The 57,671-nt window shown below is 69.9% G+C and carries 41 protein-coding genes (2 of these 41 cut by a window edge); 24 read left to right on the top strand and 17 right to left on the bottom strand.

All coding sequences use genetic code 11. The features are described from left to right. A protein-coding gene (fdhD, locus tag BM140_RS12025; RefSeq protein WP_244535399.1) for a formate dehydrogenase accessory sulfurtransferase FdhD crosses the window boundary here: on the top strand, positions 1-174 show its final stretch. 666 nt of this gene lie to the left of the window's left edge; the window shows 174 of its 840 coding nt (coding positions 667-840); its start codon lies beyond the left edge, outside the window; it ends in the stop codon at positions 172-174. 17 nt (positions 175-191) lie between these two features. On the opposite strand, the gene BM140_RS12020 is transcribed toward fdhD, so the two are convergent. Beyond that, on the bottom strand, positions 192-1,196 hold the full coding sequence (locus BM140_RS12020) for a hypothetical protein (protein ID WP_131803806.1): 1,005 nt from the start codon (positions 1,194-1,196) through the stop codon (positions 192-194). 600 nt (positions 1,197-1,796) lie between these two features. Here BM140_RS12020 and gltB point away from each other — a divergent pair. The 3 genes from gltB to BM140_RS12010 all read left to right on the top strand — a co-directional run bounded on the left by gltB (position 1,797) and on the right by BM140_RS12010 (position 8,530). Then, positions 1,797-6,509 carry a glutamate synthase large subunit gene (gene gltB / locus BM140_RS12015; protein WP_091946093.1) on the top strand — a complete coding sequence of 1,571 codons (4,713 nt, stop codon included), beginning with the start codon at positions 1,797-1,799 and terminating at the stop codon, positions 6,507-6,509. Between the two features lie 2 nt (positions 6,510-6,511). Then, complete coding sequence (locus BM140_RS25390; protein WP_131803805.1) at positions 6,512-6,964, top strand: hypothetical protein; 453 nt, start codon at positions 6,512-6,514, stop codon at positions 6,962-6,964. 132 nt (positions 6,965-7,096) lie between these two features. Beyond that, positions 7,097-8,530, top strand: coding sequence for a glutamate synthase subunit beta (locus tag BM140_RS12010; protein ID WP_091946090.1), 1,434 nt, complete (start codon positions 7,097-7,099; stop codon positions 8,528-8,530). A 158-nt stretch (positions 8,531-8,688) separates the two neighbouring features. Here BM140_RS12010 and BM140_RS12005 read toward each other — a convergent pair whose 3' ends face one another. The 3 genes from BM140_RS12005 to galE all read right to left on the bottom strand — a co-directional run bounded on the left by BM140_RS12005 (position 8,689) and on the right by galE (position 12,429). After that, the gene (locus BM140_RS12005) at positions 8,689-10,149 is read right to left on the bottom strand and encodes an SGNH/GDSL hydrolase family protein (RefSeq protein WP_091946087.1); all 1,461 of its coding nucleotides are present in this window, start codon (positions 10,147-10,149) and stop codon (positions 8,689-8,691) included. Between the two features lie 109 nt (positions 10,150-10,258). After that, positions 10,259-11,440 carry a lytic murein transglycosylase gene (locus BM140_RS12000; protein ID WP_091946084.1) on the bottom strand — a complete coding sequence of 394 codons (1,182 nt, stop codon included), beginning with the start codon at positions 11,438-11,440 and terminating at the stop codon, positions 10,259-10,261. Next, positions 11,437-12,429, bottom strand: coding sequence for a UDP-glucose 4-epimerase GalE (galE, locus tag BM140_RS11995; protein ID WP_091946081.1), 993 nt, complete (start codon positions 12,427-12,429; stop codon positions 11,437-11,439). The genes BM140_RS12000 and galE overlap by 4 nt, the downstream gene beginning before the upstream one ends. 174 nt (positions 12,430-12,603) lie before the next feature. Here galE and galU point away from each other — a divergent pair, with 174 nt between their 5' ends. Beyond that, positions 12,604-13,464: a UTP--glucose-1-phosphate uridylyltransferase GalU gene (galU, locus tag BM140_RS11990; RefSeq protein ID WP_091946078.1), complete on the top strand. Its 861-nt coding sequence runs from the start codon at positions 12,604-12,606 to the stop codon at positions 13,462-13,464. 452 nt (positions 13,465-13,916) lie between these two features. Here the strand turns inward: galU and BM140_RS11985 are convergent, their stop codons facing one another. Then, on the bottom strand, positions 13,917-14,813 hold the full coding sequence (locus tag BM140_RS11985; RefSeq protein WP_091946076.1) for an N-formylglutamate amidohydrolase: 897 nt from the start codon (positions 14,811-14,813) through the stop codon (positions 13,917-13,919). Positions 14,814-15,017: 204 nt separating this feature from the next. Between BM140_RS11985 and cpdR the strand changes: the two genes are divergently transcribed. The 4 genes from cpdR (at position 15,018) to BM140_RS11965 (ending at position 17,280) form a co-directional block, all read left to right on the top strand. Continuing rightward, positions 15,018-15,377: a cell cycle two-component system response regulator CpdR gene (gene cpdR / locus BM140_RS11980; protein WP_056242220.1), complete on the top strand. Its 360-nt coding sequence runs from the start codon at positions 15,018-15,020 to the stop codon at positions 15,375-15,377. 251 nt (positions 15,378-15,628) lie between these two features. Continuing rightward, on the top strand, positions 15,629-15,886 hold the full coding sequence (gene grxC, locus BM140_RS11975) for a glutaredoxin 3 (protein WP_091946073.1): 258 nt from the start codon (positions 15,629-15,631) through the stop codon (positions 15,884-15,886). Continuing rightward, a complete protein-coding gene (locus tag BM140_RS11970) occupies positions 15,883-16,719 on the top strand; it encodes a carbon-nitrogen hydrolase family protein (RefSeq protein ID WP_091946071.1) in 837 nt (278 codons plus the stop codon). The genes grxC and BM140_RS11970 overlap by 4 nt, the downstream gene beginning before the upstream one ends. Positions 16,720-16,779: 60 nt before the next feature. Next, entirely contained in the window at positions 16,780-17,280 is a 501-nt protein-coding gene (locus tag BM140_RS11965) for a DUF1178 family protein (protein ID WP_091946067.1), read from the top strand. A 43-nt stretch (positions 17,281-17,323) separates the two neighbouring features. Here BM140_RS11965 and BM140_RS11960 read toward each other — a convergent pair whose 3' ends face one another. Genes BM140_RS11960 through fabZ form a run of 5 tightly spaced genes read right to left on the bottom strand, consistent with a single transcriptional unit; the run spans position 17,324 to position 21,119 of the window. Continuing rightward, complete coding sequence (locus BM140_RS11960) at positions 17,324-17,800, bottom strand: YaiI/YqxD family protein (protein ID WP_091946064.1); 477 nt, start codon at positions 17,798-17,800, stop codon at positions 17,324-17,326. Positions 17,801-17,811: 11 nt separating this feature from the next. Further along, positions 17,812-18,975 (bottom strand): lipid-A-disaccharide synthase, encoded by a 1,164-nt coding sequence (lpxB, locus tag BM140_RS11955; RefSeq protein ID WP_091946061.1) that lies wholly within the window; start codon positions 18,973-18,975, stop codon positions 17,812-17,814. Continuing rightward, positions 18,972-19,817: an LpxI family protein gene (locus tag BM140_RS11950; protein WP_091946058.1), complete on the bottom strand. Its 846-nt coding sequence runs from the start codon at positions 19,815-19,817 to the stop codon at positions 18,972-18,974. The genes lpxB and BM140_RS11950 overlap by 4 nt, the downstream gene beginning before the upstream one ends. Positions 19,818-19,821: 4 nt before the next feature. Next, entirely contained in the window at positions 19,822-20,640 is an 819-nt protein-coding gene (gene lpxA / locus BM140_RS11945; RefSeq protein ID WP_425287058.1) for an acyl-ACP--UDP-N-acetylglucosamine O-acyltransferase, read from the bottom strand. Between the two features lie 5 nt (positions 20,641-20,645). Then, positions 20,646-21,119, bottom strand: a complete 474-nt coding sequence (gene fabZ, locus BM140_RS11940) for a 3-hydroxyacyl-ACP dehydratase FabZ (protein WP_091946052.1) — start codon at positions 21,117-21,119, stop codon at positions 20,646-20,648. Positions 21,120-21,529: 410 nt separating this feature from the next. Here fabZ and BM140_RS11935 point away from each other — a divergent pair, with 410 nt between their 5' ends. Further along, the gene (locus BM140_RS11935) at positions 21,530-22,801 is read left to right on the top strand and encodes a hypothetical protein (protein WP_091946049.1); all 1,272 of its coding nucleotides are present in this window, start codon (positions 21,530-21,532) and stop codon (positions 22,799-22,801) included. A 149-nt stretch (positions 22,802-22,950) separates the two neighbouring features. Here BM140_RS11935 and speG read toward each other — a convergent pair whose 3' ends face one another. The 3 genes from speG to zigA form a co-directional block, all read right to left on the bottom strand. Further along, positions 22,951-23,499: a spermidine N1-acetyltransferase gene (gene speG / locus BM140_RS11930; protein ID WP_091946046.1), complete on the bottom strand. Its 549-nt coding sequence runs from the start codon at positions 23,497-23,499 to the stop codon at positions 22,951-22,953. Between the two features lie 81 nt (positions 23,500-23,580). Next, a complete protein-coding gene (locus BM140_RS11925) occupies positions 23,581-23,874 on the bottom strand; it encodes a hypothetical protein (protein ID WP_091946168.1) in 294 nt (97 codons plus the stop codon). Then, the gene (zigA, locus tag BM140_RS11920; RefSeq protein WP_091946044.1) at positions 23,874-25,091 is read right to left on the bottom strand and encodes a zinc metallochaperone GTPase ZigA; all 1,218 of its coding nucleotides are present in this window, start codon (positions 25,089-25,091) and stop codon (positions 23,874-23,876) included. The genes BM140_RS11925 and zigA overlap by 1 nt, the downstream gene beginning before the upstream one ends. A gap of 213 nt (positions 25,092-25,304) precedes the next feature. Here zigA and BM140_RS11915 point away from each other — a divergent pair, with 213 nt between their 5' ends. From BM140_RS11915 to BM140_RS11880, 8 genes are all read left to right on the top strand, one after another. Beyond that, positions 25,305-25,931, top strand: a complete 627-nt coding sequence (locus BM140_RS11915; protein ID WP_091946041.1) for a TetR/AcrR family transcriptional regulator — start codon at positions 25,305-25,307, stop codon at positions 25,929-25,931. A gap of 261 nt (positions 25,932-26,192) precedes the next feature. After that, a complete protein-coding gene (locus BM140_RS11910; protein WP_091946038.1) occupies positions 26,193-26,675 on the top strand; it encodes a DUF2852 domain-containing protein in 483 nt (160 codons plus the stop codon). Positions 26,676-26,955: 280 nt separating this feature from the next. Then, the gene (treZ, locus tag BM140_RS11905; RefSeq protein ID WP_091946035.1) at positions 26,956-28,761 is read left to right on the top strand and encodes a malto-oligosyltrehalose trehalohydrolase; all 1,806 of its coding nucleotides are present in this window, start codon (positions 26,956-26,958) and stop codon (positions 28,759-28,761) included. An 11-nt stretch (positions 28,762-28,772) separates the two neighbouring features. Further along, a complete protein-coding gene (locus BM140_RS11900; protein WP_425287057.1) occupies positions 28,773-33,677 on the top strand; it encodes a malto-oligosyltrehalose synthase in 4,905 nt (1,634 codons plus the stop codon). Positions 33,678-33,738: 61 nt separating this feature from the next. After that, on the top strand, positions 33,739-37,116 hold the full coding sequence (locus tag BM140_RS11895; RefSeq protein ID WP_091946028.1) for a maltotransferase domain-containing protein: 3,378 nt from the start codon (positions 33,739-33,741) through the stop codon (positions 37,114-37,116). 134 nt (positions 37,117-37,250) lie between these two features. Next, a complete protein-coding gene (treS, locus tag BM140_RS11890; RefSeq protein ID WP_091946025.1) occupies positions 37,251-40,517 on the top strand; it encodes a maltose alpha-D-glucosyltransferase in 3,267 nt (1,088 codons plus the stop codon). Positions 40,518-40,653: 136 nt separating this feature from the next. Then, on the top strand, positions 40,654-43,008 hold the full coding sequence (gene glgB, locus BM140_RS11885; RefSeq protein WP_091946022.1) for a 1,4-alpha-glucan branching protein GlgB: 2,355 nt from the start codon (positions 40,654-40,656) through the stop codon (positions 43,006-43,008). A 168-nt stretch (positions 43,009-43,176) separates the two neighbouring features. Continuing rightward, positions 43,177-45,339 (top strand): molybdopterin-containing oxidoreductase family protein, encoded by a 2,163-nt coding sequence (locus tag BM140_RS11880; RefSeq protein ID WP_091946020.1) that lies wholly within the window; start codon positions 43,177-43,179, stop codon positions 45,337-45,339. Positions 45,340-45,462: 123 nt separating this feature from the next. Here BM140_RS11880 and BM140_RS11875 read toward each other — a convergent pair whose 3' ends face one another. Further along, positions 45,463-47,784 (bottom strand): Tex family protein, encoded by a 2,322-nt coding sequence (locus tag BM140_RS11875; protein ID WP_091946017.1) that lies wholly within the window; start codon positions 47,782-47,784, stop codon positions 45,463-45,465. A 74-nt stretch (positions 47,785-47,858) separates the two neighbouring features. Further along, positions 47,859-48,596 carry a hypothetical protein gene (locus BM140_RS11870; protein ID WP_091946013.1) on the bottom strand — a complete coding sequence of 246 codons (738 nt, stop codon included), beginning with the start codon at positions 48,594-48,596 and terminating at the stop codon, positions 47,859-47,861. Between the two features lie 201 nt (positions 48,597-48,797). On the opposite strand from BM140_RS11870, the gene BM140_RS11865 reads away from it, so the two are divergent. The 6 genes from BM140_RS11865 (at position 48,798) to BM140_RS11840 (ending at position 56,145) form a co-directional block, all read left to right on the top strand. Then, complete coding sequence (locus BM140_RS11865) at positions 48,798-49,049, top strand: hypothetical protein (RefSeq protein WP_131803803.1); 252 nt, start codon at positions 48,798-48,800, stop codon at positions 49,047-49,049. Further along, positions 49,046-49,654, top strand: coding sequence for a TetR/AcrR family transcriptional regulator (locus tag BM140_RS11860; protein WP_091946007.1), 609 nt, complete (start codon positions 49,046-49,048; stop codon positions 49,652-49,654). The genes BM140_RS11865 and BM140_RS11860 overlap by 4 nt, the downstream gene beginning before the upstream one ends. After that, a complete protein-coding gene (locus BM140_RS11855) occupies positions 49,651-50,874 on the top strand; it encodes an efflux RND transporter periplasmic adaptor subunit (RefSeq protein ID WP_091946004.1) in 1,224 nt (407 codons plus the stop codon). Before BM140_RS11860 ends, BM140_RS11855 begins: the two co-directional genes overlap by 4 nt. Positions 50,875-50,915: 41 nt before the next feature. Then, on the top strand, positions 50,916-54,017 hold the full coding sequence (locus tag BM140_RS11850) for an efflux RND transporter permease subunit (RefSeq protein ID WP_091946001.1): 3,102 nt from the start codon (positions 50,916-50,918) through the stop codon (positions 54,015-54,017). Between the two features lie 76 nt (positions 54,018-54,093). Next, positions 54,094-55,806: an adenylate/guanylate cyclase domain-containing protein gene (locus BM140_RS11845; protein ID WP_165616442.1), complete on the top strand. Its 1,713-nt coding sequence runs from the start codon at positions 54,094-54,096 to the stop codon at positions 55,804-55,806. A 96-nt stretch (positions 55,807-55,902) separates the two neighbouring features. Continuing rightward, complete coding sequence (locus BM140_RS11840; RefSeq protein ID WP_091945998.1) at positions 55,903-56,145, top strand: hypothetical protein; 243 nt, start codon at positions 55,903-55,905, stop codon at positions 56,143-56,145. 70 nt (positions 56,146-56,215) lie between these two features. On the opposite strand, the gene rsmD is transcribed toward BM140_RS11840, so the two are convergent. Then, the gene (gene rsmD / locus BM140_RS11835) at positions 56,216-56,779 is read right to left on the bottom strand and encodes a 16S rRNA (guanine(966)-N(2))-methyltransferase RsmD (RefSeq protein ID WP_091945995.1); all 564 of its coding nucleotides are present in this window, start codon (positions 56,777-56,779) and stop codon (positions 56,216-56,218) included. A 28-nt stretch (positions 56,780-56,807) separates the two neighbouring features. Next, positions 56,808-57,671 carry the 3' end of a pseudouridine synthase gene (locus BM140_RS11830; RefSeq protein WP_091945992.1) on the bottom strand. 1,080 nt of this gene lie beyond the right edge of the window, so the window shows 864 of its 1,944 coding nt (coding positions 1,081-1,944); its start codon lies off the right edge, out of view; it ends in the stop codon at positions 56,808-56,810.

Here is a 57,671-nt window from a genome sequence, read left to right as displayed (position 1 = left end):
GAGAAAGCCGCCGTGCTCGGCGCCTCGGTGCTGGTGGCGATCTCGGCGCCGACCTCGCTCGCCATCGAGCGGGCGCGCTGCCACGGCCTGACCCTGTGCGCCATCGCCCGCTCCGACACCCTCACGGTCTTTTCCGGCCGCGAGCGCCTCGTGCTGGCGGGCGAAGAGGGCTGAGCCCTCCCGGCCGCGCTTCAGTTCGCCCCGGCCTCGTTGCTGCCGCCGGGGACGATCGTCGCGCCGCCGATCACCCGGACGGGTTTGCGGTCGGCGGGTGGATCCTGCCACGAACGGTCCTTCGGCGCGGGCGCCAGCGCCGGGCTGGATTCGGCGGTCTTGACCGGAGGGGTGGGCTCGGCCGGCTCCGCGCTTTTGGCGGGAGCGGTGTCCACAGGCGTCCGATCCGCCTTGGCCGTCGGCGTCTCCCGGGGCGCGGCGGCCTCGGCCGGTCGCAGGCTCGGCGCCGGGGCGGCCGGGGCGGTGCGGGCGACCGGAGGCCTGGCCGCCGGAGCGACCTTCGCCGTCTTGCGCGCGGCGTCCGGACGGGCGGCGTCGGGGTTGAGGCCGTAGGGGTTGGCCTCGGGGGCGATCTGCGGAGCGATGCCCGCATCCGCGGCATTCGCTTGTTGGCGCGGCAGCGAGGGCCGCGACGGGGCGCGCTCGGTCCGGACGCGTCCCTCGCCGAGGGCGGGACCGCGATAGGTGGGGGCGGGCGCCGCGGAGGGGATGTCGGCGGGCGGCACCAACGCCTCGGCCTCGCGGATGCGGCGGGAGCGGCCGTCCTCCTCGGTCCAGCCGTAGCCCGGCGCGACCGGGCGCGGGCGGATCGCGGTGGGATAGTAGGCCTCGCCGACGACCTCGCGGCCGATCACGGCACCGTCGCGGGCATCGACCACGAGCCGCAGCCGCGCGCCGCGCGGGCCGGTGGCGTCGACCACATAGGCGCGCCCGTCGAAGCGGGGGCGGCCGACCTCGGTGAAGCCGCGATCCTGAAGGCTGTAGGCCACCGCCCGCGGGGAGAGCGCCGGCTCGGCCCGGTAGACCGCCCGCGGCGCGCCGTAGACCTCCTCCGGGCCGTAGCCCCAGGAGTAACCTTGGGCGGCCGCGCCTTGCAGGCCCGCGCCGAGAAGGAGGGCGGCGACGCCGACACGGCGCAGCATCGTCACGGCACGACCGGAGACGGGACGGCTCGGAGCCATGCGGACCTCGCGAGATCGAAGCTGAACAAACGGATATCCGGGAGCCCGCTGTTGGCCGCGGGTCTCCCGGCGTCACGGGCGGTCGCGCTTCCCCGCATTCCCTCCGTGCCGGCGCGCAAGGTTGAAGCCTTCGAATGGGGCGAGATTGCGAAGCGGCGAATCCGGCGCTCGGTGATGCCGGCTCGTCAGCCCGCGCCCGAGGGTCGCGTCGGGCGAATTGGGGGCATGCTCCGGCGCGCGGTTGAAAGGCGCGCGGCTGCGGCTCCGCGCCCCTTGCTGGAAGGCCTAAAATCTGGCAACGTCCCCTATAGGACAGCAACACTGTCCCATTTGTCGCGCTGGCCGCCGGGCGAGCTTTGGGGATTCCTCACGTGATCGACGTGACGTCCGAACGAGCTGACAAACCGGCGACCGTCAAGGCGATCCGGGCGAGCGACGGCTGAGCGAAGCCGGACGCTGCAGCCCGCGGGTCTCGCGGGCGATTCCGGCAGGAAGACCCCGACAGGATCCGATCGGCTAAAGAAGTGCGCGGCCCGGGCACCGTTGGTGTTCGGGCACGAAACATGCTCGCATGCGGGCAGGGTCGGAGATTGGCGGACGATGAGCGGAATTTCGTCTGAACTGTCGGTCGCGGGGCACGAGGCTCCGGCTCCGTCGCGGGCCGGTCCCGCGCCGCTGATCGTGCGCGATCCCGCCCTGCCGACGGCGCAGGGTGCCTACGATCCGGCCCAGGAGCGCGATGCCTGCGGCGTCGGCTTCGTCGCCGACATGCACGACCGGCGCAGCCACGCCATCGTCCAGCAGGGTCTCAAGATCCTGGAGAACATCGACCATCGCGGGGCGGTCGGCGCCGACCCGACCATGGGCGACGGCTGCGGCATCCTCACCCAGATCCCCCACGGCTTCTTCGCCGAGGAATGCTCGCGCCTCGGCTTCGAACTGCCGCCCGCGGGCGGCTACGCCATCGGCCAGTTCTTCATGCCGCAGGCGCAGGACGCCCGCGCGATCATCGAGGAGATCGTCGAGAAGACGCTGGCCGACGAGGGCCTGCCGCTGCTCGGCTGGCGTGACGTTCCGGTCGACTCGACCGATCTCGGCAAGGCCGTGAAGGAGACCGAGCCGCATCACCGCCAGCTCTTCATCGGCTGCCCGGCCAGCCTCACCGATCAGGACGCCTTCGAGCGGCGCGTCTACATCGCCCGCAAGGTGATCTCGGGGAAGGTCTACGGCCACGACGACAAGCGGCTGATGGAGTTCTACCCCGTCTCGGTGTCGAGCCGGACCGTGGTCTACAAGGGCATGGTGCTCGTGCACCAGCTCGGCCACTACTATCTCGACCTGAAGGACCCGCGCTTCGTCTCGGCGCTGGCCCTCGTCCACCAGCGCTTCGCCACCAACACCTTCCCGACCTGGCGCCTGTCGCACCCCTACCGGATGGTCGCGCATAACGGCGAGATCAACACGCTGCGCGGCAACGTGAACTGGATGGCCGCGCGCCAGGCGAGCGTCGATTCGGAGCTGTTCGGCAACGACATCTCGAAGATCTGGCCGATCTCCTACGAGGGCCAGTCCGACACCGCCTGCTTCGACAACGCGCTCGAATTCCTCGTGGCCGGCGGCTACTCGCTGGCGCACGCGATGATGATGCTCATCCCCGAGGCCTGGGCGGGCAACCCGCTCATGAGCGAGGAGCGGCGCGCCTTCTACGAGTACCACGCCGCCCTGATGGAGCCGTGGGACGGCCCGGCCGCGGTCGCCTTCACCGACGGCCGCCAGATCGGCGCGACGCTCGACCGCAACGGCCTGCGTCCGGCCCGCTACATCGTCACCGACGACGGCCTCGTCGTGCTCGCCTCCGAGATGGGCGTGCTGCCGATCCCGGACGAGAAGATCGTCCAGTCCTGGCGCCTCCAGCCGGGCCGGATGCTGCTGATCGACCTCGAGAAGGGCCGCATCGTCTCCGACGAGGAGATCAAGGGCGAGCTGGCCGGCGCGCACCCCTACGCCGAGTGGGTGAAGAACACCCAGATCGTGCTGGAGGAGCTGCACCCGATCCAGCCGCGGGCCTCGCGCACCGACGTGTCCCTGCTCGATCGCCAGCAGGCCTTCGGCTACACCCAGGAAGACCTCAAGCTGCTCATGGCCCCGATGGCCGTGACCGGCCAGGAGGCGGTCGGCTCCATGGGCTCGGACACGCCGCTCTCGGCGCTCTCCGACAAGCCGAAGCTCCTCTACACCTACTTCAAGCAGAACTTCGCGCAGGTCACCAACCCGCCGATCGACCCGATCCGCGAGGAGGCCGTGATGAGCCTCGTCTCGTTCATCGGCCCGCGCCCGAACCTGCTCGACATGGAGGGCGCCTCCCGGCGCAAGCGCCTGGAGGTCCGTCAGCCCATCCTCACGAACGGCGACCTCGAGAAGATCCGCTCGATCTCGCATTTCGAGGACCGCTTCGACACCCGCACCCTCGACATCACCTACGCGGCCGAGTCCGGCGCGGCGGCGATGGAGGGCGCGCTCGATCGCCTGTGCGACCGGGCCGAGGTCGCCGTGCGGGGCGGCTACAACATCATCATCCTGTCGGACCGCATGGTCGGGCCGGACCGCATCCCGATCCCGGCCCTGCTGGCGACCGCGGCGGTCCACAACTACCTGATCCGCAAGGGTCTTCGCACCTCGGTCGGCCTCGTGGTCGAGTCGGGCGAGCCGCGCGAGGTGCATCACTTCGCCTGCCTCGCCGGCTACGGCGCGGAAGCCGTGAACCCCTACCTCGCCTTCGAGACGCTGATCGCGATGAAGGGCGAGTTCCCGCCGGACCTGACCGACGACGAGATCGTCTACCGCTACATCAAGTCGATCGATAAGGGCCTGCTCAAGGTCATGTCCAAGATGGGCATCTCGACCTACCAGTCTTATTGCGGCGCGCAAATCTTCGACGCGATCGGTCTTAACGCCGACTTCGTGGCGCGGGACTTCTTCGGCACCGCCACTACCATCGGCGGCATTGGCATGGCCGAGGTCGCCCGCGAGACGGCGGAGCGCCACCGCGACGCCTTCGGCGACGCCCCGATCTACCGCAACGCGCTCGATGTCGGCGGCGAGTACGCTTATCGCCTGCGCGGCGAGACCCACACCTGGACGCCCGACACCGTGGCGACGCTGCAGCACGCGGTGCGCCTCGGCGCGGCCGAGCGCTACCGCGAATACGCCCGGCTGGTGAACGAGCAGGAGAACCACCTCAAGACCTTGCGCGGCCTGTTCCGGATCAAGACCGCCGCCGATCTCGGCCGCGCGCCGGTCGACATTTCGGCGGTCGAGCCGGCGGTCGAGATCGTCAAGCGGTTCGCCACCGGCGCCATGTCCTACGGCTCGATCTCGAAGGAGGCGCATGAGACGCTGGCCATCGCCATGAACTCGTTCGGTGGTCGCTCGAACTCGGGCGAGGGCGGCGAGGAGCCGCGCCGGTTCATCACCGGTCCGGACGGGCGCTCGCGCCGCTCGGCGATCAAGCAGGTGGCCTCGGGCCGCTTCGGCGTGACGACCGAGTACCTCGTCAACGGCGACATGATCCAGATCAAGGTGGCTCAGGGAGCGAAGCCCGGCGAGGGCGGCCAGCTGCCCGGCCACAAGGTCGATGCCAAGATCGCCAAGGTCCGCTACGCCACGCCGGGCGTCGGCCTGATCTCGCCGCCGCCGCACCACGACATCTACTCGATCGAGGATCTGGCCCAGCTCATCTTCGACCTGAAGAACGTGAACCCGGCCGCCGACATCTCGGTCAAGCTCGTCTCCGAGGTCGGCGTCGGCACGGTCGCCGCGGGCGTTGCCAAGGCACGCGCCGACCACATCACGATCTCCGGCTTCGACGGCGGCACCGGTGCCGCCCCGCTGACCTCGATCAAGCATGCGGGTGGCCCGTGGGAAACGGGTCTGGCCGAGACGCAGCAGACGCTGGTGCTCAACGGCCTGCGCGGTCGCGTGGCGCTCCAGGCCGACGGCGGCATCCGTACCGGCAAGGACGTGATGATCGCGGTGCTGCTCGGCGCCGACCAGATCGGCTTCTCGACCGCGCCCCTGATCGCGGCCGGCTGCATCATGATGCGCAAGTGTCATCTCAACACCTGCCCCGTGGGTGTCGCCACCCAGGACCCGGTGCTGCGCAAGCGCTTCAAGGGAACGCCGGAGCACGTCGTCAACTACTTCTTCTTCGTGGCCGAAGAGCTGCGGGAGCTGATGGCGGCGATGGGCTTCACGAAGCTCGAAGACCTGATCGGCCGCTCCGATCTCCTCGACAAGCGCGAGGCGATCGAGCACTGGAAGGCGCGCGGCTTGGACTTCTCCAAGCTGTTCCACCGTCCCGAGGTCGGTCCTGAGGTGGCGATCCGCCATGTTGAGACGCAGAACCACCCGATCGACACGGTGCTGGACCGCCGCCTGATCGCGGGGGCCGAGACGGCGCTGGCGACGGGCGAGGCGGTGACGCTGACCGACGTGATCCGCAACTCGGACCGCGCGGCGGGCGCCATGCTCTCGGGCGCGGTCGCCAAGGCGCACGGCCATGACGGGCTGCCCGACGACACCATTGTGGTGAAGCTCTCCGGCACCGCCGGCCAGAGCTTCGGCGCGTGGCTCGCCGCGGGCGTGACCTTCGATCTGACCGGTCACGGCAACGACTATGTCGGCAAGGGCCTGTCGGGCGGCAAGCTGATCATCCGTCCGAGCGACGCGCTGAAGGCGCCCCCCGCCCGCACGATCATGGCCGGTAACACCGTGCTCTACGGCGCCATCGCGGGCGAGTGCTACATACGGGGCGCGGCCGGCGAGCGCTTCGCCGTGCGCAACTCCGGCGCCATCGCGGTGGTCGAGGGCATGGGCGACCATGGCTGCGAGTACATGACCGGCGGCGTCGTCGTCTCCATCGGCGTCACCGGCCGCAACTTCGCGGCGGGCATGTCCGGTGGGCTGGCCTACGTGCTCGACGAGGACGGCTCGTTCCGCGACCGCTGCAACCTGTCGATGGTCGATCTGGAGCCCGTCGAGGAGGAGGACGACATCATGCGTCGCTTCCACCAGGACGGCGACCTGGAGACCAAGGGCCGGGTCGACATCCTCGCCGATATGTCGGGCCACGACGAGGAGCGGCTCAGCCAACTCCTCACCAACCACCTCAAGTACACCGGCTCGCCGAAGGCCAAGCAGATCCTCGACGACTGGGCGGGCTTCCGCACCAAGTTCGTCAAGGTGATGCCGGTCGAGTACCGCCGGGCGCTGCGCGAGATGGAGATGGCGCGGATGCCGGCGGCGGCGGAGTAGAAATGGACCCCCGACTCCAGCGTGCTCGCACGCATCGAGCAACCCAAGTAGCCTTCCTATTTTTGAGTGGTCTGCTTCTTGATATGTCGAGCGCCGCTGCGTGTCGGGGTTACCGCTATTGGCCCCTCAATGAGCAAGACGACCGGCTAAAACCATCCGATGTCGTGGTGAGAGCCAAATATATTTCACACGTTGCGACAGACAGCAAATATCGGGCCATTATGGGAAGCAATATTGATTATAAATACAATATATTAATTATAGAAGTTATTGGGGGCGATAAGAATTCGAGCCTCAGCTCAAGCCAGGAGCTAGCCGTTGCTAATCAAGGAGAGGTTTGTGAATTTTTTCGTCCGTGGTCGTTTGAGGGCCAAATCAAAGACGACCATTTGGCGATAAAAACGCTTGTTTTGAGGAATGATGTCAATGGCTGGCGGATTGCCGGCGGTGAATAATTTTTACATATCATTATCATGCAAAAAAATATCAGCGGGATGAGTTTATGACCCGCAGCTTCAATGATGCCGGCAGTCGGTGAGCTAGGGCGAAGAGTCTCTCTGTGAGGGACTGAGAAGAGAGACGGGCAGATGGGCAAGGTCACGGGCTTTCTCGAATACGACCGGCAGGAGCAGAAGTATCAGCTCGCCGCCGACCGCGTGCGGCACTTCCGCGAGTTCACGCTGCCGCTCGACGAGCACGACCTGTCGAAGCAGGCGGCGCGCTGCATGGATTGCGGCATCCCGTTCTGCCACGGGCCGACCGGCTGCCCGGTCCACAACCAGATCCCGGACTGGAACGACCTCGTGTTCCAGTCGGACTGGCAGGAGGCCGCGCGCAACCTCCACTCCACCAACAACTTCCCGGAATTTACCGGCCGCATCTGCCCGGCTCCCTGCGAGGAAGCCTGCACGCTCAACCTCGAGAACCAGCCGGTCGCGATCAAGACGATCGAGCAGGCCATCGCCGACCGCGCCTGGAACATGGGCTGGGTCAAGCCCGAGCCGTCGGAGACCCGCACCGGCAAGCGCGTGGCGGTGATCGGATCCGGCCCCGCCGGCATGGCGGCGGCGCAGCAGCTCGCCCGCGTCGGCCATGACGTGCATGTCTACGAGCGCGAGCCGAAGGCCGGCGGCTTGCTGCGCTACGGCATTCCCGACTTCAAGATGGAGAAGCGCCACATCGACCGGCGCGTGAAGCAGATGGAAGCCGAGGGCGTCGTCTTCCATTACAAGGCGAATATCGGCGTCAACGTGCCCCTCGAAGAGCTGACGGCCAAGTTCGACGCCGTTCTGTTCTGCGGCGGCGCCGAGGACCCGCGCAACCCGCAGCTGCCGGGCCAGGAGCTCGACGGCGTCCACTACGCCATGCCCTATCTCGTGCAGTCGAACCGCCGGGTCGGCGCCGAGCCGATGCCGGGCAACGGCGAGCTGCCGATCCTCGCCGCCGGCAAGAATGTCGTGGTCATCGGCGGCGGCGACACGGCCTCCGACTGCGTCGGCACGGCCTTCCGCCAGGGCGCGCTTTCGGTGACGCAGCTCGACATCCGCCCGCGCCCGCCGGAGCGCGAGGACAAGCTGACGGTGTGGCCGTACTGGCCGACCAAGATGCGCACCTCGTCGAGCCAGGCGGAGGGCGCCGAGCGCGAGTTCCAGGCCGCGACCCTGCGGCTGGAAGGCAACCGCAAGGGCCAGCTCACCGGCGTGGTCTGCGCCCGCGTGGACGAGAAGCGCCAGCCCGTCGAAGGCTCGGAGTTCGTGCTGCCCGCCGACCTCGTCTTCATGGCGATCGGCTTCGCCGGCTCGATCCGGAAGGGTCTCGTCGAGGAATCGGGCGTCGCCCTGGACAAGCGCGGCAACGTCGTTGCCGACGACCAGAGCTATCTGACCTCGAAGGACAAGATCTACGTCGCGGGCGACATGCGCCGCGGCCAGTCGCTGGTGGTCTGGGCGATCCGCGAAGGCCGCCAAGCCGCCCGCTCCATCGACGAGGCGCTGATGGGCTCGACGGTGCTGCCGCGCTGAGAGCAGCGTTCTGGCAGAGGATCGGGGCCGTCGCTGCGAAGCGGCGGCCCTTTCTTTTTGCGCGGTCCGGGCGCGAGATGCGTAGGCGACTCAGCTTCCGCCCACTCCGTCGTCGCGCGGCTGAGCCCGAGGCGATCAACGTCTCCGCGTCGGTGACCTCACCCCGGCGGCCACCGGAAATCGTCCGCCCGGCCCGGCTGGGGCAGGGGGGCGGCGCCGCGCTGGAGGCTGCGCTCGCGGGTGCCGGTGGCGTCGCCCTCGGAGGGGCGGCCGGTCAAGAGTGTGCCACCGGGGGCGATCTCGGCCCGACCGAGGGGCATCACGGGGCCGGCGGCCGGCTTGACGGGGAGGGTCGGGATGCCGGGTGGCTCGGGCAGGCTCGGCAGCATCGCGGTGATCTTGCGGTCGATGGCGGCCGTGTCGTCGAGGCCAGGGGCGCCGGGGGCCGGTGCAGCGTCGGTGGGGTTGGTCGAGGCGACCGGGGCCGTGGGCTGCTCGGCGGGCTGGCCGCCGCGGGCGCCCATCAGGCGCTTCAGTTCCACATCGGCGAAGTGGGCGACCTTGCGGGCGCCCGCGCTGGTGAAGTGGATGCCGTCGGCCGTGCGCAGCCGCGCCTCCTGGCCCTCGACGTCGGGGCCGGTGGCGGTGAAGCGGTTGCGGCCGTCGACGAAGCCCTGCCAGATGTCGACATAGGTCTGGCCGGCCTTCTGCACCCGCTCGCGCACGAGGTCGTTGATGCTGCCGTAGTCGCGGGTGAGGCTGTCGCTGCGCACCGGCGGCAGGCCGACCCAGATCAGCGGCACCTTGGCATCGATGAAGGGCTTGATCGCCGCATCGACGCGGGCGGCGTAGAGTTCGCGCCAGCGGTCGGACAGGGCCTCTACGCTCTGGTCGCCGTCGCGGATGGCCTGACGGTCGTTCACGCCGATCATCATCAGGGCGTAGGACAATTTGGGATTGGCCTTGAGGAAGTCCTCGGCGCTCTTCGCCCAATCGACCACGTCCTTGCGCACGAGGCCGCTGTCGCCCTTGGAGCGATCGATCACCGCGACGTCGGCGCTGTCGGAAAAGGCCTCGTCGACGCCCTTGCCGAGATAGCTCGCCAGCGAGTCGCCGAACACCGCGACCTGTGTGGTCGCGGCCGCCTTGGGCACGGCGGGCTTGGGGCTCTGCGCCACGGCGGGCGGCGGGCTCGGGCGGCGGCGGGCGCGGGCGGCGGCGCGCTCCTCGTCGGGACGGCTCGCCGCCGCGGGCGGGCGCGGGCGCGAGGGGCGGGCATAGCCCGGCTGGGGCGCGGCGCCCCCCGGGGCGGATTGGGGCGGCGGCTGAGGGGCCGGCTGGCTGCGCGGCTGGTCTTCCCACGGCCAGTAGAACGAGCGCGATTCCTGCTGCGGCGGCGGCACGTAGCGGCGGGGCTGGGGACGGGCATAGCCGTCTTCGCGGTAGCCCCCGCGTGGCCGGCGCGGGGCGTAATACGGATCTTGCGGCGGCGCGTCGTAGGTGTCGCCCCACTGCGCCCGGGCGGGCGCGGGTCCGGAGAGGCCGGCGGCGAAGGCGAGAAGGCCGAGGATCGCGGCGGCGCAGGGCAGCGCGGAGCGATCATTCGGGCGGCGGTTCATCCTAAACCTCGGGTCGATGATGCGCGGGCCGGACGCCGTCCGCTCCCGTCGCAAGGGATCAGGATAGCGCGGGAAGGCGCCCGCGTCGAAGCCCCCCGATACTTCACGCTCAGCGCCCCCCCTCCAGCCGCTCCAACAGGGCCGGACGGGCATAGCCGTCGGCGGGCAGACCCTCGCGGATCTGGTAGCGACGCACGGCCTCGCGCAACTTCGGCCCGGCCCGACCGTCCTGATCGCCGTCATAGAAGCCCTTGCGGGCGAGCCCCGCCTGAAGCCGCTTGAGGCCCGGCCCGTCGAGGCGGGCGGCCCCGTTCGGCCAGGGGGCTGCGAGTGCGGGAGCGCCCGCCAGCCGGTCGGCGAGGTGGCCGACCGCCAGCGCGTAGGAATCGCTGGTGTTGTAGCCGCGGATCGCCTCGAAATTCTCGGTGATGAGGAAGACCGGGGCGCCGAGGCCTCCGGGCAGGAACAGGCTCGCCTCGCCGGTTCTGGGCAGCGGCTGGCCGTCGGTGCGGCGCAGGCCGCGGGCGGCGAAGTCGGCAATCGGGCCGCGGTAGCGCGTCAGGTCGAAATCCTTCGGCAGGGTGACCTCGTAGCCCCAGGAGAGCGCCGGATTCCAGCCGAGCGAGCGCAGGTAATGGGCGATGGAGGCGAGCGCGTCGGCCTCCGAGCGCCAGATGTCGCGCCGCCCGTCGCCGTCGAAATCCACCGCCTCACGCAGGTAGACCGAGGGCAGGAACTGCACCTGCCCCATGGCGCCGGCCCAGGAGCCGACCATCCGCGCCGGCTCGACGTCGCCGTTCTCGAGGATCTGGAGGGCGGCGAGCAGTTCGTCGCGAAACAGCCGGCCGCGATGCCCGGCATAGGCGAGGCTCGCCAGCGAGCGCACGACCGACAGGTTGCCCGCACTTGCGCCGAAATCCGACTCGACGCCCCAGAAGGCGAGCACGACGGCGCGCGGCACGCCGGTCTTCGCCTCGATCGCCGCGAGCGTCGCCGAGAGGCGTGCGGCTTGTGCCTTGCCCTTGGCGATCCGCGCGCTCGAGACCGCGCCGACGAGGTAGTCCCAGGTCGGGCGGCTGAACTCGCTCTGGCGGCGGGTGCGGGCGATCACCTCCGGATCGGGCGCCGTGATGCCGGCAAACGCCGCTTCGAAGGTCTTCTGGGAGACACCCCGCGCCTTGGCCTCCGGGCGCAGCAAGGCGACGAAGTCGGAAAAGTCGCCCTCCTGCGCTCGCGCCGGACCGGCGGCGACGAGGACGATGGCGAGGAGGGCGGCGAGGCGCCGCCTCATCGGCGGTTCCGCTTGGCCAGGGCGTCTTCCCAGGCCAAAGCCTGGGCCACGATGGCGTCGAGGTCGTCGTGCTTCGGGGTCCAGCCGAGTTCCGCGCGGATGCGGTCGGCGCCCGCCACGATCTGGGCCGGGTCGCCGGGGCGGCGCGGGGACAGCCGCACCTCGAAATCGCGGCCGGAGACGCGCTTGACCACCTCGATCACTTCCAGAACCGAGTAGCCGCGGCCGTAGCCGCAATTGAGGGTCAGGCTGTCGCCGCCGCCGCGCAGGTGGTTCAGCGCCACCATGTGGGCCTCGGCGAGGTCGGTGACCTGAATGTAGTCGCGCAGGCACGAGCCGTCGGGGGTCGGATAATCGGTGCCGTAGACGTCGAGATGCGTGCGCTGGCCCAGGGCCGCCTGCGTCGCGACCTTGATCAGATGCGTGGCGTTGGGCGTCGATTGGCCGGTGCGCCCGCGCGGGTCGGCGCCCGCGACGTTGAAGTAGCGCAGCACGACGTAAGAGAAGCCGTGGGCCTTGGCCGCGTCGGCCAGCATCCACTCGCTCATCAGCTTGGAACGGCCGTAGGGGTTGATCGGGTTGGTCGCGAGGGTCTCCGGCACCGGCACGGTCTCGGGCTCGCCGTAGACGGCCGCCGTCGAGGAGAAGATGAAGTGCTTCACCCCGGTGCGCGCCGCGGTCTCGATCAGCGCACGGGTCTTGACCGTGTTGGCGAGGTAGTAGCCGAGCGGGTCGGACACCGAATCCGGCACCACGATCTTGGCGGCGAAATGGGCAATGGCGTCGATCCGGTGGCGCAGGATCGTCTCGGTGACGAGCGCCTGATCCGACACGTCGCCGACGACGAGGCGCACCTCCGGCGGGAGCGCCCAATCGAAGCCGGTGGAGAGGTCGTCGAGCACGACCACCTCCTCGTGCCCGGCATCGACCAGCGCCAGCACCATGTGGCTGCCGATATAACCCGCGCCCCCGGTGACCAGAACGGCCATGGATTTTCCCCTCGCTCGATTGGGCCGAATGGTACCGGCCAAAGTTTCAGACGCGATTAATCGCGAAAAGCGCGCCAGGACGGGCCAAGCGGGGCTGTTGCTGGCGCGCGGCGTGCTATTTCATCCTGACCGCTCAAGGTTGCCCCGCTCCCTACCATCCACGGGTCCCGCCAGATGAAACCGATACGCAAGGCCGTCCTCCCCGTCGCCGGCCTCGGCACGCGCTTCCTGCCGGCCACCAAGGCGGTGCCCAAGGAGATGCTCACCGTGGTCGACCGCCCGGTCGTCCAGCACGTGGTGGACGAGGCCCGCGAGGCCGGCATCGAACATTTCATCTTCGTGACCGGCCGCGGCAAGGCCGTGATCGAGGATCATTTCGACATCGCGTTCGAACTCGACCACACCCTGCAGGAGCGCGGCAAGACCGCGGCCTACGAGGAACTCAAGAAGGACCTGCCCAAGGCGGGCCAGACCAGCTTCACCCGCCAGCAGGCCCCGCTCGGCCTCGGCCACGCGGTCTGGTGCGCCCGCGAGATCGTCGGCGACGAGCCGTTCGCGGTGCTGCTGCCGGACATGCTGAGCCGCGGCTGCATGGCCCAGATGCTCAAGGCCTACGAGCAGCACGGCGGCAACGTCATCGCCGTCGAGGAGGTCAAGCCCGAGGAGACCCATCAATACGGCATCGTCGCCGTCGGCGAGACCTTCGGCCAGACCTTCGAGATCACCGGCATGGTCGAGAAGCCCAAACAGGGCACCGCGCCGTCGAACTTCATCATCTCCGGCCGCTACATCCTCCAGCCCGAGATTTTCTCGATCCTGGAGCGCGGCGACAAGGGGGCCGGCGGCGAGATCCAGCTCACCGACGCGATGATCCGCCTCTCGGAGCAGCAGAAGTTCTACGGCATGCGCTTCGACGGGCGCACCTACGACACCGGCTCGAAGATCGGTTTCCTCACCGCCAACCTCGCCTACGGCCTGGAGCGGCCCGAGCTCGCCGAGGCCCTCAAAGCCGAGATCCGTGCCCTGCTCGGTTAGGCCGGGGCCCTGACGGTTCGAGGCGGATTTTCGAAAAACCTCGACAAGCGAGGAACTTGAAGGGCCATCCGGGATGCCGCCGCCCGGACGGGCCTTCGTTTGCAGCGGGTTCCATGCAACAGCGCGTCTGAGGCATGCGCACGGCGCAGATGGAAACGTTCCCACCGGCCTTGCATTTGGTGCACCGCGATGCGAATTGTGCATTGCGAGATCGCGATGGCGTCGCGGTCCCGCAGCCCTTCTTGGGCGTTTCCTCCCTAGACTTCGGGCCGCCCTCCATCGGGGCGGCCTTTTTTTGTTTCGGGATCCGGTTTGTTCTGCGGTCGTTCCCGGGCCGCGCAGCGGAAACCTGAATCCACCCGTGACGCGCGGCTTGGGAAACGTCACGGCCGGTCGTCGATTGCGGGTTCGGTTGTCAGCGCCCCGGCAGGGCGGCGGCGCAATCAAACGTTCTACTCGGCGGCGATCCCAAGCGGTGTCGTATCGACCGTTTCGGCCGCGACTTCGGCGATCACCTGGGCAAGATGCTGAGCCAACGGGCCGAAGCCCGCGGTGAGGGCGAGCGACTGCTCGTTCATGTAGAGCGCCCGGTTGATCTCGATCTGCAGCGCGTGCCGCCCGAGCCCCGGCTCGCCGTAATGCTCGGTGATGAAGCCGCCGGCATAGGGCTTGTTGCGCACCACCCGGTAGCCGAACGCCCGCAGGCGCATCTCGACGCCTTCGGTGAGGCCCGGGGCGCAGCTCGTCCCGAACCGGTCGCCCAGCACGAAATCGGCCTGCGCACTCTCCTCCCGCCCGAGGCTGGAGGACGGCATCGAGTGGCAATCGATCAGGATCGCCTTGCCGAAGGTCCGCGCCGTGCGCTGGATCAGGCCGCGTAGGGTCCGGTGATACGGCTTGTAGAGCGTCTCGATCCGCGTCACCGCCTCCTCGACGGGCAGCCGCTCGCGGTAGATCTCCTGCCCGTCGGCGACGATGCGTGGCACCGTGCCGAGCCCCCCGGCGACCCGCATGGAGCGGGTGTTGGCGTAGGAGGGCAGGCGCCCGGTGAACATGCGCGGGTCGAGTTCGTAGGGCTCGCGGTTCAGGTCGAGATAGGCGCGGGGAAAATGCGCCCGCATCAGGGGCGCGCCGAGACCGACCACGGACGCGAACAGCCGGTCGACATGGGCATCCTCCGAGCGGCGCAGGGTCAGCGCGTCGAGCCGGGAGGCGGCGAGGAAGGCCGGCGGATAATGCGCGCCCGAATGCGGCGCGTTGAACACGAAGGGAACGGCGTGCGTGGCGGGCTCGTCCACGACGAAGGGCGGGTCGAACGTCTCGTTTCCGTCGGCGGGGGAGAGGCTCATCGCGTGGCGGGCGCCGATCTGTGGCGGACGGGGGACATTTCGCCACTTTGCGGCGGCGGGGCCGGGCTGTCTACTGCATCGCGCCGGGCTGCCGACGGTCCGGCGAGCGGCCTGGCGTTAACCACGACCTTAACCCCGTGTTTACCATGCCGCCGCTTTATGGAATGAACACCCCAGGGCGTAGAGGCATCGGGACGTCGTGCGATGAAGATCCTGCTGGCGGAAGACGACAACGACATGCGGCGGTTCCTGGCCAAGGCGTTGCAGAACGCCGGCTACGACGTGCTGTCGTTCGACAACGGTCTCTCCGCTTACAACCGCCTGCGCGAGGAGCCGTTCGAGCTCCTGCTCACCGACATCGTCATGCCGGAGATGGACGGCATCGAGCTGGCGCGCCGCGCCACCGAGCTCGATCCCGACATCAAGGTGATGTTCATCACGGGCTTCGCCGCCGTGGCGCTGAATCCGGATTCGAAGGCGCCCAAGGACGCAAAGGTCCTTTCCAAGCCCTTCCACCTGCGCGAACTCGTCAACGAGGTCGAGAAGCTGCTCGCTGCGGCTTGAGGCGCGGCAGGCTGAACGTCCGCCGACGGAACCCGCCGGAAGACCCGTGCCGTATGGCCGGGCGCGAAGAGCGCCCCGCGCAGCGGGCCTCGGCGAAAGCGGAGGCCGTCCGGCGACGCGAGAAGCCTGAGGTCGCGGACGCCGGCGCTTGAGGGCAAGGCAAAAACAGCGGGAGCGACCGCTCTCGCTGTAGGAAGATCGGCCCCTCTCGCCTATATCGGCTGCTCCTCCCGTCGGGCGTACGAACGACCATGCAGCCGGTCACCCTCTACACCACGGCCTGGTGTCCCTATTGCTCGGCGGCCAAGAGCCTGCTGCGCGACAAGGGCGTGGCCTTCACCGAGATCGACGTCGAGAAGACGGCAGGCGCGCGGGCCGCGATGGTCCAGCGGGCCGGCGGGCGCACCAGCGTGCCGCAGATCTTCGTCGGCGACCGCCATGTCGGCGGCTGCGACGACCTCTACGCCCTCGACCGGGCGGGCGGGCTCGATCCGCTGCTGGCCGCATGAGCGACGCGTCGAAGTTCGTCGCCGCCTGCGTGCAGATGCGCGGCGGGCGCGATCCGGCCGCCAACCGCGCGGCTGCGATCGAGGCCGTTCGCGATGCGGCGCGCGCGGGCGCGGCCTACGTCCAGACGCCGGAGACCACCTCGCTGATCGAGCGCGACCGCGACGCCCTGTTCGCCCATGTCGGCCCGCAGGATTCCGACGCCACCTTGGCCGCCCTGCGCGAGGTTGCCCGGGAAACCGGCATCGTGCTTCAGATCGGCTCCCTGGCGATCCGCGAAGGCGAGAAGATCGCCAACCGGGCGTTCCTGATCGATGCCGAGGGCGCGATCCGCGCCTCCTACGACAAGCTCCACCTCTACGACGTCGATCTGCCCAACGGCGAGAGCTGGCGCGAATCGGCGACCTATTCCGGCGGCGCCTGCGCGGTCGTGGCCGAGACGCCGCTCGCGGCCTTCGGCCTCACCATCTGCTACGATCTGCGCTTCCCCGCCCTCTACCGGGCGCTGGCGGAGGCCGGCGCCACGGTGCTGACGGCGCCCGCCTGCTTCACCCGCCAGACCGGCGAGGCGCACTGGCACGTCCTGCAACGGGCGCGCGCCATCGAGACCGGCTCGTTCATGATCTCGGCGGCCCAGGGCGGGCGGCACGAGGACGGGCGCGAGACCTTCGGACACTCGCTCATCGTCGATCCCTGGGGCCGCATCCTGGCCGAGGCCGAGGGCGATGCGCCCGGCATCATCCTTGCCGAGATCGATCTCGCCCGCGTCGCGGACGCCCGCGCCCGCATCCCCACCCTGGCCCATGCACGCCCCTTCGACGTGCGCCGAGCCTGATCTTTTGTTATCTTTTCCGCCCGCGGTCCGGCTCTGTCCGCGCCCGAGGCCCTCACGAGAATGATCCGCTACACCCTCGTCTGCGATGCCGGCCACAGCTTCGAGAGCTGGTTCCCCTCTGGCTCGGCCTATGACGAGCAGACGGAACGCGGCCTCGTGACCTGCCCGGTCTGCGATTCGGCGAAGGTGAGCAAGGCGCCGATGGCCCCGGCGGTCGCCCGCACCGACCGCGACCGCCGCCCCGCCGCCGAGCCGTCCGCCTCGGCCGGCCTCCCTGCGGTCGCGAATCCGCCTCCCACCGCTCCCGTCGCCGGCCCGATGCCGATGATCGCCGAACCGGAGCGGCGCCTGCGCGCCCTGCTCAAGGCGGTGCGCGAGCACGTGGTCTCGACCGCCGAACATGTCGGCGACCGCTTCGCCGAGGAGGCGCGGGCGATCCATTACGGCGACGCGGAAGGCCGCCCGATCTACGGCGAGGCGACCCCGCACGAGGCGCGGGAACTGGCGGAGGAGGGCATCGAGGTCATGCCCCTGCCGCCGTCCCCCGACGACCGTCACTGAGTTTTTTTCCGAACGCCGCCAGCCCGGCGGCGCGACGAACCGTCTACCGAATCCCGCGCTCGCGCCGAAGCCGCACGATGGCCCGGTCGAGCGCGCCCAGGAACGCGGAGCGGTCGCTCTTCGAGAACGGCTTCGGGCCGCCGGTGATGGCGCCGGCCTCGCGCAACTCCTGCATCAGGTTGCGGGTGGCGAGCGCCATGCCCACGGACGCGTCGGTGAAGGCCTTTCCGGTGGGGCTCAAGGCGACCCCGCCGGCCTTCACGCAGCGGCTCGCCAGCGGCACGTCCGCGGTGATGACCACGGCGCCGGGGCTTGCCCGCTCCGCGATCCAATCGTCGGCGGCGTCGAACGTGTCGCCGACGATCACCCGCTCGATCCAGGGCTCCCGGGGCAGATTGAGGAAGCCGTTCGAGACCACGAACACATGGAGCCCGTAGCGCCCGGCGACGCGAAACACCTCGTCCTTGACCGGGCAGGCATCGGCATCGACGTAGACCCGGATCGGGTCGGGCGCGCTCATATCGGGGGCACTCATGAAGCCCGCCTCGCCGAGAGCACGATGCGGGCCGCCGCCCGGCTCGGCTCCTCGTCGTTTTCGAGCCGCATCATGCCGTCGATGCGGCCGAGCGCATCGAGCTGGGTGCGGCGAGCGGGGCCGCCGGCCATCAGCGGCGCCAGGGTGTCGGCGAGGCGCTCGGGCGTGCACTCGGCCTGCACGAATTCCGGCATGGCGTTCTCGGACAGGATCAGGTTCGGCAGGACGATGGTCGGCACCTGGATCAGGCGCCGCGCGATCACCTCTTCGACCCGCGAGACCTTGTAGGCCACCACCATCGGCACGCCCGACAGAGCCAGTTCGAGGGTGACGGTGCCGGACGCCGCGAGCGCCGCCCGCGCCCGGCGGAAGGTCGCGTGCTTGGCGGCCTCACCGTGAACGATGCGGGGATGCCGATCCCAAGCCACCGCGAGGCGCTCGATCAACGCCTTATGGCGGCTCACCGCCGGCAGCTCGATCTCGAACGGGCCGACGCGCCGGGTCAGTTCCGCGATCGCCCGGCCGAAGACCGGCATCAGCCGCTCGATCTCGGAGCGGCGCGAGCCCGGCAGCACCGCGAGCACCGGCGGCCGGCCCTCCCGGATCGCCTGCTCCTCGGGGGAGGGGCGCAGCTCGGAGAGCCGCTCGATCAGCGGATGACCGACGTAAGAGCAGGGCGGGCCGCCCAGCCGCCGATGCGCCTCCGGCTCGAAGGGCAGGAGGGCGAGCACGTGGTCGATGAAGGGCACCATGCCCTTGGCCCGCCACGGCCGCCACGCCCAGACGCTCGGCGAGACGTAATCGACGATCGGCAGATCGGGCAGGCGCTGGCGCACACGGGTCGCGACGGCGTGGGTGAAGCCGGGGCTGTCGATGATGACGAGCACGTCGGGGCGGCCTGCGACCACGTCGTCCACGGTCTCGCGGATGCGCCGCAGAAGGGTGCGGGCGCGGGCCAGCACCGGCAGGTAGCCCATCACCGCCACGTCATCGATGGGAAACAGCGAGGTGAAGCCCTCCGCCGCCATCGCCTCGCCGCCGACGCCGCCCAGCGTCAGCGGCGCGGGCGAGAGGGCGCGCAGCGCGCGGATCAGCTTGGCGCCGAGCTGGTCGCCGGAATCCTCGCCCGCCACCAGCCAGATCGTTCGGTGGGGGCTCACGGCGCGACCTCCAGGCCGACGAGGAAGAGGCCGGCGGCATCGGCCGCGGCGACGGTCCGATCGACATCGATCACCAGGGTGTAGCCGGCCCCGATGGCGATGCCGGCGCAGCCCGCGGCGGCCGCACGCTGCACCGTGCGCGGGCCGATGGCCGGCAGATCGATGCGCAGGTCCTGGCCGAGCTTGGGCAGCTTCACCAGCACCGTACCCTTCGGCGCGCTGCCGTAGCCGAACGGCTTGCGGCCGAGCGCCCGGGCACGCAGCAGCATCCGGTCGGTGCCCTCGGGGCCTTCGACGGCGATCACCCGCTCGGCGGCGACCACCGCCGCCTGCCCGACATCGAACGGGCTCAGCGCGCCGAGCATGGCGCGGCCGGTGGCGATGGAGAGCGCGGCGTCGCTGTCCGGTGCGTGCGTCCCGAACCGGCCGGGCCGCCCGAGCAGATCCGGGGCGACTTCGTGCACGCCGAGCACCCGGTGGCCGTTCTCTTCGAGCAGCGACAGCACGGCGCGCAGCAGGCGGTCGTCGCCGCCGGCCAGCCCCCGCAGGATGTCGCGGTTCTTCACCGCGTGGGCGGCGTTGAGCAGCGCCGCCGGGCTCGGGCGGGCGACGCCGCCCGCCGGCACCACGGCGTCCGGCGCCCAGTCCTTGAGGATGCGCAGGGTGCCGGGGATGTCGAGAAGATCGACGGTCGCGTCGGCGCGGGCCCGCATCGCCCGCTCGGTGAAGCCGCGCACGGCCAGCACCCGGAACGGCCGGCCCGCCCGCTCCAGGGAGGCGGCTACGAGTTCGGGCAGGCGGCCCGCCCCGGCCACCAACGCGAGCGGCCGGGAGGACGCCACGGGATCAAACCGCCGCGGCGACGGCGCGGGGGGTGCAGATCGAGCGCTTGCCGCCCTCGCGGATGAAGGAGAGGATCTCGTGGATCGCCGGATGGGTGTCGAATTCGGCAGCCACGTCCTCGACCCGCTCCATCAGCGTGCCCTCCTGCGCGAAGAGCAGGCGGTAGGCGCGGCGCAGGGCATGGATGTCCTCGCGGGAGAAGCCGCGGCGCTGCAGGCCGATGATGTTGAGCCCCGAGAGGTAGGCGCGGTTGCCCAGCACCATGCCGTAGGGGATGCAGTCGTTCTCCAGCCCGGAGAGGCCGCCGACGAAGGCGTGGTCGCCGACGCGGGCGAACTGGATCACCGCCGCACCGCCGCCGAGGATCGCGTAGTTGCCCACCGTGCAATGACCGGCGAGCATCACGTTGTTGGAGAAGATCACGTGGTCGCCCACGCGGCAATCGTGGCCGACATGGCTGTTGGCCAGGAAGGCGCAGTGGTTGCCGACCGTGGTCTCCAGGCCGCCGCCCGCGGTGCCGGGATTCATCGTCACGCCCTCGCGGATCAGGCAATCGGCGCCGACCGTGAGCGTCGAGGGCTCGCCGCGATACTTCAGGTCCTGCGGCGGATGGCCGATCGAGGCGAAGGGGTAGATCTTGGTCCGGGCCCCGACCGTGGTGCGGCCGGCGACCACGACGTGGCTGATCAGCTCGCAGCCATCGCCGAGGACGACTTCGGGGCCGACATGGCAGAACGGGCCGATCCGCACGCCCTCGCCGAGGCGGGCACCGTCCTCGATCACGCTGCTGGGGTGGATGCCCGGGTGAAGGCCTTCTTGCACGGCGCTCACTCCGTCACCAGCATGGCGCCGATCTCGGCTTCGGCGACGAGGGTGCCGTCGACACGGGCCTCGCCGCGGAACCACCACATCGTCTTGCGCTGCTTCATCTTGGTCATGTGCAGCCGCACCTGATCGCCGGGGACGACGGGCTTGCGGAACTTGCACTTGTCGATGGTCATGAAGAAGACCTGCTTGGTCTTCAGCTCACCCGCCTTGTCACCGATGAGATGACGGCAGCAGATCGCGCCCGCCGTCTGGGCCATGGCCTCGATCAGGAGCACGCCGGGGAAGACCGGCATGCCGGGGAAGTGCCCGGTGAATTGCGGCTCGTTGGCGGTGACGTTCTTGATACCGATGCAGCTCTCGTCGCGATCGATCTCGATGATCTTGTCGATCATCAGGAACGGGTAGCGGTGGGGCAGCAATTCCAGAACCTTCTGGATATCGGCCGATCCCAGCTCCCGCGGCTCTTCGCTCATCGGTCTCAACGCTCCCCGCTCGACGCACGCGACGCGGCCGTTGCCGCCCCGTTCCGGTGACCCTGTCCGGCTGAATGCGGCCTCTTCGGCAGAAAATCGGGCGGATGCAAGACGTTTGGGCCGATTGCGCAGGGGCGGACGGTCTCGGTGGCGCCGCCGCGGTTCGCTCCACCGCCGAGAGGACCGCTCCGGCCGCGCGCGCCGTCTTCTGCATTCGCGGGGAACGGTCCGTTCGACCCGGTAGTTATCGCAGCCCTCTGGAGCCAACCCCGCGCTTACGGCCAAGCTCTATTCAATGCGAAGCGGGGACGGTGATGCACAAAAATCGTCTCCAATCGTCAAGTTTTTTGGCGAACCGTTTCGACATTTGCCGCGTTTGAAGGCGTCTTTCGAATTTGGAGGTTACGCCGATGAGAACGGTTGCACTTGGTCTTGCGGCCTTGCTGATGAGCACCTCGGTTTACGCTCAAGGTGCGGCCGGTGCGGGCGCGGAGCGCGGCGGCATGAAGGCCGGCGCCGAGCAGGGCGCGTCCTCGGGCGGCATGCAGTCCCGCGGCGGCGAGGGCATGGGTGCCGAGCGCGGCGGCGCCGGCATGAAGGCCGACAAGGCCGAGCGGGGCGGCATGAAGGGCGATATGGCCGGCCGCGAAGCGGGTGGTCGCGGCGGCGACATGGACAAGGCCGAGGGCAAGGGCGGCAAAGCCGACCAGAAGGGCGACATGGCCCGTGGCGAGGCCCGCGGCGAGCGCGGCATGGACGGGCGCGCCGGCCGCGACCGCGACACCGCCGAGCGGGGCGACCGCGGTGAGCGCGGCGAGCGGATGCGCGGCGACCGCAGCGAGCGCTTCAGCGCCCGCGACAGCGACCGCACCCGCGTCAGCAGCCGCACCGACGTGCGCTCGACCACGGTGGACGGCGGCTACCGCCGCGAGGGCCGGTTCGTGTTCATCGGCGGTCAGCGCGTCGTCTACGGCTCGCCCGAGTATCGCCGCCTGATCGTGACCGAGCGCCACACCTCCGGCCCGCGCCGCTACGTGACGATCCGCGGTCAGCGGGTGATCTACGGCTCGCCCGAATACCGTCGTCTCGTCAGCGTCGGGGGCGAAAGCCGCCGCTACGTCACCATCCGCGGCCAGCGGGTGATCTACGGCTCGCCCCAGTACCGCCGTCTGGTCAGCGTCGGCGAGGAGCGCCGCTACGTGACGATCCGCGGCCAGCGCGTCCTCTACGGTTCGCCGGAATACCGTCGCCTCTCCACCACGGTCTCGACCACCGAACGCCGCGGCGGGGCGATCAATGCCGGCTTCAGCGAGAGCCGCTCCAGCCGCACCGATATGCGCAACGCCAGCCGCACCGAGACCCGCGATTCGCAGCGCAACGAGATGCGCGGCGAGCAGGCCCGCAACAAGGGCATGAACGACCGTGGCATGAACGACAAGGACATGCGCGCCGGCAAGGAGGGCAAGGGCATGGAGCGTGACGGCATGCGCAATGCCGGAATGCGCGGCGGCGAGGGCGGCGACAACGTCCGCAACGCCTCCGACAAGGGCGGCGCCGACCGCGGTTCGATGGGCGGCGCCATGCGCGGCGGCGAGGCCGGCGGCATGAAGGGCGGCGCTTCGGGCGGCATGGAATCCGGCCGCGGCGGCGCCGGTGGCCGCGAGGGGGCCGGCGGCCGGTAAGGCTCAGCCTCGAGCCGCGCCCTCGAAGAGGCACGGCTTCGAACATTCCGAGAGGAATCCGGCTCCCACCCGATGCGGGTGGGGCCGGTTTCGTTTTCGGGCCGATGGACCGGACCGTGCCCGTCTCACATGGTCAATCGTCCCAAAACTCAGGTCTTCAAGACCGGCTCGGCCACATCCCCTGCACCGCGCTCGGCGAGGTAGTGCGGCTGGAACAGGCACATCCGCACCGCGTCGCGGTAGCGGCCGTTCACGAAGAACTCGTCCCGGAGGATGCCCTCGGGGCGGAAGCCGCAGCTCTCGTAGATGCCGGCGGCGCGCTTGTTGTCCTTGTCCACGTGCAGGTAGAGCTTGTGGATGTTGAGCACCTTGAACGCGTAGTCGATGGCGATGCGGGTGGCGCGCTTGGCGTAGCCCTTCCCCTGATGGTCGGGGTGGATCGCGATCTGGAATTCGCAGCGGCGATGCAGGTGATTGATCTCGACGAGCTCGACCATCCCGGCGGGCTCGCTGCGCTCGGTGGCGATGATGAAGCGCCGTTCGGTCTGATTGTGGATGTTGCGCTCGTAGAGCTGCGCCAGTTCGGCGAAGGACTCGTAGGCCTCCTCGAACCAGTAGCGCATGATGCTGTCGTTGTTGTTCAGCTGATGCACGAAGAGGAGGTCCTCGCGCTCCAGCGGTCGCAGCTTGATGGTCATGGCAGTCTCGGGCCGTGAGGCGGATGGTGTTTCCCTGGCCTACTCCCACGGGCTCCACGACGGAATGATGAAAGCCGGCTTTCAAACGCCGCGCAAAGCGGCCTCTTCCACCGCCAACGCCGCCGCCTCGGCTTCCGTCACCGCATCGAGCCCGCAGGGGAGACGGAGCGCCCGGGTCGGCTCGCCCGCGCGCATCACCAGCACCACGGTCTCGGCCCCGGGGCAGGCGGGATCGTGGCAGACGATCTCGTTGACCGAGAGCGCGTCCTCCTCGGTCAGCCCGAGGGCCGGGGCGATGAGCGCCTTGGCCCGAGCGGCCGCTTGAGCGAGCGCCGCCGAGCGGGCGCGCCAGTCGCGTAAGGTGACGAAGCCCATCAGGCCGCCGCCCGGTGCCATTCCGGGAACGGATCGGCCAGATGGCGATAGGCCTCCGGTTCGAACCGCGCCTCCTCGGCGCCGACGAGGCAGGCATCGAGCGCGGCGGTGATCGCGGCGCGGTCCATGTCGCGGCCGATGAAGACGAGCTCCTGGCGCCGGTCGCCCCAATTGTCGCTCCAAACGGAGTGCAGCCGCTCGCGAAAGATCTCTTCCTCGGGCCAGCGGCGGCGCGGCACCGCCGCCCACCAGAAGCCCATGGCGCCGACATGCGCCACCGCGCCCGCGAGCGAGAACTCGCCGACCCAATCGGGCCGGGTGGCGAGCCAGAAATGGCCCTTGGCGCGAATGAGCCCCGGCCAGGTGGCGTTGACGAAGGCCTGGAACTTCTGCGGGTCGAACGGCCGGCGCGCCCGGTAGACGAAGGAGCCGATGCCGTATTCCTCGGTCTCCGGCACGTGCTCGTGGGCGCCGTAGAGCTCCTTGAACCAGAGCGGGTGCTCCTGCGCCTTCTCTTCGTCGAACAGGCCGGTATCGAGGATCTTTTCCGGGGGCACGCGCCCATGCGCGGCCTCGACGATGCGGGCATCGGCGTTGAGCCCGCGCACCACCGAGCGGACGAGGTCGAGTTGCTCGGCGCTCACGTCCCCGGCCTTGTTGATCACCACCACGTCGGCGAACTCGATCTGCTCGACGAGGAGATCGACCAGGGTGCGGGTATCCTCGGCGCCCGCCGTCTCGCCGCGATCCTTGAGGAACTCGTTCGAGCCGTAATCTCTCAGCAGATTCACGGCATCGACCACGGTGACCATCGTGTCGAGCCGGGCGACGTCGGCGAGCGCGTGGCCGGCCTCGTCGCGGAACGAGAAGGTCGAGGCGACGGGCAGCGGCTCGGCGATGCCGGTGCCCTCGATCAGCAGATAATCGAACCGGCGCTCACCCGCGAGGCGGCGCACCTCGGCCAGGAGGTCGTCGCGGAGCGTGCAGCAGATGCAGCCATTGGTCATCTCCACCAGCCGCTCGTCGGTGCGGGAGAGATCGGCCCCGCCTGCGCGTAAAAGGTCGGCGTCGATGTTCACCTCGCTCATGTCGTTGACGATCACCGCGACACGGCGTCCCTCGCGGTTGTTGAGCACGTGGTTGAGCAGGGTCGTCTTGCCCGCGCCGAGGAAGCCGGACAGCACGGTGACGGGGAGACGGAGGTCAGTGGCGGGCATCGGGGCTCCTTAGATTTGTAACTTTATAACGTTTCATTTGCCGGCCCCGTCAAGCCCGTCCGTGGGAGAAGTCAGCGCGTGCCGCACGAAGCAGTCGACTCGCCGCGCGACTCGCGAGAAAAGGCGCTTTCGTGCGCCGCCGCCGAACTTGGGGGGCGGCTCGCGCGTCACCCATGAGCGGCACGGACGGCCGCCGGAGCGAGGAGGCGAGGGGTGCGACCCTGGCGCGAGGGACCGGGCGACCGGCGCAGCTACCACCACGGCAACCTCAAGGAGGCGCTGATCGAGGCGGCGCGCCGCTTCATCGCCGAGCGCGGCATCGGCGGCTTCACGCTGGTCGATGCGGCCCGCCTCGTCGGCGTGACGCCCGCCGCCCTCTACCGCCATTTCCGCGGACGCGAGGCGCTGCTCGAAGAGGTCGCCGGCCGCGGCTTCTCCGACTTGGCCGAACGGCTGGCGCGGGCGCTCGCCGGCCGCGGCACGCCGTTGGAGCGCTTCACCCGCATGGGCGAGGCCTACCTCGCCTTCGCCGAGGAGGAGCCCGGCTACTACGCGGCGATCTTCGAGGTGCGGGGCGCCGCCGCCGCTGCGCCCGCACCCGACCGGCCGAACCCGTTCGACCTGTTGGTCGAAGCCCTGAACGCGACCTTCCCCGAGGGCTTCAACGGCGTCGATCCGCGTTTCCTGGCGCTCGAAGTCTGGGCGCTGTCGCACGGCATCGCCACGCTCTCGGCCGCGGGCCAGCTGCCGAAGAGCGGTCCCGACAAGTACGAGCTGCTGCGCGCGGGCGTGCTGGCCCTCGTGCATGGAGCCGGTGAAAGGCCAAGGACCTCGCCCTGATTCAGGGCAAGCGCCTTGGTCTTTCCTTTCGTCTTGGCCTCAAGCGCCGGCGGCCGCGTCCGCGGCCCTAGGCTAATCGCTCCGCTAGGCGCCCCGGCAGAGCCGAGGCCGCCAAGGAGACCGTTCTTCGGGGCGCTCTTCGCGCCCGGTGACGCGGTACAATCGTTCTTCGAACGATTGCTCTTAGGCGGCTCCCCTTGAAACCGCGCAGGCGGCCCCGCATGTGAATGTTGTTCACATTCACACCGGAGCCATGCAGCCGTGAACACGTCCTCTACCTCTCCCTGGTCCCGTGGCGCGTCCTGCCGCAGCGGCCCGTTCCCGAAGCGCTCGATCGAGATTGGCGCCATCGTCGTGAGCTTCATCTACGTCTGGCCCGTGGCGGTCGCCTACGTGGCCTGGAAGATCGCCGGCTATCCAGCCCTCGACCAGATGCGCGAGTTCGCCCGCTCCGGCGCGTGGAGCTTTGGCAGCACCAACGGCCAGTCGCGCTTCGCCCGCGCTTTTGACGCCGCCAAGGGCAATACCGGCTTCGGCCGTACTGCAAGCGGCAACTGGGCGTTCGAGGAGTATCGCAGCGCCGAGTTGGAGCGCCTGGAGGCCCGCCGCCGCGCGCTTCAGGAAGAGAGCGAAGCCTTCGCCGAGTTCGTCGAAGAGCTGAAGCGGGCGAAAGACCGCGAGCAGTTCGACGCCTTCATGGCCAAGCGCCGCTCCGAGGGCGGCGGCCCGACGGTCCAGGCGTAACCCTCGCCCGCCGGACGTCGCGATCCTGACCATCTCTCGGGATCGAGGCACCGAAGAAGACGGAAGGCGCCCCGCCGGGAAACGGCAGGGCGCCTTTTTTTGCGTTCGGAGGATTTCGCGTGCAGTGCAGCGATTCCTCTCGCCCGTACGGTTGCCGCAGGCCGGCACCGCCATAACTGCCGGTTCGGGGAACAAGCCGTGGCGCGGCGCCTTGTGAGACACGAGGACCGCCCGCCGGGCCGACACGACCTTTGATCTTCCAGCGGAGAGCGGTGGCCTGATGCGGCGCGCCCATGCGATGCGGTTCGGCAGCGAAGCGGCCGAGGACGGGGTGCGGTTCGCCCTCTGGGCCCCCACCGCCGACGACGTGACCCTCGTGGTCGATGGCACGGATCATCCGATCTCGGATGCCGGCGAAGGCTGGCGCGTGGCGACCGTGCCGGGCGTCAAGGCCGGCGCCCGCTACGGCTTCAGGATCAATGGCGATCTCGTGGTGCCGGACCCGGCCTCGCGCTTCCAGCCGGAGGACGTCTCGGGCCTGTCCGAGGTGATCGACCCGGCCGCCTTCGACTGGACCGACGCGGACTGGAAGGGCCGCCCCTGGGAAGAGGCTGTCGTCTACGAGGTGCATGTCGGCGCGGCGACCCCCGAAGGCACCTATGCCGGGCTTGAGAAGCGCCTGGACGACCTGCTCGATCTCGGCATTACGGCAATCGAGTTGCTGCCGCTCGCCGACTTCAAGGGCACCCGCAACTGGGGCTACGATGGCGTGCTGCCCTACGCGCCGGACTCGGCCTACGGCCGCCCGGAGGCGCTGAAGCACCTGATCGACACCGCCCACGCCAAGGGCCTGATGGTGCTGATCGATTGCGTCTACAACCATTTCGGCCCGGCCGGGAATTACCTGCATTCCTACGCCAAGACCTTCTTCACCGAGCGCCATCAGACGCCGTGGGGCGCCGGAATCAACTTCGACGGCAAGGAATCGAGCCGGGTCGTCCGCGACTACTTCATCGAGAACGCGCTGTACTGGCTGGAGGAATACCATTTCGACGGCATCCGCTTCGACGCCGTCCACGCCATTCTCGACGACTCGGAAAAACACTTCCTGGCCGAGCTGGCCGAGACCATCCGCAAGAATTTCCCCGACCGGCACATCCACCTGATCCTCGAGAACGAGGCCAATCAGGCCTCCTGGCTGGAGCGCGACGGGCAGGCCAAGCCGATCCTCCACACCGCGCAATGGGCCGACGATCTCCATCACGGCTGGCACGTGCTGCTGACGGGAGAGGACGCCGGCTACTATGCGAGCTTCGCGGATCGGCCGATCGAGCATCTGGCCCGCAGCCTCGCCGAGGGCTTCGCCTATCAGGGCGAGCCGTTCCCGACGCTCGACAACCATCCCCGCGGCGAGCCCTCGGCGCACCTGCCGCCGTCCGCCTTCGTCACCTTCCTGCAGAACCACGATCAGGTCGGCAACCGCGCGCTGGGCGAGCGGCTGAGCCATCTCGCCGACCCGCAAAAGCTGGCGCTGGCGCGAGCCGGCCTGCTGCTCGCGCCGCAGATCCCGATGCTGTGGATGGGCGAGGAATGGTCGGCCTCGGCGCCGTTCCTGTTCTTCGTCGACTTCGCGCCGGACGAGGAACTGAACAAGGCGGTGCGCGAGGGGCGCCGCCGCGAGTTCAAGAGCTTTGCGGCGTTTGCCGACGACACCTCGGTGATCCCCGATCCGACGGAGGAAAAGACCTTCACGGACTCGAAGATCGACTGGGACGAGGCCGAGCGCGAGCCGCACCGGGCGGTCTGGGCCGACACCCGCAACCTGCTCCAGATCCGCCACCAGAACGTCGTGCCCCTGACCAAGACCGCCTATCGCGGCGCGACCACGGACCTCTCCGTGCCGGGGGTGATCGACGTGACGTGGCGCTACGAGGGCGGCTCGCTGCGCTTCGTCGCCAACTTCGGCGACGACGACCACGCGGTGGATACGAGCGGCGGTCAGGTGATCTGGTCGAACGGCTATTCGCGCCAGAGCGGGCAGCTCGGCGCCTGGGGCGGCCTGTTTCTCCTCGGTGACGTGAAGTGAGCGGACGCGACGTGACCCTCGAAACCCTCGCTTCCCTCGTCGGCATCGCCGACGGCTTTACCGACGCCTTCGGGCAGCGGGTCGATACCCCGCTGGAGGCGCGGCGCGGGATGCTCGAAGCCCTCGGCTTCCCGGCCGGCAACCCCGAAGAGATCGCCCGGAGCCTGGAAGCCGTCGAGGCGGTGCGCGCACGCCTCGCCCCGCCGCTGCTGGCAGCCGAAGCGCGCCGCTCCCTACGCGTGAAGCTGCGGACGAACGAAACCTCCGGCACCGTGGCGTGGCGGCTGGTGGACGAACACGACCGCGCCCGCGAAGGCCGCGCGGCGCTGATGCCCACCGCCGAGGGCGTCGGCTTCGACCTGCCGCCGCTGACGCCGGGCTATCACCGGCTCACCGTGAGCTTCGGTGAGGCCAAGGCCGATAGCTGGGTCGTCGCCGCGCCGCAGCGCTGCTGGCGTCCCCGCGCCTATGCCGAGGACGGCGCCCGCGATTGGGGCCTCGCGACCCAGCTCTACGGCCTGCGCTCGCCGACCAATCTCGGCATCGGCACCTATGCGGATGCCGGCCGCGCCGCCCGCGACGCGGGCCTGCGCGGCGCCTCGTTCCTGGGCCTCAGCCCGGCTCACGCACTGTTTCCGAGCGACCGGACCAAGATCTCGCCCTACTCACCGTCCTCGCGTCTCTTCTTGGAGACGCTCTACATCGAGCCTGGGGCCCTTCCGGGTTTTGCCGGGAGCCGCGCGGCGGAGGTCTTGGAGAGCCACCGCGCCCGCATCGAAGCGCTGCGCGACACGGCCCTCGTCGATCACGCCGGCGTCTGGGAGGTGCTGAGCCCCGTTCTGGAAGCCTATTGGGAAGCTTCGGAGGCCCGCCGCGGTGCGGATGCCGCCTTCTCGGCGTTCCGCGAGGAGGGCGGCGAGAACCTCGCCTCGCACGCGATCTTCGACGCCCTGTCCGAGCATTTTCGCAATCAGGGCGCCCATTGGCTCGGCGACTGGCCGGAAGAGTACCGCCGGGCCGGCACCGAGGCCGTCCGGGCCTTCGCCGCGGAGAACGCCGACCGCGTCGGTTATCACGTCTTCCTGCAATACCTTGCCGACAGCCAGCTCAAGGCTTCGTCCGAGATCGCGCTGGAAACCGGCATGCGGCTCGGGCTCTACCGCGACCTCGCGGTGGGCGCGGATCGCGGCGGCTCGGAGATCTGGTCGCACCCCGAGCGCTTCGCCAACGGCGTCTCCATCGGCGCGCCGCCCGATCTGCTGGCTCCCAAGGGCCAGGATTGGGGCCTGCCCGCCTTCGATCCGCTGGAGATGGAGCGCGACGGCCTGAAGGCCTTCCGGGCGCTGGTGAAGGCCAACATGCGCCACGCGGGCGCGATCCGAATCGATCACGCCTTCCAGCTCGCCCGGCTGTTCCTGATCCCGCTGGGTAAATCCGCCCGAGAGGGCGCCTACGTCGCCATGCCGTTCGAGCCGATGCTGGCGGTGCTGCGGCTGGAGAGCCACCGCGCCAAGTGCCTCGTCATCGCCGAAGACCTCGGCACGGCACCGGAAGGCTTCTCCGACGCCCTGATGGCGTCGGGCATCCTCAGCTACCGCATCCTCGCCTTCGAGCGGCAGGAAGGCGGGGCCTTCAAGGCGCCGGACGCCTATCCGAAGGACGCGCTCACCGCGATCACCACCCACGACCTGCCGACCTTCGTCGGCTGGTGGCGCGGCGTCGACACCGATACGCGCCAGTCGCTCGGCCTCTACGATTCCGAGCGGGCCGAGGCCGAGCGCCACGAACGCGTCTCCGAGCGCTGGCGCCTGTCGGAGGCCTTGGCCTCGCAGCAGCTTCTCCCCAGCGCCGAGCCGCCGGAACACGCGCCCTTCGAGGCCGCCGCACGCTACCTCGCCCGCGCACCCTCGATCCTGACCGCCGTCCAGTACGAGGACGTCGTCGGCGAACTCTCCCAGGCCAACGTGCCGGGCTCGACCGAGGGTTATCCGAACTGGCGGCGCAAGCTCGACCGCGACCTGTCGGACATCGCCGCCCCCGGCGGGCCGCTGGCCAAGCTCGCCGCCGCGCTCTCGGCGGAGGCGCGCGGGCCCCGCTCGGGCGCCGCCCGGCTCAGTTCGGCCCCGCCGCGGGCGACCTACCGCCTGCAATTCCACGAGGGCTTCACCTTCGCGGACGCCGAAAAGATCGTCCCGTATCTGGCCAAGCTCGGCGTCAGCCACGTCTACGCCTCGCCCCTGCAGCGGGCGCGGCCGGGCTCGACCCACGGCTACGACATCGTCGATCACTCGCAGATCAACCCGGAGATCGGCGGCGAGGAAGGTTTTCGGAGTTTCACCGACGCGATGCACGCGCACGGGCTCAAGCTCCTGCTCGATATCGTCCCGAACCACATGGGCGTCGGCGGAGCCGACAATCCGTGGTGGCTCTCGGTGCTGGAGTGGGGCGGACTGTCGCCTCAGGCCAACGCCTACGACATCGACTGGGAGCGACTCGGGGCCAACGGCAAGCTCGTCATCCCCTTCCTCGGCGAGCGCTACGGTGAGGCGCTGGAGAAGGGCACGCTGGAGCTCAAGTTCGACGAGCCGGCGGGCGCCTTCAGCGTCTGGCACTACGAGCACCAGTTCCCGATCTGCCCGCTGCACTACCCGACGATCCTCAACCGGGCGCTCGCCGCTCTCGGCGAGATCGGCGACGACATGTCGGCGGAGGTGCTCAAGATCTCCGAGCAGCTGCGTGCCATGGGTGAGGAGACGCACCCCGAGCGCCGCCGCACCATGCCGGAGGCGGCCGAAGCCCTGAAGCGCGATCTCGCGGCGGCCGTGCGCGCCTCGCCGCAGATCGCCGCCGCCATCGACCGGGCGCTGCATCTCCTCAACGGCAACCGCGACTACCCCGATTCCTTCGGGCCGCTGCACCGCCTCTTGGAGCAGCAGAGCTATCGCCTCGCCCATTGGCGGATCGCGTCGAGCGACATCAACTACCGCCGCTTCTTCGACGTGAACTCCCTCGCGGGCCTGCGCGTCGAACTGTCGGACGTGTTCCAGAAGTCGCACGACCTGCTGTTCCGCCTGATCCGCGAGGGCCGCATCGACGGGTTGCGCATCGACCACATCGACGGTCTGGCCGATCCGCTGGGCTACGCCCGCGCGCTCCAGGCCGCGGTCGGCCCCGGCTTCTACATCGTGGTCGAGAAAATCCTCGAACCCGGCGAGAAGCTGCGGGACTGGCCCGTCGCCGGCACCACCGGCTACGACGTGCTCAACCAACTCGACGGCATCCTGGTCGATCAGGGCCTCAAGCCCCGCATCGAAAAATTCTACCAGTGGGCGACGGAGGTGGACGAGCCCTACGGCTTCCAGTTCCGCGCCGCCAAGGCCGAGATCCTCGAGATCAGCTTCGCCTCCGAGTTGGAGGTGATGACCGGCGACCTCAAGCAGATCGCCGACGCCGACCGGCGCACCCGCGACTTCTCGACCAACGCCATCCGTCGCGCCCTGATCGAGATCGTGGCGCGCTTCCCCGTCTACCGCTCGTATCTGCCGGGCGATCTCGACGAGAGCGAGATCGAGGACGAGGATGTCGAACTGATCGAAGGTGCCGTGCGCAAGGCCAAGCGCTGGAGCGCCCTGCCGGACCGCTCGGTCCACGACTTTGCGGCGGACGCGCTTCTCGGGCGGATCGAGGTCGGCGGGGCCGGCCAGCCGGATCCGAGCGTGGTCCTGCGCTACCGCCGCCGCTTCCAGCAGCTCACCGGGCCGGTGATGGCCAAGAGCCTGGAAGACACTTTGTTCTACCGCTTCGTCGAGCTTCTGGCGCTCAACGAGGTCGGGGGCGATCCCGGCGAGTACGGTATCGACGCCGAGCATTTCCACGCGCTTCAGGCGGCACGCGCCCGCGACTGGCCGAACGCGATGATCACCACGGCCACCCACGACACCAAGCGCGGCGAGGACGCCCGCTCGCGCCAGCTCGCGCTGTCCGAGTTGCCAGAGGATTGGGCGCGGGCCTGGGACACGTGGCGGCGCGCCTCCACCCCGCATATCAGCGCCGTCGAGGGCGAGCCGGCACCCGACGCCAACGATCAGTGGATGTTTCTGCAGGCCATCCTCGGCGCATGGCCGCTGGAACTGCTGGAAGGCGACGACGAGGCGGGAATCGAAGAATTCCGCAAGCGGCTCGATGCCTATGCCGAGAAGGCTTTGCGCGAGAGCAAGCGCCGGTCGAGCTGGGTCAATGTCGACGAGGCCTATGAGGGCGCGGTCCACGCGCTGTTCGCCGAACTGGTCAGGCCGGGCTCGGACTGCCTCGCGCGGCTGCGCCCCTTCGCGAAGCGGCTCGCCTATCTCGGCATGCTCACGGGTCTCGGCCGCACGGTCCTGAAATGCACCCTGCCGGGCATCCCGGACACCTATCAGGGCACCGAGTTCTGGGACTTCTCCTTCGTCGATCCGGACAACCGCCGACCGGTCGATTACGAGGCCCGCACCCAAGCCCTCGAAGAGGGCAGGGCGCCCGCCGACCTGATGGCCTCCTGGGCCGACGGTCGGGTCAAGCAGGCGACGCTCGCGCGTCTGCTCGCCGACCGCGCGGCGCGCCCCGCCTTCTACGCGGATGCCGATTACCGGCCGCTGACGGCGGAGGGCGAACGCGCCCAGCACGTCATCGCCTTCACCCGCTCGGCCGCGACCACCGGCGAGGACGACCTGATCGTCGCCGTGCCGCGCCTCGTCGCCCGGCTGACGCCGGAAGCGTGGGACGGCAAGGCCTTCGCCGGGACGACGCTGGCGGTGCCCCAGGGCAGCCGCTGGACTGACGTGATCGGCGGCGAGACGGTCGAGGCAGGCGAGGGCCGGCTCGATCTCGGTCGGCACTTCGCCAGCCTGCCCTATCTGGTGCTGCGACGGGCCGCCTGACGGCCCGTCCTCCCTCGACCGAACCGCAGACAGACGCCCGAGCCAGAAGACGGAGGCGAGAATGAACGCACCGAACACCGCCGTGACGCCCGCGACGCGGACCGACGCGGGAACCGTGGCGCTGCCCGCCGCCTTCGCCCCCCGCGCCGAGGGGCCGCGCATCTACAACCTGTTCCCGCTCCTCGTCGGCACGGTCTCGGCCTGGAGCGCGGAACTGCCGCGGATCGCGGGTCTCGGCTTCGACTGGATCTACCTCAACCCGTTCCACCAGACCGGCGGCTCGCGAAGCCTCTACGCCGTGGCCGACCTCGACCGGCTCGACGAGCGTTTTCGCGACCCTGACGGCGGCTCGGACGACGAGCAGATCGCCCGCTTCTGCAAGGAAGCAGCGGCGCAGGGCATCGCGGTGATGAGCGACCTCGTCATCAACCACACCGCCGACAACGCCCGCCTGTTCAACGAGCGCCCGGACCTGTTCGTGCGCGATGCCGAGGGCAAGCCGGTGAGCCCGGCGGCGATCGATCCCGACGATCCTGGCAAGCGCACGGTCTGGGGCGACCTGATCGAGCTCGACTACCATTCCGAGCATGCGCGCAACGAGCTGACGCACCTCTTCGACGGCTACATCGCCAAACTCCAAAAGCTCGGCGTGCGCGGCTTCCGCTGCGACGCCGCCTACAAGGTGCCGCCGGAGGTCTGGCGCGCTCTGATCCAATCCGCCAAGGGCCGCGAGCCCGAGACCCTGTTCGCCGCCGAGACGCTGGGCTGCACCTTCGAGGAGGCGCAGGCAACGGCGGGTGCGGGCTTCGACTACCTGTTCAACTCCTTCGCGTGGTGGAACCTCAAGGCGCCCTGGGCCCTGGAGCAGTACGAGCGCCTGCGGGTGGTGGCCCCCTCCATCGCCTTCCCCGAGAACCACGACATGGCGCGTCTGGCCGCCGACATTTCCGGCGGGCCGGACGCCGTCGCGGCACGGCTCAAGGCGCGCTACGCGCTCGCCGCCTTCTTCTCCGCGGGCGTGCTGATGCCGATCGGCTACGAGTGGGGCTATCGCCGCGCGTTGCATGTCGTGGACACCAACCCCGGCGCCCGCGAGCACGAGACCGGCATCGACATTTCAGAGTACGTGGCGGCCATCAACGCCCTGAAGGCCGAGGTGCCGGCGGCCAATGTCGAGGGCGCGCAGATGCGCCTCTCGGCCCCCGACGCGCCCTTCGTCGCCCTGTTCCGCACCGACACCGGCCACGCGGCGTCCGCGAACTCGGCGACGCTGGTGCTCTACAACCCCGGCGAGACGCCCGCGCCGGTCGAGGCCGGCGCGCTGATCGCCCGCACCGGCGGCCTGCTCGGCACCTTCGTCGACCGCACGCCCGACGCCGAGCCGATCGCCTTCCATCCGGGCGCCAGCATCGATCTGGCGCCGGGCGAACTGCGCATCCTGGTCGCCGAGCGCGCCAAGGTCGCCGCTCCCCCGCCCTCGACCGTGCCCGACGGCAAGGGCCGCGTCGTCATCGAGGCGGTGAGCCCCGAGATCGACGGCGGGCGCTCGGCGGTCAAGCGCATCGTCGGCGAGCAGGTGCGGGTCGAGGCCGACATCTTCTCCGACGGCCACGAGATCATCGACGCCGCCATCCTCTCGCGCATCGTCGGCGAGGAGGTCTGGCGGCGCGACCCGATGGTGTTCATCGACAACGACCGCTGGGCCGGCCATTTCCCGCTGGAGAAGAACGCCCGCTACGAGTTCACCATTGAGGCGTGGCGCGACGGCTTCTCGTCCTGGATGCGCGACACCCTGAAGAAGCGCGACGCGGGCGTGGACGTGCGGCTGGAAACGATCGAGGGCGTCGAGTTCGTCCAGATCGCCGCCGACCTCGCGGAGGGCCGCGACAAGGAGCGGCTCAAGGCGCTGATCGCCTCACTCGCCGCCGAGCCCGAAGGCTCCCCCGCGATCCTGCAAAAAATCCTGGCTCCGGACGCCGCCGCCCTGATCCGCCGCAACGCCGAGCGGGTGAACGCGTCGCGCTATCCGGTCAACGTGCCGGTCATCGCCGACCGGTTGGCTGCCCGCTTCTCGGCTTGGTACGAGATCTTCCCGCGCTCGCAATCGGGGGATCCGAACCGCCACGGCACCTTCAAGGACGTGATCCGGCGCCTGCCCGAGATCCGCGAACTCGGCTTCGACGTGCTCTACTTCACGCCGATCCACCCGATCGGGAAGACCAACCGCAAGGGCAAGAACAACACCCTCAAGGCGCTGGAAGGCGATGTCGGCTCGGTCTACGCGGTCGGCTCGGAGGAGGGCGGCCACGAGGCGGTCCACCCCGAACTCGGCACGCTGGAGGATTTCCGCCAGCTCGTGGCGGCGAGCCACGCCCACGGCATGGAGGTCGCGATCGACTTCGCGATCCAGTGCTCGCCCGACCATCCCTGGATCAAGAACCACCCCGAATGGTTCGAGTGGCGGCCCGACGGCACGCTGAAATTCGCCGAGAACCCGCCGAAGAAGTACGAGGACATTTCCAACGTCACCTTCTACGGCGGTGCGCTGCCCTCGCTCTGGATCGAGCTGCGCGACATCGTGCTCGGCTGGTGCGCCCACGGTGCCCGCATCTTCCGCGTCGACAACCCGCACACCAAGCCGATCCCGTTCTGGGAATGGATGCTGCGCGAGGTGAATGCCGCCTACCCGGACGCGATCTTTCTGGCGGAAGCCTTCACCCGGCCGAAGATGATGAAGAAGCTGGCCAAAGCCGGCTACCAGCAGAGCTACACCTACTTCACGTGGCGCAACACCAAGGCGGAACTCACCGAATACGCCCTCGAACTCGCCGGCGAGATGGGCGAGTACTACCGCCCCAACTTCTTCGCCAACACCCCGGACATCAACCCGTACTACCTGCAAACCAGCGGCCGACCGGGCTTCATCGTGCGGGCGACGCTCGCGGCGACCTTGTCCTCGGTCTACGGCATCTACAACGGCTTCGAGCTGTGCGAGGCCGCGCCCTATCCGGGCAAGGAAGAGTATCTCGATTCGGAAAAGTACGAGCTGAAGGCGTGGGACTACCACCGCCCCGGCAACATCCGGGAGCACATCATCAAGCTGAACCAAGCCCGGCGGGACAACCCGGCCCTGTGGGATTTCCGAAATGTCCATTTCACCGGGGCCCACAACGAGAACATCATCGCCTACGCCAAGGTCACGCCCGAGCGGGACAATTGCGTGTTCGTGATGGTCAACCTCGACCCGAGGAACCGCCAGGAATGCACCTACGAGGTGCCGCTCTGGCTGCTCGGCCTGCCCGACGACGGGGCAGTCGAGGTCGAGGACCTGCTGCTCGGCTACAAGTTCGAGCTCTACGGCAAGAGCCACCGCATCGCGCTGGACCCCGCCGAGCGCTCGGCCATCGTCTGGCGCCTGCGTCCGCGCCGGGTTGCCTGAACCGGTCCCGCCGTTAGATCGAGCAGGACGCGGCGGTTTCGTCGCGTTCTCGCCAAGAAGCGGGCCCAGCAGGCTCGCAGTCCGGCACCCTGGGGGCCGGCCCCGCACTCGAAGTGACGTGAGGCAGCGACGCGATGATCGATCGCAGCGATCCGCAGTGGTACCGTGACGCCATCATCTACCAGATCCACGTCAAGTCGTTCTTCGACTCGACGAATGACGGGATCGGCGACTTCGAGGGCCTGACCCAGAAGCTCGACTATGTCCGCGATCTCGGGGTCACGGCGATCTGGCTGATGCCGTTCTACCCTTCGCCGCTCCGCGACGACGGCTACGACATCGCCGACTACCGCGACATCAACCCGTCCTACGGGACGATGGAGGATTTTCGCGCGTTCGTGGCCGCCGCCCATGAGCGCGGCCTGCGCGTCATCACCGAGCTCGTCATCAACCACACGAGCGACCAGCACCCCTGGTTCCAGCGCGCCCGCGAGGCGCCGCCCGGCTCGCCGGAGCGGAACTTCTACGTCTGGTCGGACACCGACGAGCCCTATAGCGACACGCGCATCATCTTCCTCGACACGGAAGCCTCGAACTGGACCTGGGACCCGGTCGCCAAGCAGTATTTCTGGCACCGGTTCTACAGCCACCAGCCCGATCTCAACTTCGACAACCCGGCCGTCTTGGAGGCCGTGATCGAGGTGATGCGCTACTGGCTCGACATGGGCGTGGACGGTCTGCGCCTCGACGCGATCCCCTACCTGATCGAGCGCGACGGCACGAACTGCGAGAACCTCGCCGAGACCCACGACGTCATCAAGAAGATCCGCGCGGCGCTCGACGAGAGCTATCCGGACCGGATGCTCCTGGCCGAGGCCAACCAGTGGCCGGAGGAGACCGCGCAGTATTTCGGCGACGGCGACGAATGCCACATGGCGTTCCACTTCCCGCTGATGCCGCGCATGTACATGGCGATCGCCCGCGAGGACCGGCACCCGATCACCGACATCATGCGCCAGACCCCGGAAATCCCGGAGGGCTGCCAGTGGGCCATCTTCCTGCGCAACCACGACGAGCTGACGCTCGAAATGGTGACGGCGGAGGAGCGTGATTATCTCTGGTCGTTCTATGCCGCCGAGCGGCGCGCCCGCATCAATCTCGGCATCCGCCGCCGCCTCGCGCCGCTCCTGGAGAACGACCGGCGCAAGATCGAGCTGATGAAGTCCCTCGTCCTGTCGATGCCCGGCACGCCAGTGCTCTATTACGGCGACGAGATCGGCATGGGCGACAACATCTATCTCGGCGACCGCGACGGCGTTCGCACGCCGATGCAATGGTCGCCCGACCGCAACGGCGGCTTCTCCCGCGCCAACCCGCAGCGCCTGTTCCTGCCCGCGATCCAGGACCCGATCTACGGCTACGACGCGATCAACGTCGAGGCGCAGACCCAGGCGCAGACTTCGCTGCTCAACTGGACGCGGCGCATGATCGCGATCCGCAACAACTCCGTCGCGCTGGGGCGCGGCGCAATCCAGTTCCTGTATCCGACCAACCGCAAGGTGCTGGCGTGGCTGCGCGAGCACGAGGGCGAGCGCATCCTGTGCGTGGCCAACCTCTCCCGCGCGCCCCAAGCCGTGCAGCTCGATCTCTCGGATCTGCGCGGCGCGATTCCCGTCGAGCTGACCGGCGGCAGCCAATTCCCGGCCATCGGCGAGCTGCCCTACCTGCTGACGCTGCCGGCCTACGGCTTCTACTGGTTCTCACTCTCGGCGGCCAATACCGGCGAGATCGGCCCGCAGCCCGCGACCCCGGAGCTGTTCACTCTGGTGCTGACCGGCGGCGTCGAGACCCTGATCAAGGGCCGCGAGCGCACCGCCTTCGAACGCACGGTGGCGCCCGCCTTCATCAACTCGCGCCGCTGGTTCGGCGCGAAGGGCTCGCGCATCAAGGCCGTGCAGGTCGATGACAGCGCCATCGTCAAGGACGCCTCCGGCGAGGGCAAGTTCCTGCTGCCGCGGGTGGCGGTGACGCTCGCCAACGGCGAGCGCCAGGACTACTTCGTGCCGCTCGCCGTCGACGAGGGCCGCGAGGACGAGGCCCTGCTCGACCACGCCGTGGCCCGCGTCCGCCGGGGACCGCGCACAGGGCTGCTCTACGAGGCGGCGGCCGCCGCGCCCTTCGCCATCGCCCTGATCGAGGCGATGCGCGACGGGACGACGATTCCCTCGGAGCGCGGCGAGATCGTCTTCTCGACCACCTCGGCCTACGACCCCGAAGTGCCGTTCGAGGCGGCCGACGTGCGCCGCCTTTCGGCGGAGCAGAGCAACACCTCCATCGCCATCGGCGCCCGGATGATGCTCAAGCTCCTGCGCCGTCTCCAGCCCGGCACCCATCCGGAAATCGAGATCGGCCGCTTCCTCACGGAAGAGGCCCACTTCGCCAACACCCCGGCTCTGCTCGGCGTGGTCGAGCACGTCGCCGAGGACGGCACCCGCACGGCCCTCGCTCTTCTCCAAAAGTTCGTGCTCAACCAGGGCGATGCCTGGACCCTGATGCTGGAGGGACTGCGGCGGGACTTCGACACCGTCGTGCTCGCCCCCGAAAGCGAGGCGCCGACGCCGGAGGAGGCCTTCGCCTCGCACCTGCGCTGGGCGATCCTGCTCGGGCAGCGCACCGCGGAGCTGCACAAGGCCTTCGCGACGCCCACCGAGGATGCGGCCTTCGCGGTCGAGCCGTTCACGGAGGACGATCTCAAGGCGCTCGCCGACGACGCCCGCCATCAGGCCACCCGCGCCTTCCGCGGCCTCGACGCGATCACAGCGTGGTCGCCGGGCTCCGCCGCCGAGGCTTTGGCCTCCCGCCGCGGCGAGGTCGAGGCGCTGATCGCCTCGCTCGCCTCCGGTCCGCTCAGGGGGGCCACCAAGACCCGCATCCACGGCGACTACCATCTCGGCCAGGTGCTGGCCTCGGAGGGCGATCTCATCATCGTCGATTTCGAGGGCGAGCCCTCGCGGCCGGTCGAGCAGCGCCGCGCCAAGTCGACGCCGCTCAGGGATGTCGCCGGGATGCTGCGCTCCTTCGCCTACGGCGCCGAGACCGTGGTGCGCGAGATCGCGGCCCGCTTCGGCGACAGCGAGGAACGGGCCCGCAACGCCTCGATCGCGTGGCGCGGCATGATCGATGCAGCCTTCCTCGACGGCTATGCGCAGGCCGTCGCCGACAGCCCGGCCGCCGTGCAGGACGCCGAAACCCATGACCGCCTGCTGCGCCTGAGCCTGCTGGCGAAAGCGCTCTACGAGGTCGATTACGAGGTCAACAACCGGCCGGATTGGATCGAAATCCCGGCACGGGGGGTTCTCAATATGCTGGACGAGGCCAAGCGCGACCGCGCATCGGCCTGATTCTTTCTTCCCGCGCGGGTCGAGAAGCCCGCGCCGGTCCAGTCCAAGAGAACGCAATCAGGCGACGACGGGACGGAGCGCGGAGCGTTCCGACTCGTTGTCGTATCGAAACGAGCGCATCGAAAGAGGTGACTGGATGACGGCTCTGGACGACAAGGCTACGCCCTCGAACGAGCGCCGCCCGGCCGCCGACGTCCCGAACAGGTCAGGCACGGTCGAGGCGAAAGCGCCCCGGCCGGCGGATTCGCTGGCGGGCGAGGGCGCCGCGCCGCGCGTCGGCCGACCGGTCTCGCAGTCGCCCGACACCCAGCTCTCCCCCGAGGCCGTCGCCGCGGTGATGTCGGCCGATCATGGCGACGCGTTCGGCGTGCTCGGGCCGCATCAGGTCGGCCCCGGCGCCTGGGAAGTCCGCGCGATCCTGCCCGAGGCCAAGGCCGCCAAGCTGCTGACCGGCGGCCAGAGCCTGCCGTTCGAGCGTGTCCATCCGGACGGGTTCTACGTCGCCAGCGTCAAGAGCGACGGACGCCCGCTCTACGAGATCGAGGTCGAGGCCTGGGACGGCACGACCGCGCGCCGCCACGACCCCTACGGCTTCGGCCCTTCGCTGGAGCAGCACGAGATCGACGGCCTGCGCCAGATCGGCAGCAACCTCGTCTATCGCGTCCTCGGCGCCCATCCGGGCACGCTGGACGGCATCGACGGCTTCCGCTTCGCCGTCTGGGCGCCCAACGCCCGCCGCGTCAGCGTGGTCGGCGACTTCAACGAATGGGACGGGCGCCGCCATCCGATGCGCCTGTGGCGCAGCGGCGGCGTGTGGGAGCTGTTCGTGCCCGGCCTCGCCGCCGGCCAGAACTACAAGTTCGAGATCCGCGGGCCCGACGGCGCCTTGCAGCCGCTCAAGGCCGACCCGGTCGCCTTCCGCGCCCAGCACCCGCCGCAGACGGCCTCCGTGCTCCACGGCCTCGGCGAGCCCGCTTGGCACGACAAATCCTGGATGGAGGCCCGCGGCAAGGGCGACCCCCGGCATGCCGCGATGTCGGTCTACGAGGTCCATCTCGGCTCGTGGGCGCGCGTGCCCGACGAGGGCAACCGCTACCTCACCTACAAGCAGCTGTCCGAGCGCCTGATCCCCTACGTCAAGGATCTCGGCTTCACCCATATCGAGCTTCTGCCGATCACCGAGTACCCGTTCGACGGCTCCTGGGGCTATCAGCCGGTCTCGCTGTTCGCGCCGACCAGTCGCTTCGGTACGCCGGAGGAGTTCTGCGCCTTCGTCAACGCGGCCCACGAAGCCGGCATCGGTGTGCTGCTCGACTGGGTGCCGGGCCACTTCCCCCTCGACGCCCACGGCTTCGGCCTGTTCGACGGCACGCATCTCTACGAGCATGCCGACCCGCGCCAGGGCTTCCACCAGGATTGGGGCACCTACATCTACAATTTCGGTCGCGAGGAGGTCTCGGCCTTCCTCACCGCCAACGCCCGGTTCTGGCTGGAGCACTACCATCTCGATGGGCTCCGCGTGGATGCGGTGGCCTCGATGCTCTACCTCGACTATTCGCGTCGCGCCGGCGAGTGGATCCCGAACCAGTACGGCGGCAACGAGAACCTCGACGCCATCAACTTCCTGCGCAAGACCAACGAGGCGACCTACAGCCACGCGCCCGGCACCATCACGGTGGCGGAAGAGTCGACCTCATGGCCCGGCGTCTCGCACCCGACCTATACCGGCGGCCTCGGTTTCGGCTTCAAGTGGAACATGGGGTGGATGCACGACACCCTGAAGTTCATGTCCGAGGACCCGATCCATCGGCGCTACCACCACCACAACCTGACCTTCGGGCTGCTCTACGCCTTCTCGGAAAACTTCGTGCTGCCGCTCTCCCACGACGAGGTCGTGCACGGGAAGGGCTCGCTACTCGGCAAGATGCCCGGCGACCGCTGGCAGAAATTCGCGAACCTGCGCGCCTATTTCGGCTTCATGTGGGGGCATCCGGGCAAGAAGCTGCTCTTCATGGGCGGCGAGTTCGGCCAGGAGCGCGAGTGGAACCACAACCAGTCGCTCGACTGGCACCTCTTGGAGGACAAGCTCCACGGCGGCGTGAAGGACCTGATCCGCGACCTCAACCACGTCTATACGTCGACGCCCGCACTCTACGCCCGCGACGTCGAGCCCGGCGGCTTCCAGTGGCTGGTGGCCGACGACCAGGACAACTCGGTCATCGCCTGGGCCCGCAAGGGCAAGACCGAAGGCGAGGTCGTCATCGTCGTCTCGAACTTCACCCCCGTGCCCCGCGAGGGCTACCGCGTCGGCGTGCCGACGGGCGGCTACTACCGCGAGGCGATCAACTCCGACGCCGAGCGCTACGGCGGCTCCAATGTCGGCAACATGGGCGGCGTCCAGTCGGAAGCCGAGGCGAGCCACGGCCAGCCGCATTCGCTGAGCCTGACCCTGCCGCCGCTGGCGACGCTGATTCTGGTGCGCGAGGGCTGAGCCGGCTCCCTCCGGGACCGCGGCGTCGCGGTCCCGATCCACGTCAACGTGCTGTATCGTACCGACGCCGAATGACGATTTTGAATTATTCTTAGATTGAGGCATGCTGCCTCCAGCCATCGAAGCCCGGCCCATCGAACGAGGCCCCGGCTCGAGCGCGGAGGAACCATGAACGAGATCGTCAAGCCGGACTCCCTGATCGTCGCCGAGGCCGAGAGCCTGACGGAAACGTTCTTCGGCGGCTGCCCGCACGATTGCCCCGACACCTGCTCGATGCTGTTCGACGTGAAGGACGGACAGCTCCAGGGCGTGCGCGGCAACCCGGATCATCCGATGACCCGCGGCGGCCTCTGCGTGAAGCTGAAGGATTACGAGAAGCGCCACTACCATCCCGACCGGCTGCTCTACCCGATGAAGCGGGTCGGCCCGAAGGGCTCGAAAGCGTTCGAGCGCATCAGCTGGGACGAGGCGCTCGACACCATCGTCACGCGCTGGAAGGACATCATCGACCGTCACGGTCCGCAGGCCATCGCGCCCTATAGCTATCTCGGCAACCAGGGCCTCGTGCACGGGCTGAACGGCGGCGACGCCTTCTTCAACCGCATGGGCGCCACCGTCACCGAGCGCACCTTCTGCGGCGAAGGCTCCTGCACCGCGTGGCTCCTCACGGTCGGCCCGACCGCGGGCCTGGACCCCGACAGCTACATCCACTCCAAGTACATCGTCATCTGGGCCTGCAACTCGGTCAGCACCAATCTGCACCACTGGGCGATCGTGAAGGACGCGCAGAAGAAGGGCGCCAAGGTCGTCGTGATCGACACCTACGCCTCGCGCACCGCCAAGGCCGCCGACTGGCACATCGCGCCGAAGCCCGGCACCGACGGCGCGCTCGCCATGGCGCTGATCAACTCGATCATCGAGCAGGGCCTTGTCGATCAGGACTATGTCGACAACTACACGGTCGGCTTCGAGGAGCTGAAGGAGCGGGCCAGCACCCGCACGCCCGAATGGGCCGCCGAGATCACCGGCGTGCCGGCCGAGGACATCCGCAAGCTCGCCCGCGAGATGGCAACCGAGCAGCCGGTGGGCATCCGCATCGGCGTGGCGCTGGAGCGGCATTACGGCGGCGGCCAGACGATCCGGGCGGTCGCCTGCATCCCGGCGCTCACGGGCGCGTGGCGCCATGTCGGCGGCGGCATCACCCAGTTCGGCGTGTGGGAGCACCCCTACAAGTTCGACGTCATCTGCCGCCCGGACCTGATTCCGGAGGGCACCCGCGTCGTCTCGAACCTGCAGATCGGCCGGGCACTCACCGGCGAGATGCAACTCGATCCGCCCATCATGTCGATGATGTGCTGGAACTCGAACCCGGTCACGCAGGCGCCCGAGACCGACAAGATCGTCGAGGGGCTGATGCGCGAGGACCTGTTCATGGTCTCGGCCGAGCACTTCATCTCCGACACCGCCTCCTACGCCGACATCCTGCTGCCGGCGACCATGGGCGCGGAGATGGAGGACATGATCCTGTCCTGGGGCCACCTCTACCTCACCTACAACACCAAATGCGCCGAGGCGCCGGGCGAGGCGATCCCGAACAACGAGATCTTCCGCCGGCTCGCCGCCCGGCTCGGCTACGAGGAAGAGAACTTCAAGTGGACCGACTCGGAGTGCCTGGAGCACTACGTCGATTGGTCGTCGCCGGCCTGCGAGGGCATCGACCTCGCCTACATGCGCGAACACGGCTTCGCCCGCCTGAAGGTCGGCACGCCCGACGACCGCGCGCCGCATAAGGAGGGCAACTTCCCGACGCCCACCGGCAAGTGCATGTTCAAGGTCGAGGGCGCCACGAACTTCGTCGCCCCCCCGTTCCGGCAGATGTACGAGGGCTTCCAGCCCGGCGAGGCGCTCGACCCGCTGCCCGACTACCTCGGCCCGCGCGAGTCCCACACGAACGATCCGGAACTCGCCAAGCGCTTCCCGCTCAACATCGTCTCGCCGAAGAGCCACTACTTCCTGAACTCCTGCTACGCCAACATGGAGGACAAGCAGAAGGGCCAGGGCGAGCAGTTCGTGATGATCAACCAAGCCGACGCCGACGCCCGCGGCATCCGCAACGGCGACCGGGTCCAGGTCGGCAACGACCGCGGCGCCTTCAAGGGCGTGGCGCGCATCACCGACGACGTGAACCCCGGCATCGTGGTGGCGACGCTGGGCTACTGGCGCCAGCTCAACGAGGGCACGGTCAACAGCATCTCGTCGGGCGCCTTCACCGACATGGGCCACGCGCCGTCGTTCTCGGACAATCTGGTCGAGGTCTCGCGCTCGAACTGACGGGCGCCTCTCCTCCCCCTTGCGGGGAGGAGAGGGAGGGGGGCGGGCAGAAGGCACCGGAGCGGTTCCTCCTGAACCACCCCCACCCCGAACCTCTCCCCGCAAGGGGGAGGGGACGTGCCTTCATCGTCCCGACGGCTGCCCCTTGGCTCTGCGAAACGCATCCGCCAGCGCCCCACCGCGCTCAGGCTGCGCCGCTGGCTTCTGCGCCACAGGAACCGGCCGCGGCCCCGCGCTCCTTACCGCGACCGGCGTCCCATCGACCGGATCGTCGAGCCGCATCGACAACCCGATGCGCTTGCGCGGCACGTCCACCGACAGCACCAGCACCCGCACGACGTCGCCCGCCTTCACCACCTCGGACGGTGCGGCGATGCGGCGGCGGGCCATGGCCGAGATGTGCACCAGCCCGTCCTGATGGACGCCGACATCGACGAAGGCGCCGAAGGCCGCGACGTTGGTAACGACGCCCTCCAGCTGCATCCCCGGCTTGAGGTCGGAGATCTTTTCGACCCCCTCCTGAAAGCTCGCGGTCTTGAAGGCGGGGCGCGGATCGCGGCCGGGCTTTTCCAGCTCCTTGAGGATGTCGCGCACGGTCGGCACGCCGAAGCGCTCGTCGGCGAAGCGCTCAGGGGAAAGCCCGCCCAGCACCGCCGCATTGCCGATCAGCACTTTGATGTCGCTCTTCGTCGCTTCGAGAATACGGCGCACCACCGGATAGGCCTCCGGGTGGACGCCGGAGCGGTCGAGCGGGTCGGCCCCGTCGGGGATGCGCAGGAAGCCCGCGGCCAGCTCGAAGGTCTTGGGGCCGAGGCCCGGCACTTTCTTGAGCGTCGCGCGGGTGCGGAACGGGCCGTTGCCGTCGCGGAAGGCCACGATCTTGTTGGCCACCGATTCGCTCAAGCCCGAGACCTGCGCCAGCAGCGGCACGGAGGCGGTGTTCACATCGACGCCGACCGCGTTCACCGCGTCCTCGACCACGCCGTCGAGGGAGCGTGACAGCTTCTGCTCGCCGATATCGTGCTGGTACTGGCCGACGCCGATGGATTTCGGGTCGATCTTCACGAGTTCGGCCAGAGGATCCTGAAGCCGCCGCGCGATCGAGACGGCGCCGCGATGCGACACGTCGAGATCGGGCAACTCCTTCGAGGCGATGGCGGACGCGGAGTAGACCGAGGCGCCCGCCTCCGAGACCATCACCTTGGCGAGACTCAGATCGGGGTTGGCCGAAATGATCTCGGCGGCGAGCCGATCGGTCTCGCGCGAGGCGGTGCCGTTGCCGACCGCAATCAGCTCGACACCGTGTCGGCGGCAGAGCTTTCCGAGGGAGGCCACCGCCTCGTTCCAGCGCCGCTGCGGCTCGTGCGGGTAGGTGGTCTCGACGGCGAGCACCTTGCCGGTGGCGTCCACCACGGCCGCCTTCACGCCGTTGCGGTAGCCCGGATCGAGCCCGAGGGTGGCCCGCCCGCCCGCGGGGGCAGCCAGCAGCAGGTCCTTGAGGTTGCCGGCAAACACCTTCACGGCGGCGTCCTCGGCTCGCTCGAACAGGCGGGTGCGCAGGTCCGTCTTGATGCCGGTGCGGATCTTGGTGCGCCATGCGACCCGCACGGTCTCGATGAGCCACGCATCGGCCGGACGCCCGCGGGCCGAGACGGCGTGGCGGCGGCACACCGCGAGCTCGAACGGGCCGGGCAGGCCGGAGGGCGAATCCTCTCCGTCCGCCGAAAGCCCGATCTCCAACACCTCCTCGGCCTCGCCGCGAAACAGCGCCAGCACCCGGTGCGAGGGCATCTTTTCGAGGCGCTCGCGCCAGTCGAAATAGTCCGCGAATTTCTGGCCCGTCGCCTCCTTGCCCTTGCGCACGCGTGAGACCGCCTCGCCGGTGCGCCAGAAATCCTCGCGCAGGCGCCCGATCAGGTCGGCATCCTCGGCGAATCGCTCGATCAGGATGGCCCGCGCCCCTTCCAGGGCGGCTTCAGCGGTTTCGATGCCCTTGTCGGCCGCGACATAGCCTTGCGCCGCCCGCTCCGGATGCGTCTCGGGCTTGGCGAGCAGGGTTTCGGCGAGCGGCGTGAGGCCGGCTTCGCGGGCGGTCTGCGCCTTGGAGCGACGCTTGGGGCGGAACGGCAGGTAGATGTCCTCCAGCCGCGCCTTGGTCTCGGCGCCCGCGATGGCCGCCGACAGCTCCGGCGTCAGCTTGCCCTGCGCCCGGATGCTCTCGGTGATGGCGGTGCGGCGCTCGGCGAGGTCGCGCAGGTAGCCGAGGCGCTCGGCGAGCGTGCGCAGCTGCGCGTCGTCGAGGGAGCCCGTCGCCTCCTTGCGGTAGCGGGCGACGAAGGGGACCGTGTAGCCGCCGTCGAGCAGCTCGACCGCCGCCGCGACCTGCCCCTCGCGAACGCCGAGTTCCTCGGCGATGAGCCCGTTCACGGTCTTCGTCACGGCCATCGAGCGGTCTCCATCGTGGGCGGCAGGGGGCACGGGGATAAAGCGGCCGCCGCGAGACGCAAGGCGGGACGATGTCAGGGCAGGTCGTCGTCCGGCGCGGCGATCAGCGCCTCCCGGCGCAGGGCGGCGCGCTCGTCCGCCTCCTCGCGGGATTTCAAAAGATGGCCGGCGCGGTTGACGACCTGGAGATTCGGCGCGCCCCAATAGCCGAGCAGGAACGGCCAGGGCAGATCGCGCTCCTCGCGCCAGACCCGGTAGAGCGGCAGGCGGTGATCGACCTCCGACCCGCGCAGCAGGCGCTTGCCCGAGACGGCGCAGCGGTGGCGCTGTCGCGCCTTCAACTCTTTGAGATGATCGCTCGGCGCGCACCAGAACTCCCAGGCGATCACGCAGGCCGCGTGCCAGCCGGCCCGCTTGCTTGGGGCGCCGTCGCCCGCCAGATCGCGGTGCCAGCCGAAGCGGAAGACCGGCCCGCCGCAGATGCGGCAGGCGCCGGGGCCGGGGGCGTGGGCATCCTCGCGGAAGGGGGCAGGCGGCACCCGGAAGCTCGCGGGCCGGCCCTCGCCGCCGCCGACCTGCCACGTCCAGCCCTCCGGCGCGCCGGTGCGGGCGGCGAGCGCGCGGGCGAGGCGGTCGGCCCGCAGCACGTGATGGCGCCAGTAGCTCGCCACCGCCCGGCTCGGCGTCGGCGGGATCAGCGGACGCGTCAGCGCGTGATGCAGCACGTGCGCGGGAAAGCCCGGCCGCAGGGATTTTTCCAGCCGCGCCCGAGCCGCCGCGTTACGGCTCTCGCGCCATTCCGATGTCGCCATCGCAGCGGCCTAACCCGGCCGGAGCCCCGCATGAAAGGGGAGGGCGGCCCGGCACCGGGCGGTCGCCGCCGGCCGTCGCTTCCGGGCCACAGGCGAGCCGGATCGTGCCGCCCCGCACGCCCGATCCAGGGGATGAGAATGAACGTTCATTGACATGAGAATGAACGTTCACTATCAACCTTCGCAGCGTAGGAGGTGCCCGTGAGCGTCACTCTCGATCGTCGTTGGGACAAGTCCGCCTCCCGCCCGAGCCGGCTTCAGCTCCGGGTGCTGCGCGTCGCCCAGGAGATCTGCACGCCGGCCAACCTCGCCCTCTGCCTCGTCGTGGCGCTGGCGTGGCTCGCGCTGGTCGGCTGGACCGGAGCGGGGGAGAAAGGCTGGCAAGCCCGGCTCTGCGCCGACCTCGACGGTCAGCCCCGTGCGTGTGCCGTGCTGCCGGGAGCCGCCTCGTGAGCGCGAGCGCCGCGGTCCAGACCCGGATCGAGCCGACCTCGGCGCAAGCCGTGCGGCGGGCCCACATTCTCGACGCGGCGGAAGCCTGCTTCGTGCGCAACGGCTTCCACCGCACGACGATGCAGGACCTCGCCCGCGAGGCGGCGATGAGTCCCGGCAACATCTACCGCTATTTCGATTCGAAGGAGGCGGTCGTCCTCGGGCTGGCCGAGCGCGACCGCGAGCGCGGCGCCGTGCTGGTCGAGATGCTGGAGCGCAGCGGCGACCGCCGCAGCGTCCTCACCGGCATCCTGGCCGCCTACTTCACCGAGATGACCCGCGGCGCCGCGATCCTGCGCCTCGATCTCTGGGCCGAGGCGACCCGCAACCCGGCCATCGGCGCGATGATCGAGCGGGGTGATGCCGAAGGCCGTACGTGGCTGATCGAGACCTTCTCCGCCATCGCGCCGGCCTGCGACGCCGCCGGCCTGTTCGCGGCGGTCGCCCCCCTGATGAAGGGGATCATCGTCGATCGCGCCTTGAACCCCGATTACGACCCAGGCCCGGCCGTCAGGCAGATGCTCGCCCTGATCGATGCGGGCCTCTCGCACAAGGCCGCCGCATGAGCGCCGCCCGCCGCCTGTTCCTCTTCGCCGCCGCGGGACTCGCCATCGCGGCAGCCCCCGCGGTGCGCGCCGAGACGGCGCCGGCCGTCACCCCGCGGGCACCCGCCGTCAGCGTGGTCGAGGCCGCGCGCCGCGAGATCGTCGAGAGCGTCGTCTTCACCGGCACGCTGGTGCCCCGCGACGAAATCCTCGTCTCGCCTGAGATCGACGGCTACCGCATCGTCGAGCTGCTGGTGGAGGAGGGCGCCCGCGTCGCCAAGGGTCAGGTGCTCGCCCGCCTCAACCGCGACCTGATCGACCGCCAGCTCGCCCAGCAGGCGGCCTTGGTCGAGAAGGCCAGGGCGGCCGTCCCGCAGGCGCAGTCGAGCATCGAGCAGGCCGAGGCCGCCGAGACCGAAGCCCGCCTCGCGTTCGAGCGCGCGAAGTCGCTGATGCAGACCGGCAACGCCACGGCGGTGGTGATGGAGAGCCGTACCGCGGCGCTCCGCCAGGCCGAGGGCAAGCTGACGTTTGCCCGCAACGGCCTCTCCATCGCCAAGGCCGACCTCGCCCAGGCGCAGGCCGTGAAAGCGGAACTCGAACTGCGCCTCGCCCGCACCGAAATCCGCGCCCCGGAGGCTGGCATCGTCAGCCGCCGCACGGCCCGCGTCGGCATGGCGGCGTCCTCCGCGGCTGAGCCGCTGTTCCGCCTGATCGCCCGCGGCGAGATCGAGCTGGAGGGCGAAGTCATCGAAACCAAGCTGCCGCTGCTGCGGGAGGGCGCGCCGGCCTTCATCGAGATCGGCGAGGGCGAGCGCGTGTCAGGCTCCGTCCGCGTGGTCTATCCGGAGGTCGATCGGGCGAGCCGGCTCGGCAAGGTGCGCGTGCGCCTTGATCCCGATCCGCGGCTTCGCATCGGCACCTTCGTGCGCGGCGCGGTCGAACTCGCCCGCACCCGCGGCGTCACCGTGCCCCAGGCCTCCGTCCTCTACGGCGGCGGAAAGCGCAGCTCCGTCCTCGTCGTCGCCGACGACAAGGTCGAGTCGCGCGAGGTCCGCACCGGCCTGTCCGACGACGACGACATCGAGATCCGCACCGGGCTGAACGAGGGCGAGCGCGTCGTCGCCCGCGCCGGCAGTTTCTTGAGGGATGGGGACAAGGTCCGTCCGGTCTCCGTCGCGGCACGGGCTCCGGCGGTCGCCGTCACACCGTCGCCGCAGACCACCGCGGACGCGCGCTGAGGCGCGTCCGCCTGTTCCGAAGAAATTGAGCGGGCCGCCCGATGCGCCTGAACGTCTCGGCTTACGCGATCCGCAACCCGATCGCGCCCCTCGTCCTGTTCCTCGTGCTGATCGTGCTCGGCCTCGTCAGCTTCCGGGGCCTGGCCGTCACGCGCATGCCGAACATCGACGTGCCGATCGTCTCGGTCACGATCACGCAGGGCGGCGCCGCGCCCTCCGAGCTGCAGACCCAAGTCACGAAATGGGTCGAGGACTCCATCGCGGGCGTGCGCGGGGTCAAGCACATCACCTCGGCGATCACGGAAGGCTCCTCCGTCACCACGGTCGAGTTTCGGCTCGAGGTGAACACCGACCGCGCCGTCAACGACGTGAAGGATGCGATCTCGAAGATCCGCATCAACCTGCCGCGCACCATCGACGAGCCGGTGATCCAGCGAGTCGAGATCACCGGCCTGCCGATCCTGATCTACGGCGTCACCGCGCCGGCCATGACCCCGGCCGAACTCTCGTGGTTCGTCGAGGACAAGGTCGCCCGCACGCTCCAGGGGGTGAAGGGCGTCGGCGGCGTCGAGCGCGTCGGCGGCGTGGCGCGCGAGATCCGCATCACGCCCCAGCCCGACCGGCTGCTCGCGCTCGGCATCACCGCGGCGGAGGTGAACCGGCAGGTGCGGGCCACCTCCGTCGACATGGCGGGCGGGCGCGGCGAGATCGGCGGGCGCGAGCAGTCGATCCGGACGCTGGCCGCCGCGCGCACCATCCGCGACCTCAAGGCCACCACCATCGTCCTGCCCGGCGGGCGCAAGGTGCGGCTCGACGACCTCGCCACGGTGGAGGACGGCATCGAGGAGGCGCGCACCTTCGCCCGTTTCAACGGCGCGCCGGTCGTCGCCTTCTCGGTCTCCCGCGGCTCGGGCGCGAGCGACGCAGAAGTGGCCAAGGGCGTCGAGCAGAAAATCGCGGAGTTCCGCGAGGGCTATCCCGACATCCGCTTCGAGACGATCGATTCCTCCGTCGCGGCGACCATCGGCAGCTACGATTCGGCCATGCACACCCTGATCGAGGGGGCGCTCCTCGCCGTGGTCGTGGTGTTCCTGTTCCTCCGCGACTGGCGCGCCACGCTGATCGCGGCCATCGCCCTGCCGCTCTCGGTCTTCCCGACCTTCTGGGCGATGGATGCGCTCGGCTTCACCCTCAACGGCATCAGCCTGCTCGCCATCACGCTGGTCACCGGCATCCTGGTCGACGACGCCATCGTCGAGATCGAGAACATCGTCCGCCACATGCGGCTCGGTAAATCGCCCTACCGCGCGGCACTCGAGGGCGCCGACGAGATCGGTCTCGCGGTCATCGCCATCACGGCGACGCTGATCGCAGTGTTCGCCCCCGTGTCGTTCATGGGCGGCATCGCCGGGCGCTACTTCATGCAGTTCGGCCTGACCATCGCGGTCTCGGTGTTCATGTCGCTCTTGGTGGCGCGCCTCATCACGCCGCTGCTCGCCGCCTATTTCCTGCGCGACCACGGCCATGCCGAGGAGAAGGAAGGGCCGGTGATGCGCGCCTACGGCCGGCTCGTCGGCTGGTCGGTGCGGCACAAGTGGATCACCCTGTTCGTCGGGCTCGCCCTGTTCTTCGGCTCGCTCGCCTCCACCAAGCTCCTGCCCTCGGGCTTCATTCCCAAGCAGGACAACGCCCGCACCCTGTTCATGATCGAGCTGGCACCGGGCGCACGCCTGCCCGACACCATCGCGGTCGCCGACCGGGTGGTGGAGCGCATCCGGGCGCTGCCCGAGGTCACGTCCGTCTTCGTGGACGGTGGGCGTCAGGCCGGGGGCAAGAAGGAGACGCGGCTCGCCACCCTCATCGTCAACCTCAAGCCGAAGAACCAGCGCGTGAAGCGCCAGTGGACGCTGGAGACCGAGATCGCGGGCCTGCTGGCCGACGAGCCCGACATCCGCTCGTGGACGCTGCGCGACAACGGGCAGCGCGATCTGGCGCTAGTCGTCGGCGGCCCCGATGTCGCGGTCGTGAGCGAGGTCGCGGCCAACCTCCAGCGCGACATGGCGGCGATCCCGCACCTCGTCTCGGTGATGTCCACCGCGCCGCTCAACCGCACGGAGGTGCGCATCCGCCCGAAACCGGGTGCGGCGGCCGATCTCGGCGTCTCGACCGATACCATCGCCGAGACGGTGCGGGTCGGCACCATCGGCGACATCGGCCTGAATCTGGCCAAGTTCAACGCCGCCGACCGGCAGGTGCCGATCCGGGTGCAGCTGCCCGAGAGCGCCCGCGGCGCGGTGGCGCGGCTCGAAAACCTCAAGGTCCCGGCCAAGAACGGCACCGCCGTGCCGCTTGCCGCGGTGGCCGACATCGAACTCGACCAGGGCCCGGGCGCGATCGAGCGCTACGACCGCGTCGTGCGTGTCGCGGTCGAGGCCAACCTGGAGGGCTCGGACGCGTTGGGCTCGCTGATCGAGCAGGCATTGAACACGCCGACCGCCAAGAACCTGCCGCCGGGCGTGACGATCCGCCAGACCGGCGACGCCGAGATCATGCAGGAGGTGTTTTCCGGCTTCCTCATGGCGATGGGCGCCGGGATCATGATGGTCTACGCGGTGCTGGTGCTGCTGTTCGGCAACTTTCTCCAGCCGCTCACCATCCTGTTCTCGCTGCCGCTCTCCATCGGCGGGGCGATCCTCGGCCTCCTGATCTTCAAAATGCCGATCTCGATGCCCGTCGTCATCGGCATCCTGATGCTGATGGGGCTGGTGACGAAGAACGCCATCATGCTGGTGGACTTCGCGGTCGAGGAGATGCGGGCGGGCGTGGACCGCGTCTCGGCCATCGTCGATGCCGGCCGCAAGCGGGCGCGGCCCATCGTCATGACCACCATCGCCATGGCGGCCGGCATGGTGCCCTCGGCCATGGCGCTCGGCATCGGCGGCGAGTTCCGGGCGCCGATGGCGGTGGCGGTGATTGCCGGGCTCATCGTCTCGACGCTGCTCTCGCTGGTGTTCGTGCCGGCGGTGTTCCTGCTGATGGACAGTTTCGGGACTCTGCTCGGGCGCTTCCTCGGCCGCTTCGTCGGCCCGGGGGACGAGGCGCCGTCCCACGCGCACGCCGTCGCCCCGCATCCGGGGGAATGACGACCCGCGCAACGCCCCTCGCGCAGGTCGGCCGGTCGTGGCAGACGGACAGAAGCGGGTAGGGGAGTTTTTCATCGTGGGGCAGGCGGCGCAGGCGACGGGCGGGCGCCCCTGGGCGCGGGCACGCCCGACCCTGCGGCAGCTGCGCCTCGCCAGCGGCCTCGTGCTGTTCGCCTACGTGCTCAGCCATCTGCTCTGCCACGCGCTGGGGAACGTCTCGCTCGGCGCGCTCCATGCGGGCCTGAAGGTGAAGGTCGCGCTGTGGCGCAACCCGGCGGCGCTGGTCCTGCTCTACGGCGCGCTCGCCGCCCATCTCGCCCTCGGCCTGCACGCCCTCTACCAGCGGCGTCTGTTTCGGCTGCGGCCGGGCGAGACGGCGCAGCTCCTGCTCGGGCTCGCGGTGCCGCTGCTGCTGCTCGACCACGTCGTCGGCACGCGGGTCGCCTGGAGCGCCGAGGGGCTGGAGCGGAGCTATCCGCAGGTGCTCTGGGTGTTCTGGGTCGCGAGCCCGACGGGCACCGGCGTCTCGCTGACGCTGGGGCTGCTGGCCGCGTGGCTGCACGGCTGCCTCGGCCTGCATTTCTGGCTCCGGCTCAAACCCGCCTATCCGCGCCTCGCCCCCTGGCTGCTCGCTGGCGCCGTGCTGGTGCCGGTGCTGGCGCTGCTCGGCACGGTGCAGGGTGGGCGCGCCGTGGCGCTCGCCGCCGCCGACCCGGCCTGGCGCGAGCGGGTGTTCGATGCCCGGCGCATCGGCGATGCCGCGCAGATCGCGCGGCTCGACGCCATCCGGCGCGGACTGGTCGGTGGCTATCTCGGCGCACTCGTCCTCGTCCTGCTGGCGCGCGGCCTGCGCACGCTCCTGGAAGTCCGCGGCGGCCTCGTGCGGATCGGCTATCCCGACGGGCGGGTGGTGCGGGTACCGCGCGGCGCCAGCGTCTTGGAGGCGAGCCGCCGGGGCCGCATTCCCCATGCCAGCATCTGCGGCGGGCGCGGGCGCTGCTCGACCTGCCGCATCCGCGTTGTGGACGGCGAGCGCGGGCGCTTCCTGCCCCAGCCGGAACGAACCGAGCGCGCGGTTCTGGACCGCATCGGCGCGAGCCCCGGCATTCGCCTCGCCTGCCAACTCCGGCCCGACCGCGACCTGACCGTGGCGCCGCTGTTCACGCCCCACAGGAAGGGATTGTCCGCCGGCCCGTCGGATCGGGCAGGGACCGGCGAGGAGCGCTTCGTCGTGGTGCTGTTCGCGGATCTGCGCGGCTCCACCCGGCTCGCCGAGGAGCGGCTCGCCTACGACACGGTCTTCGTCATCAACCGCTTCCTCGGCGCCGTCGGCCACGCGGTGCGGGCGCAGGGCGGCAGCGTCAACCGCCATCTCGGCGACGGCCTGATGGCCCTGTTCGGCCTCGACGGCGACCCGGCCAAGGCTGCCCGCGCGGCTTTGGCCGCCGTCGAGGCCATCGGGCAGGAAGTCGAGCAACTGAACCGGATGCTCGCCGCCGATCTCGGCGAGCGCCTGCGCTACGGGCTGGGCCTGCATGCCGGCTCGGCCATCGTCGGCGAACTCGGCGACGAGGCCGACGCCCGCTTCACCGCGCTCGGCGACACGGTCAACGTCGCGGCCCGGCTCGAAGCGCTGACGAAGCCGATGGGACAGGTCGCCATCGTGTCCGAGGCGGTCTACCGCGCGGCGGGAATCGAGCCGGGGGCGTTGACCGAGCTGAGGCTGACGGGCCGGGCGCAGCCGTTGCGGGCGCGGCTGATCGGGGCGGGCGGTCCGGCCTCCCCGTAACGCTTCACAAAACGCCCCTTCGGGCGCGGGAGGATTCGGAACGGTTGAGGTTCCCTCGTCGTTGAGACCGCAGTTTCGACCCTCTCGGAGGATGATATGAGAAAAGCTCTTCTCGCTGCCGCCGCCCTGACGCTGGCCGGCCTCACCGGTGCCAGCGCCCAGACCACCGTGATCGAGCGCGACGCGCCGGATCGGGTCGTGGTCGATCGCCCGGCCACCACCTCCTCCACCACGGTCGAGCGCCGCGAGAGCACCTCCACCGGCTGCTCCAGCAAGACCGTGACGAAGGAGAACGATGTCGGCGACCGCAAGACGGTCACCAAGGAATCGTGCGACTGATCCCTTTCGGGGCTTTCGCAGCCCTGAAACGAAAGAACCCGCCGCGGTCCCCGCGGCGGGTTCTTTCGTTTCAGGGGGCCGCCGCCCCGAACCGCGCGAAGGTCACCACGGTCTCGCCGTAGGCCCGCCGCTCCAGCTCCGAAAAGCCCTCGGGCAGGACCGGGCCGGCGCTGGCCACCTCCTCGACGAGGACGAGGGCGTCGGCCGCAAGCCAGCCCCCCTTGGCGGCGGACGCGAGGGCGGCGGGAGCGAGGTTCTTGCCGTAGGGCGGATCGCAGAAGACCAGCGTCGCGGGCGGATCGGCGGCCGGGCCGAGGCGGGTCGCGTCGCGGCGGACCAGCCGGGCACGATCGCCGCACGCGAGCGCCGCGATCGTGTCGCGGATCAGGCCGCCGGCCTCCCGGCCGTCATCGACGAGAAGCGCGGAGGCGGCCCCCCGCGACAGGGCCTCGAAGGCGAGCGCGCCGGTGCCGGCGAACAGGTCGAGGACCGTCGCGCCCTCGACCGCGTCGTCGTAGGCGTGGGCCAGGACGTTGAACAGGGCCTCGCGCAGGCGGTCGGAGGTCGGGCGGATGCCCTCGCCCTTCGGCCCGGCGAGCCGCCGCCCGCGCCACGCCCCACCGACGATCCTCACGGGGCCTCAGCCGCTGCGGCCGGTCGCATCAGGCGCCGCCGCGCGGCGGACGCCCACCGCCGCGGGATCCGCCGGGCTTGCCACCGGGTCGGCCGCCCGCGCCGCCGGGACGGGACCCGCCGGGCCGCCCGCCCCCCGGCTTGAACCCGCCGCCCGGACGGCCACCGCCGCCACCGGCCTTGAAGCCGCCCTTGAACTCACCTCTGGCACCGTCGCGGGCCTCGCCCTGGCGCGCGCCGCCCTTGAAGCCGGGCTTGCCGCCGAAGGATTTGCCCCCGGCGGGCTTGTCGCCGAACGACTTGTTGCCGAACGACTTGCCGCCGGCCTTGAAGCCGCCGCGCTCGGGCCGGCCTTCCGGACGCCCTTCGCCGCGCGGGGCGCGGGCCGGACGCTCGCCGTCACCCGCATGATCGGGCCGCGGGCGGTCGCGCGGCGGGCCGCGACGCTCCGGGGCGGCCCCGTCGAAGGACCGCTCGCGGCGGGGTGCGCCCTCGCTGCGCTCACGGAACGGACGGCCCTCGCCCTCGGTCCGGCGCTCGCGCAGCGGGCCCCGGCGCTCGGAAGCGCCGTCCTCGTCGCGGCGGCGGGGCCGGGCATCGCCCGAAGGCGCCCGGCGCGGCCCGGCCGAACGCGCGTCGCCGCGCTCCTGACCGTACCCTTGGCCGCGCTCCGGACGGTCCTCCCGCGGCCGACGCTCTTGACGCTCCTGCCGCTCGCCCCCCTCCTCGTGGTTGCGGAAGCGGACGCGGCGATGCGGCTCGGGGGCCGGGACCTCGGGCGAGGGCTGAAGCCGCTCCACCAGAACCCGGCGCTCGCCGACCGCCTGGATGGCGCCGACGCGCTCGCGGCCGCGCTCGGCCGCCGCCGCGCGGGCGGCCTTGGGGTCGCCGCC

Source organism: Methylorubrum salsuginis, from assembly GCF_900114375.1.
Classification (GTDB): domain Bacteria; phylum Pseudomonadota; class Alphaproteobacteria; order Rhizobiales; family Beijerinckiaceae; genus Methylobacterium; species Methylobacterium salsuginis.
This window is presented reverse-complemented; position numbering and strand designations above follow the sequence as displayed.

What these genes read in the sequence shown, in the direction of transcription:
- BM140_RS12020 (WP_131803806.1), bottom strand. Translation starts at nt 1,196, where the DNA reads ATGGCTCCGAGCCGTCCCGTCTCCGGTCGTGCCGTGACGATGCTGCGC.
- gltB (WP_091946093.1), top strand. Translation starts at nt 1,797, where the DNA reads ATGAGCGGAATTTCGTCTGAACTGTCGGTCGCGGGGCACGAGGCTCCG.
- BM140_RS25390 (WP_131803805.1), top strand. Translation starts at nt 6,512, where the DNA reads ATGGACCCCCGACTCCAGCGTGCTCGCACGCATCGAGCAACCCAAGTA.
- BM140_RS12010 (WP_091946090.1), top strand. Translation starts at nt 7,097, where the DNA reads ATGGGCAAGGTCACGGGCTTTCTCGAATACGACCGGCAGGAGCAGAAG.
- BM140_RS12005 (WP_091946087.1), bottom strand. Translation starts at nt 10,149, where the DNA reads ATGAACCGCCGCCCGAATGATCGCTCCGCGCTGCCCTGCGCCGCCGCG.
- BM140_RS12000 (WP_091946084.1), bottom strand. Translation starts at nt 11,440, where the DNA reads ATGAGGCGGCGCCTCGCCGCCCTCCTCGCCATCGTCCTCGTCGCCGCC.
- galE (WP_091946081.1), bottom strand. Translation starts at nt 12,429, where the DNA reads ATGGCCGTTCTGGTCACCGGGGGCGCGGGTTATATCGGCAGCCACATG.
- galU (WP_091946078.1), top strand. Translation starts at nt 12,604, where the DNA reads ATGAAACCGATACGCAAGGCCGTCCTCCCCGTCGCCGGCCTCGGCACG.
- BM140_RS11985 (WP_091946076.1), bottom strand. Translation starts at nt 14,813, where the DNA reads ATGAGCCTCTCCCCCGCCGACGGAAACGAGACGTTCGACCCGCCCTTC.
- cpdR (WP_056242220.1), top strand. Translation starts at nt 15,018, where the DNA reads ATGAAGATCCTGCTGGCGGAAGACGACAACGACATGCGGCGGTTCCTG.
- grxC (WP_091946073.1), top strand. Translation starts at nt 15,629, where the DNA reads ATGCAGCCGGTCACCCTCTACACCACGGCCTGGTGTCCCTATTGCTCG.
- BM140_RS11970 (WP_091946071.1), top strand. Translation starts at nt 15,883, where the DNA reads ATGAGCGACGCGTCGAAGTTCGTCGCCGCCTGCGTGCAGATGCGCGGC.
- BM140_RS11965 (WP_091946067.1), top strand. Translation starts at nt 16,780, where the DNA reads ATGATCCGCTACACCCTCGTCTGCGATGCCGGCCACAGCTTCGAGAGC.
- BM140_RS11960 (WP_091946064.1), bottom strand. Translation starts at nt 17,800, where the DNA reads ATGAGCGCGCCCGACCCGATCCGGGTCTACGTCGATGCCGATGCCTGC.
- fabZ (WP_091946052.1), bottom strand. Translation starts at nt 21,119, where the DNA reads ATGAGCGAAGAGCCGCGGGAGCTGGGATCGGCCGATATCCAGAAGGTT.
- BM140_RS11935 (WP_091946049.1), top strand. Translation starts at nt 21,530, where the DNA reads ATGAGAACGGTTGCACTTGGTCTTGCGGCCTTGCTGATGAGCACCTCG.
- speG (WP_091946046.1), bottom strand. Translation starts at nt 23,499, where the DNA reads ATGACCATCAAGCTGCGACCGCTGGAGCGCGAGGACCTCCTCTTCGTG.
- BM140_RS11925 (WP_091946168.1), bottom strand. Translation starts at nt 23,874, where the DNA reads ATGGGCTTCGTCACCTTACGCGACTGGCGCGCCCGCTCGGCGGCGCTC.
- zigA (WP_091946044.1), bottom strand. Translation starts at nt 25,091, where the DNA reads ATGCCCGCCACTGACCTCCGTCTCCCCGTCACCGTGCTGTCCGGCTTC.
- treZ (WP_091946035.1), top strand. Translation starts at nt 26,956, where the DNA reads ATGCGGCGCGCCCATGCGATGCGGTTCGGCAGCGAAGCGGCCGAGGAC.
- BM140_RS11895 (WP_091946028.1), top strand. Translation starts at nt 33,739, where the DNA reads ATGAACGCACCGAACACCGCCGTGACGCCCGCGACGCGGACCGACGCG.
- treS (WP_091946025.1), top strand. Translation starts at nt 37,251, where the DNA reads ATGATCGATCGCAGCGATCCGCAGTGGTACCGTGACGCCATCATCTAC.
- glgB (WP_091946022.1), top strand. Translation starts at nt 40,654, where the DNA reads ATGACGGCTCTGGACGACAAGGCTACGCCCTCGAACGAGCGCCGCCCG.
- BM140_RS11880 (WP_091946020.1), top strand. Translation starts at nt 43,177, where the DNA reads ATGAACGAGATCGTCAAGCCGGACTCCCTGATCGTCGCCGAGGCCGAG.
- BM140_RS11875 (WP_091946017.1), bottom strand. Translation starts at nt 47,784, where the DNA reads ATGGCCGTGACGAAGACCGTGAACGGGCTCATCGCCGAGGAACTCGGC.
- BM140_RS11870 (WP_091946013.1), bottom strand. Translation starts at nt 48,596, where the DNA reads ATGGCGACATCGGAATGGCGCGAGAGCCGTAACGCGGCGGCTCGGGCG.
- BM140_RS11855 (WP_091946004.1), top strand. Translation starts at nt 49,651, where the DNA reads ATGAGCGCCGCCCGCCGCCTGTTCCTCTTCGCCGCCGCGGGACTCGCC.
- BM140_RS11850 (WP_091946001.1), top strand. Translation starts at nt 50,916, where the DNA reads ATGCGCCTGAACGTCTCGGCTTACGCGATCCGCAACCCGATCGCGCCC.
- BM140_RS11840 (WP_091945998.1), top strand. Translation starts at nt 55,903, where the DNA reads ATGAGAAAAGCTCTTCTCGCTGCCGCCGCCCTGACGCTGGCCGGCCTC.